Annotated in this window: 57 protein-coding genes and 1 pseudogene; 27 read left to right on the forward strand and 31 right to left on the reverse strand. The window is 61.9% G+C overall.

The window, feature by feature from the left end; genetic code table 11:
- Positions 1 to 1057: 1057 nt before the first annotated feature.
- A complete protein-coding gene (locus tag WDJ60_RS15735) occupies positions 1058 to 1246 on the forward strand; it encodes a hypothetical protein (protein WP_340101597.1) in 189 nt (62 codons plus the stop codon).
- 302 nt (positions 1247 to 1548) lie between these two features.
- Here the strand turns inward: WDJ60_RS15735 and WDJ60_RS15740 are convergent, their stop codons facing one another.
- Entirely contained in the window at positions 1549 to 2094 is a 546-nt protein-coding gene (locus WDJ60_RS15740; RefSeq protein WP_340101599.1) for a hypothetical protein, read from the reverse strand.
- Positions 2095 to 2426: 332 nt separating this feature from the next.
- Here WDJ60_RS15740 and WDJ60_RS15745 point away from each other — a divergent pair, with 332 nt between their 5' ends.
- From WDJ60_RS15745 to WDJ60_RS15755, 3 genes are all read left to right on the forward strand, one after another.
- Positions 2427 to 3866: a glycosyl hydrolase family 28-related protein gene (locus tag WDJ60_RS15745; RefSeq protein WP_340101601.1), complete on the forward strand. Its 1440-nt coding sequence runs from the start codon at positions 2427 to 2429 to the stop codon at positions 3864 to 3866.
- Positions 3867 to 4019: 153 nt separating this feature from the next.
- Entirely contained in the window at positions 4020 to 4751 is a 732-nt protein-coding gene (locus tag WDJ60_RS15750) for a GNAT family N-acetyltransferase (protein WP_340101603.1), read from the forward strand.
- A gap of 57 nt (positions 4752 to 4808) precedes the next feature.
- Positions 4809 to 5711, forward strand: a complete 903-nt coding sequence (locus tag WDJ60_RS15755) for a universal stress protein (RefSeq protein WP_340101605.1) — start codon at positions 4809 to 4811, stop codon at positions 5709 to 5711.
- A gap of 6 nt (positions 5712 to 5717) precedes the next feature.
- On the opposite strand, the gene WDJ60_RS15760 is transcribed toward WDJ60_RS15755, so the two are convergent.
- From WDJ60_RS15760 to tmcA, 3 genes are read right to left on the reverse strand one after another with little or no spacing between them, the layout of a single operon-like run.
- Positions 5718 to 5900, reverse strand: coding sequence for a DUF8014 family protein (locus WDJ60_RS15760; protein WP_340101607.1), 183 nt, complete (start codon positions 5898 to 5900; stop codon positions 5718 to 5720).
- Positions 5901 to 5946: 46 nt separating this feature from the next.
- Complete coding sequence (locus WDJ60_RS15765) at positions 5947 to 6441, reverse strand: DUF456 domain-containing protein (RefSeq protein ID WP_340101609.1); 495 nt, start codon at positions 6439 to 6441, stop codon at positions 5947 to 5949.
- Entirely contained in the window at positions 6438 to 8672 is a 2235-nt protein-coding gene (gene tmcA / locus WDJ60_RS15770; RefSeq protein ID WP_340101611.1) for a tRNA(Met) cytidine acetyltransferase TmcA, read from the reverse strand. The genes WDJ60_RS15765 and tmcA overlap by 4 nt, the downstream gene beginning before the upstream one ends.
- 264 nt (positions 8673 to 8936) lie before the next feature.
- On the opposite strand from tmcA, the gene rpl7ae reads away from it, so the two are divergent.
- The 8 genes from rpl7ae to WDJ60_RS15810 all read left to right on the forward strand — a co-directional run bounded on the left by rpl7ae (position 8937) and on the right by WDJ60_RS15810 (position 15866).
- On the forward strand, positions 8937 to 9299 hold the full coding sequence (gene rpl7ae, locus WDJ60_RS15775) for a 50S ribosomal protein L7Ae (protein ID WP_340101613.1): 363 nt from the start codon (positions 8937 to 8939) through the stop codon (positions 9297 to 9299).
- A gap of 11 nt (positions 9300 to 9310) precedes the next feature.
- A complete protein-coding gene (locus tag WDJ60_RS15780) occupies positions 9311 to 9541 on the forward strand; it encodes a 30S ribosomal protein S28e (RefSeq protein ID WP_302080656.1) in 231 nt (76 codons plus the stop codon).
- Positions 9541 to 9969, forward strand: a complete 429-nt coding sequence (locus WDJ60_RS15785) for a 50S ribosomal protein L24e (protein ID WP_340101615.1) — start codon at positions 9541 to 9543, stop codon at positions 9967 to 9969. The genes WDJ60_RS15780 and WDJ60_RS15785 overlap by 1 nt, the downstream gene beginning before the upstream one ends.
- Positions 9966 to 10433, forward strand: coding sequence for a nucleoside-diphosphate kinase (gene ndk, locus WDJ60_RS15790; RefSeq protein ID WP_340101616.1), 468 nt, complete (start codon positions 9966 to 9968; stop codon positions 10431 to 10433). Before WDJ60_RS15785 ends, ndk begins: the two co-directional genes overlap by 4 nt.
- Before the next feature lie 71 nt (positions 10434 to 10504).
- Positions 10505 to 11062 carry a nuclear transport factor 2 family protein gene (locus tag WDJ60_RS15795; protein ID WP_340101617.1) on the forward strand — a complete coding sequence of 186 codons (558 nt, stop codon included), beginning with the start codon at positions 10505 to 10507 and terminating at the stop codon, positions 11060 to 11062.
- A 66-nt stretch (positions 11063 to 11128) separates the two neighbouring features.
- Positions 11129 to 13561 carry a penicillin acylase family protein gene (locus tag WDJ60_RS15800; protein ID WP_340101618.1) on the forward strand — a complete coding sequence of 811 codons (2433 nt, stop codon included), beginning with the start codon at positions 11129 to 11131 and terminating at the stop codon, positions 13559 to 13561.
- Positions 13558 to 13932, forward strand: coding sequence for a hypothetical protein (locus WDJ60_RS15805; RefSeq protein ID WP_340101620.1), 375 nt, complete (start codon positions 13558 to 13560; stop codon positions 13930 to 13932). The genes WDJ60_RS15800 and WDJ60_RS15805 overlap by 4 nt, the downstream gene beginning before the upstream one ends.
- 68 nt (positions 13933 to 14000) lie before the next feature.
- The gene (locus WDJ60_RS15810) at positions 14001 to 15866 is read left to right on the forward strand and encodes a bacteriohemerythrin (protein ID WP_340101622.1); all 1866 of its coding nucleotides are present in this window, start codon (positions 14001 to 14003) and stop codon (positions 15864 to 15866) included.
- Here the strand turns inward: WDJ60_RS15810 and WDJ60_RS15815 are convergent, their stop codons facing one another.
- On the reverse strand, positions 15867 to 16481 hold the full coding sequence (locus WDJ60_RS15815) for a metal-dependent hydrolase (protein WP_340101624.1): 615 nt from the start codon (positions 16479 to 16481) through the stop codon (positions 15867 to 15869).
- Between the two features lie 151 nt (positions 16482 to 16632).
- Here WDJ60_RS15815 and rbcL point away from each other — a divergent pair, with 151 nt between their 5' ends.
- Both rbcL and WDJ60_RS15825 read left to right on the forward strand, forming a co-directional pair.
- Complete coding sequence (gene rbcL, locus WDJ60_RS15820; RefSeq protein ID WP_340101625.1) at positions 16633 to 17883, forward strand: type III ribulose-bisphosphate carboxylase; 1251 nt, start codon at positions 16633 to 16635, stop codon at positions 17881 to 17883.
- A gap of 54 nt (positions 17884 to 17937) precedes the next feature.
- Positions 17938 to 18954 carry a phosphotransferase family protein gene (locus WDJ60_RS15825; protein WP_340101627.1) on the forward strand — a complete coding sequence of 339 codons (1017 nt, stop codon included), beginning with the start codon at positions 17938 to 17940 and terminating at the stop codon, positions 18952 to 18954.
- Here the strand turns inward: WDJ60_RS15825 and WDJ60_RS15830 are convergent.
- Complete coding sequence (locus tag WDJ60_RS15830; RefSeq protein ID WP_340101628.1) at positions 18951 to 19814, reverse strand: ATP-dependent ribose-1-phosphate kinase; 864 nt, start codon at positions 19812 to 19814, stop codon at positions 18951 to 18953. The two genes, WDJ60_RS15825 and WDJ60_RS15830, sit on opposite strands and share 4 nt — an antisense overlap.
- Before the next feature lie 2 nt (positions 19815 to 19816).
- Complete coding sequence (locus tag WDJ60_RS15835) at positions 19817 to 20770, reverse strand: ribose 1,5-bisphosphate isomerase (RefSeq protein ID WP_340101629.1); 954 nt, start codon at positions 20768 to 20770, stop codon at positions 19817 to 19819.
- 181 nt (positions 20771 to 20951) lie between these two features.
- Here WDJ60_RS15835 and WDJ60_RS15840 point away from each other — a divergent pair, with 181 nt between their 5' ends.
- The 3 genes from WDJ60_RS15840 to WDJ60_RS15850 are packed head-to-tail and all read left to right on the forward strand — an operon-like array spanning position 20952 to position 23252.
- Positions 20952 to 21695: a beta-ketoacyl-ACP reductase gene (locus WDJ60_RS15840; protein ID WP_340101630.1), complete on the forward strand. Its 744-nt coding sequence runs from the start codon at positions 20952 to 20954 to the stop codon at positions 21693 to 21695.
- 1 nt (position 21696) lies between these two features.
- Positions 21697 to 22863, forward strand: coding sequence for a thiolase domain-containing protein (locus WDJ60_RS15845; protein WP_340101632.1), 1167 nt, complete (start codon positions 21697 to 21699; stop codon positions 22861 to 22863).
- A complete protein-coding gene (locus tag WDJ60_RS15850) occupies positions 22860 to 23252 on the forward strand; it encodes a Zn-ribbon domain-containing OB-fold protein (RefSeq protein ID WP_340101634.1) in 393 nt (130 codons plus the stop codon). The genes WDJ60_RS15845 and WDJ60_RS15850 overlap by 4 nt, the downstream gene beginning before the upstream one ends.
- Positions 23253 to 23271: 19 nt before the next feature.
- Here WDJ60_RS15850 and WDJ60_RS15855 read toward each other — a convergent pair whose 3' ends face one another.
- From WDJ60_RS15855 to WDJ60_RS15915, 13 genes are all read right to left on the reverse strand, one after another.
- On the reverse strand, positions 23272 to 24336 hold the full coding sequence (locus WDJ60_RS15855) for a methionine synthase (protein ID WP_340101635.1): 1065 nt from the start codon (positions 24334 to 24336) through the stop codon (positions 23272 to 23274).
- Complete coding sequence (locus tag WDJ60_RS15860; protein WP_340101636.1) at positions 24333 to 25328, reverse strand: 5-methyltetrahydropteroyltriglutamate--homocysteine methyltransferase; 996 nt, start codon at positions 25326 to 25328, stop codon at positions 24333 to 24335. Before WDJ60_RS15860 ends, WDJ60_RS15855 begins: the two co-directional genes overlap by 4 nt.
- Before the next feature lie 66 nt (positions 25329 to 25394).
- Complete coding sequence (locus tag WDJ60_RS15865; protein ID WP_340101637.1) at positions 25395 to 26000, reverse strand: HemK2/MTQ2 family protein methyltransferase; 606 nt, start codon at positions 25998 to 26000, stop codon at positions 25395 to 25397.
- Positions 26000 to 26857 carry a 16S ribosomal RNA methyltransferase A gene (locus tag WDJ60_RS15870; RefSeq protein WP_340101638.1) on the reverse strand — a complete coding sequence of 286 codons (858 nt, stop codon included), beginning with the start codon at positions 26855 to 26857 and terminating at the stop codon, positions 26000 to 26002. The genes WDJ60_RS15865 and WDJ60_RS15870 overlap by 1 nt, the downstream gene beginning before the upstream one ends.
- Positions 26857 to 27441 carry a DUF655 domain-containing protein gene (locus WDJ60_RS15875; protein WP_340101640.1) on the reverse strand — a complete coding sequence of 195 codons (585 nt, stop codon included), beginning with the start codon at positions 27439 to 27441 and terminating at the stop codon, positions 26857 to 26859. Before WDJ60_RS15875 ends, WDJ60_RS15870 begins: the two co-directional genes overlap by 1 nt.
- A gap of 65 nt (positions 27442 to 27506) precedes the next feature.
- Entirely contained in the window at positions 27507 to 27863 is a 357-nt protein-coding gene (locus tag WDJ60_RS15880) for an RNA polymerase Rpb4 family protein (RefSeq protein ID WP_340101642.1), read from the reverse strand.
- Entirely contained in the window at positions 27860 to 28150 is a 291-nt protein-coding gene (locus WDJ60_RS15885; protein WP_340101644.1) for a 50S ribosomal protein L21e, read from the reverse strand. Before WDJ60_RS15885 ends, WDJ60_RS15880 begins: the two co-directional genes overlap by 4 nt.
- Before the next feature lie 175 nt (positions 28151 to 28325).
- Complete coding sequence (locus tag WDJ60_RS15890) at positions 28326 to 28592, reverse strand: elongation factor 1-beta (protein WP_340101646.1); 267 nt, start codon at positions 28590 to 28592, stop codon at positions 28326 to 28328.
- A 2-nt stretch (positions 28593 to 28594) separates the two neighbouring features.
- Entirely contained in the window at positions 28595 to 28774 is a 180-nt protein-coding gene (locus WDJ60_RS15895) for an HVO_2753 family zinc finger protein (RefSeq protein ID WP_302080677.1), read from the reverse strand.
- Between the two features lie 73 nt (positions 28775 to 28847).
- Entirely contained in the window at positions 28848 to 29438 is a 591-nt protein-coding gene (locus WDJ60_RS15900) for a DUF2391 family protein (RefSeq protein WP_340101650.1), read from the reverse strand.
- Positions 29435 to 30322: a 3-hydroxyacyl-CoA dehydrogenase family protein gene (locus tag WDJ60_RS15905; protein WP_340101652.1), complete on the reverse strand. Its 888-nt coding sequence runs from the start codon at positions 30320 to 30322 to the stop codon at positions 29435 to 29437. The genes WDJ60_RS15900 and WDJ60_RS15905 overlap by 4 nt, the downstream gene beginning before the upstream one ends.
- Positions 30323 to 30366: 44 nt before the next feature.
- Entirely contained in the window at positions 30367 to 30714 is a 348-nt protein-coding gene (locus WDJ60_RS15910; protein ID WP_340101653.1) for an AzlD domain-containing protein, read from the reverse strand.
- Positions 30704 to 31402 (reverse strand): AzlC family ABC transporter permease, encoded by a 699-nt coding sequence (locus tag WDJ60_RS15915; protein ID WP_340101654.1) that lies wholly within the window; start codon positions 31400 to 31402, stop codon positions 30704 to 30706. The genes WDJ60_RS15910 and WDJ60_RS15915 overlap by 11 nt, the downstream gene beginning before the upstream one ends.
- Before the next feature lie 203 nt (positions 31403 to 31605).
- Here WDJ60_RS15915 and WDJ60_RS18855 point away from each other — a divergent pair.
- Positions 31606 to 32717, forward strand: a pseudogene (locus WDJ60_RS18855) (MFS transporter).
- A gap of 23 nt (positions 32718 to 32740) precedes the next feature.
- On the opposite strand, the gene WDJ60_RS15930 reads toward WDJ60_RS18855, so the two are convergent.
- The 3 genes from WDJ60_RS15930 to WDJ60_RS15940 form a co-directional block, all read right to left on the reverse strand.
- Positions 32741 to 33442, reverse strand: coding sequence for a bacteriorhodopsin (locus WDJ60_RS15930; protein WP_340101658.1), 702 nt, complete (start codon positions 33440 to 33442; stop codon positions 32741 to 32743).
- A 2-nt stretch (positions 33443 to 33444) separates the two neighbouring features.
- Complete coding sequence (locus tag WDJ60_RS15935; RefSeq protein ID WP_340101659.1) at positions 33445 to 35769, reverse strand: methyl-accepting chemotaxis protein; 2325 nt, start codon at positions 35767 to 35769, stop codon at positions 33445 to 33447.
- Between the two features lie 106 nt (positions 35770 to 35875).
- Positions 35876 to 36334 carry an NUDIX domain-containing protein gene (locus tag WDJ60_RS15940; protein WP_340101660.1) on the reverse strand — a complete coding sequence of 153 codons (459 nt, stop codon included), beginning with the start codon at positions 36332 to 36334 and terminating at the stop codon, positions 35876 to 35878.
- Between the two features lie 102 nt (positions 36335 to 36436).
- Between WDJ60_RS15940 and WDJ60_RS15945 the strand changes: the two genes are divergently transcribed.
- Together WDJ60_RS15945 and WDJ60_RS15950 are read left to right on the forward strand one after the other, a co-directional pair.
- Positions 36437 to 37924, forward strand: a complete 1488-nt coding sequence (locus WDJ60_RS15945; RefSeq protein ID WP_340101661.1) for a serine/threonine protein kinase — start codon at positions 36437 to 36439, stop codon at positions 37922 to 37924.
- The gene (locus tag WDJ60_RS15950; protein ID WP_340101663.1) at positions 37917 to 38639 is read left to right on the forward strand and encodes a hypothetical protein; all 723 of its coding nucleotides are present in this window, start codon (positions 37917 to 37919) and stop codon (positions 38637 to 38639) included. The genes WDJ60_RS15945 and WDJ60_RS15950 overlap by 8 nt, the downstream gene beginning before the upstream one ends.
- A gap of 13 nt (positions 38640 to 38652) precedes the next feature.
- On the opposite strand, the gene WDJ60_RS15955 is transcribed toward WDJ60_RS15950, so the two are convergent.
- Positions 38653 to 39315, reverse strand: a complete 663-nt coding sequence (locus tag WDJ60_RS15955) for a glycerophosphodiester phosphodiesterase (protein ID WP_340101664.1) — start codon at positions 39313 to 39315, stop codon at positions 38653 to 38655.
- A gap of 111 nt (positions 39316 to 39426) precedes the next feature.
- Here WDJ60_RS15955 and WDJ60_RS15960 point away from each other — a divergent pair, with 111 nt between their 5' ends.
- From WDJ60_RS15960 to WDJ60_RS15970, 3 genes are all read left to right on the forward strand, one after another.
- On the forward strand, positions 39427 to 40383 hold the full coding sequence (locus WDJ60_RS15960) for an NADPH:quinone reductase (RefSeq protein WP_340101665.1): 957 nt from the start codon (positions 39427 to 39429) through the stop codon (positions 40381 to 40383).
- 93 nt (positions 40384 to 40476) lie between these two features.
- Positions 40477 to 41220 (forward strand): GNAT family N-acetyltransferase, encoded by a 744-nt coding sequence (locus WDJ60_RS15965; protein WP_340101666.1) that lies wholly within the window; start codon positions 40477 to 40479, stop codon positions 41218 to 41220.
- Positions 41221 to 41274: 54 nt separating this feature from the next.
- Entirely contained in the window at positions 41275 to 41985 is a 711-nt protein-coding gene (locus tag WDJ60_RS15970; protein WP_340101667.1) for an SDR family oxidoreductase, read from the forward strand.
- Positions 41986 to 42066: 81 nt separating this feature from the next.
- Here the strand turns inward: WDJ60_RS15970 and WDJ60_RS15975 are convergent, their stop codons facing one another.
- Entirely contained in the window at positions 42067 to 43410 is a 1344-nt protein-coding gene (locus WDJ60_RS15975; RefSeq protein ID WP_340101668.1) for a sodium-dependent transporter, read from the reverse strand.
- A 430-nt stretch (positions 43411 to 43840) separates the two neighbouring features.
- Here WDJ60_RS15975 and WDJ60_RS15980 point away from each other — a divergent pair, with 430 nt between their 5' ends.
- Genes WDJ60_RS15980 through WDJ60_RS15990 form a run of 3 tightly spaced genes read left to right on the forward strand, consistent with a single transcriptional unit; the run spans position 43841 to position 47539 of the window.
- Entirely contained in the window at positions 43841 to 45385 is a 1545-nt protein-coding gene (locus WDJ60_RS15980; RefSeq protein ID WP_417750470.1) for an acyl-CoA carboxylase subunit beta, read from the forward strand.
- A complete protein-coding gene (locus WDJ60_RS15985) occupies positions 45366 to 45683 on the forward strand; it encodes a DUF8022 family protein (RefSeq protein WP_340101670.1) in 318 nt (105 codons plus the stop codon). Before WDJ60_RS15980 ends, WDJ60_RS15985 begins: the two co-directional genes overlap by 20 nt.
- Complete coding sequence (locus WDJ60_RS15990; RefSeq protein WP_340101672.1) at positions 45683 to 47539, forward strand: acetyl-CoA carboxylase biotin carboxylase subunit; 1857 nt, start codon at positions 45683 to 45685, stop codon at positions 47537 to 47539. The genes WDJ60_RS15985 and WDJ60_RS15990 overlap by 1 nt, the downstream gene beginning before the upstream one ends.
- A 146-nt stretch (positions 47540 to 47685) precedes the next feature.
- Here the strand turns inward: WDJ60_RS15990 and WDJ60_RS15995 are convergent, their stop codons facing one another.
- Positions 47686 to 48705 (reverse strand): DHH family phosphoesterase, encoded by a 1020-nt coding sequence (locus WDJ60_RS15995; protein ID WP_340101673.1) that lies wholly within the window; start codon positions 48703 to 48705, stop codon positions 47686 to 47688.
- 173 nt (positions 48706 to 48878) lie between these two features.
- On the opposite strand from WDJ60_RS15995, the gene WDJ60_RS16000 reads away from it, so the two are divergent.
- Positions 48879 to 49850, forward strand: coding sequence for a biotin--[acetyl-CoA-carboxylase] ligase (locus WDJ60_RS16000; RefSeq protein ID WP_340101674.1), 972 nt, complete (start codon positions 48879 to 48881; stop codon positions 49848 to 49850).
- Between the two features lie 24 nt (positions 49851 to 49874).
- On the opposite strand, the gene WDJ60_RS16005 is transcribed toward WDJ60_RS16000, so the two are convergent.
- From WDJ60_RS16005 to WDJ60_RS16025, 5 genes are all read right to left on the reverse strand, one after another.
- Positions 49875 to 50309, reverse strand: coding sequence for a universal stress protein (locus WDJ60_RS16005; RefSeq protein ID WP_340101675.1), 435 nt, complete (start codon positions 50307 to 50309; stop codon positions 49875 to 49877).
- 52 nt (positions 50310 to 50361) lie between these two features.
- Positions 50362 to 51384: an amidohydrolase family protein gene (locus tag WDJ60_RS16010; RefSeq protein ID WP_340101676.1), complete on the reverse strand. Its 1023-nt coding sequence runs from the start codon at positions 51382 to 51384 to the stop codon at positions 50362 to 50364.
- A 76-nt stretch (positions 51385 to 51460) separates the two neighbouring features.
- Positions 51461 to 51778 (reverse strand): HalOD1 output domain-containing protein, encoded by a 318-nt coding sequence (locus WDJ60_RS16015; RefSeq protein WP_340101677.1) that lies wholly within the window; start codon positions 51776 to 51778, stop codon positions 51461 to 51463.
- Positions 51779 to 51860: 82 nt separating this feature from the next.
- Positions 51861 to 53084, reverse strand: coding sequence for an HD domain-containing protein (locus tag WDJ60_RS16020; protein WP_340101678.1), 1224 nt, complete (start codon positions 53082 to 53084; stop codon positions 51861 to 51863).
- A gap of 45 nt (positions 53085 to 53129) precedes the next feature.
- On the reverse strand, positions 53130 to 53678 hold the full coding sequence (locus tag WDJ60_RS16025; protein ID WP_340101679.1) for a protein-tyrosine phosphatase family protein: 549 nt from the start codon (positions 53676 to 53678) through the stop codon (positions 53130 to 53132).
- Positions 53679 to 53798: the final 120 nt, after the last annotated feature.

Below are 53798 nucleotides of genomic sequence, written 5' to 3' on the forward strand. Positions count from 1 at the left end.
AACTGTCTCGGTAGCCGCGACATTCAAGAAGTCGTCTACCGAAGCTACGTCTTGCAGGGTTGCGCTTGTGTTGGACACACGTCGCGCACCCTGCCGCTTCGTACGTGACGCTTTCTATGACAGGCTCCAATATGAAGATGGTGGAAGGAATGAAACCAGTGTCCTCTTTGAAGCAACAATATAGACTCTGTTAGCGATTCTACTGAGTGGTTGTGATTTATTCTATGACACGCTAAGACTATGCAAAAGAACACGGATGGCTCGAGCAAGACGAAGAGTTCGATATGGAATCTGTTGTCTCCACATTACACGAGCAAGTGACTGAGCTCTGTCCAAGTGCCGATTTCCGACATAAAGTAGTAGGTCGCTATGCTCGGTCTGGTTCAATAGCCAAACAGTTGCGGAAAGTAGCACGGGAAGAAGATGCTTCGATGGTCTTCATTGGGAGTGAGAACGAAGGTCATCTCGTGACAGCAATTAGTAGTGTGGGGCAAACTGTCGCAACAGACGATTCTTATGATGTCGTCATCGTTCGAAATCGCAGTCCAGCGAAAATAGCTAAAATCAGAAACGCATCGCCTCACAATACGAAATCGGACTTTTATATTCCCGAGTGAACCCTGCCCTTCTTGATCTCAGTAGGGAATTCGGCTAAACTCGTTCAGTCTAACCACTGTCTCTACCGATTCACGGGTTGATTCTCGCGGCGTACAGCGCGGTCGGAACCTTGGAGCGGCCGTCTTGTATCAGTCCGTTCTGCTAATTGTTGGTCTGGTTGTTGCTGTGGCGCTTGCGTTTCACCTTGGATGGTGTGGGGCAGCGGGCCGGTGAGCCGCGGCAGCGATGAGGGTGGTTTGTTGCTGGATTGGTGTTCGGTTTGCTCGTTCGATCAAGCGACGTCAGTACGTGTCTCGACGGATTTCCAGTTGATGAAGACTTTAGTCACGTTGTCGGTCTAGTTGAGACCCGCGTGAACGAAAGTCGGGACAAGCACAGCTGGGCACCTGAAAAGAGTGCTGAGAGTCGCAAGTCGCAGTGAGCGGGACCCCGTGATTGTATGGAAACCCAACTACGTATGTATTTTGCAGGGGCTATCGCTGCAGTAGCTGCGTTCCTCTTCGTTTCACTGGCCTTCTCAGGACAATTCAACTTCCTGCACGCCGGAGTGTTCATCGTGTTTTTCATCGTGGTGATGGTTGTCTTCGCCAACTTCGTCGAATGGGCCGAATCGCGCGAGTCCAACTGATGGAGCTACCCGAAGAGTACGAGGTCAAACTTCTGTAGTGACCATCGACAGAGTGTTCATACAATTACTGCGATTAACTCCGGTATGGAGAGTCGATGGCTCCTCTTGGGATTTGGGCTCCTGTTCGGAATCCTGCTACTCGACAATATTCTGCAGGGGAACGTCGTATTGGCCCTCATTGCAGTCGGCTCCACGGTTTTTGCCCTCGTGGGTTTTGGTTGATTACGACGCAGGACGACCCTATCGAAACGAGGTTTTCTTGATTGCGATAGCGTGCTGTGTCTCTCACCTGTGTCGAGTGGTTAAAACCCCCACCGGAGACCAGACATCGTCACGACGATGGCGATCATAAGGACGAGTTCGATCAGGCTCAGCATGCCGTACTTTTTATTCAGAGAGGCAAGGCGCTCGTGGTTGGTCTCGTTGGCGGCGATTTCATCGAACATTCCGGCTGTGAATTTGTGGAGTGGGCCAAACCCGAGGGCGAGAAGCGCGACGGCAAGAGCAAGCGCAGCCCACAGTGACGGTGTCGGAGCTGCCCACAGCCCCATCATGTCGGCGAGCCCGATTCCGGACCCGATCGCACCGACCGAGACTGGTTCCATGAGCAGGTTCATTTTCGGGACGAATCCCTCGGCGAACTCGGCATTTGCTCCCTCGGAAAGACCGCCCATTACGGGGCCGAGTACGACCGCCCCGAGTACTGCTGTCCCGAACCAGAATGCACCGAGAAAGAGGTGGACGGTAAACATAATTCGGACGTCACTCGTAAAATAGGCTAACACGGGAAGAACCAGGGGAACCACGACGGCACCGACCGCAAACGGCCGGGTCGCGGCATCAGCCATCAAACGGTACCGCTCGCGTGTATTCGCTGGTCTTTGTGCGTCGCTCAGCGACATGTAATCACTTCCGTCATGACGAGCAATACACAGGTATCCTACAAAAAAGTAGGTAAATTAGTACAGTTATACAATGGATTCTATAGCAAGTAGTTCATTGAATACGCATATATTAATACAAATCATAGCAATCGTGACGGAATGAGGGACAGACAACTGCGGCGGCGAGATATTCTTCTTCTGGTGACTGGTAGTGCGCTCGCGTTTGCAGCGTGTCAGCAACACGAGAAAGAGTCTGGCTACGGAATTTCGTACGGACGAGCATACGGGACGTAACGATGGTCGAAGAGACACCTCGACTTGGGTTGCACACATACGGGCAAGGCGACGAGGGGTGGGACCACACTGACACTGTTGAGGCACTCGACGAACACGCCATCGTGCGGGGTCCACTCGCCGAGCGACCAAGCGAGGGACGGTACGACGACGAACTCTACCACGCGACCGACCAGGGGACGACGTGGCGGTGGGACAGTTCGAACGGTGAGTGGTCGTACTTCGGTGGCCGTGAGCCAACGTGGAACGTCGAAGCGCATGGAATCACCGGTGACGGGGAGACCGAAGTTGGGCACGCAGTCTGTGAGTTGCTAGAAACGGTTGACGAGTCCGGTGGCGGCATCGTGTTTTTCCCGCCGGGCCGGTACCTCTTCGAACGAACAGTCCTCATCGGAGACAATACTGCGCTGATGGGTACTGGTCGCTCGACGGTCTTCGACGGGCCACGCCCTACTGGCGAACACGGGGGAGCACTCCTCTCGAACAGAGGGTACGACCGACCAGACTACGATGGGGCGTCGAACTGGAGCGTGTCCAACGTCCGCATTGACGCCCCGGGCGCGAACGGTATCCTCCCCGCGCACGCGGAGAACGTCCGACTGGAGAATATCTATGGCGATGCCATCTATTATCACCATATCGACGTGGTCTCATCGAAAAATGTCGTCGTTGACGGCTATTGGGCGACCCGTGGCGGGGCGGGTGACTCTGATGCGCCGATACAGTTTGACAGTCAGAACACCGGAACGGCCGCGAATGGCGTGTGGGACGGAAGTACGTCCACACTTGTGAAGCGTGATGGAACGCCAACCCGAAATTGCACGCTGCGAGACTTCGAGATTGAACCGGCGAACAACCCGGAGTACGGCGTCCATATTCACCGTGATGGCCACGAGTCGCTCACGATCAAAGACGGCTACATCACTGGCTGCCAGTATTCGGCGATTCGAGGCGATACCGGTGCGACAATGGGGGACATCACGATTGCTGGTGTCTCCTGTATCGAAAACGCCCGCGGGATCACGTTAGGTGAGGACGAACAAGGGCGACGGGACCTGACAGTCAGTGACGTGACAATCCGGACAGAGGATGGTGAGTTGGCTGCTGGCTCGGGACTGTATGCGAGTGGCTTCGATAGTGCTTCGCTTTCGAACGTGACTGTTGACGGGGCGTTCACGAACGTGGTTCTGTTCGACGACATGGCGGATTTGAAGCTGACTAACGTGACGGCGAAAGGTGGGAGAGATCAAGGGTTCCGCTTCCGGGAGAACGTTGATGTGACGGTGACGGCTGCTCACGTCGCAGAGTGTGGCGGTGCAGGTCTCTATGTCGGCCCTGAGAGCAGCGCTGCCTACGGTGGCGTGACGTTCGATGACGTAGGGAGTACTGTCGTGGTTGATGGCGAAACGCGAGAGTGGGTCACGTCATCGACGTCGTCGTAAGTGCCCCGTCTTCGTCGTGGACACTCGTCAGCCGTTGTCCAGGCTGTTGTGTTCATACATTCAGTTCCGGAGAGAGACTCAGTTCTCTGGAAACCACGACGCCTCAAAAAGTTGTGACAAACCGTTAAGTACAGGGGGGTGGTACCAACCAGCATGGAACTGACTGACAAGCTAGAGTTCGACCACGACGACAGAGAGGACATCTACGAGTACGTGGAGTCGAACGGGGCGACGCGACCGGAGAAGATACGAAAGGCGCTCACGATGGGAGAACGAGCGTTCGGCCACCACACAGCAATACTCCGGCGAGACGGCGTGCTCGAAGAGGTAGACGGGAAGCTCCGTATCGCCTTCGACACGGGAACCGAAGAAGAGTTCCAGACCGACGACGTGGAGTTCATCATTCGACAGGCTCGCGAGGAGGATTTGACCGGGCTGGTCGGAGCGATTCGGCAGGCAATCGGTGGTGGCGAGTACGTCGATGCGGAGACTGTGGCCGATATCGTCGACAGCGAGGGCGTCTTGCTGCGACACAACGAACTCGAATCGCGTATCTTCTTCGTCGCCTGTGTCAACGACGAAGTCGTCGGCTGGGTCCACCTCAAACATCCTGAACAGGAGAAACTGAGCCACACGGCTGAGCTCACCCTGGGCGTTCTCGAGGAGTACCGGGGCAACGACATCGGGAGTCACCTGCTCGAACGCGGTCTGGAATGGGCTGCCTCGAAGGGCTTCGAGAAAATCTACAACTCGGTTCCGGCGAGCAACGAAGCGGCAATCGAGTTCCTCGACAGTCGTGGCTGGAAAGAGGAGGCTCGTCGGCGCAACCACTACAAGCTGAACGGCAAGTACGTCGACGAAGTGATGATGGCCAAACAACTGTAGCGCCAGTTTGCGATAATCCGGCGTAGGTTTTTCACTGTCTCTGGGTAACTATTCAGTATGAGCATCGATTCTATCCTCATTCCGACCGACGGTAGCGCTCCGGCCGACACAGCGACGCAACACGCACTCTCTCTGGCGTCTCAGTTCGGCGCGACAGTGCATGCACTCGCAGTTGTCGACCTCCAGCAGGCCGCAGGACCGTTCAACGCTGGCGGGCTCGATGCGACCTTCGTGGACCGACTCAAGGAGCAGGCAGACGAAGATGTGAAGCACATCGCCAACAAGTGGGCCCAGCCAGACCGGTTTCAGGGAACAGTTGAGGAGGGGATGCCGTCGGAGACGATCCTCGAATACGTACAAGACAACGATATCGACCTCGTCGCGATGGGAACGCACGGCAGAACTGGCGTTCGACGATTCGTTCTCGGAAGCGTGACAGAGCACGTTCTCCGGGAGTCCCCGGTTCCGGTGCTCGCGACGGGGGCGTCCGAAGAAGAGCCGACGCTGCCCTACCGAAACGTGCTGGTGCCGACAGACGGCAGTGACTGTGCGACCGCTGCAGTCGACCACGCGCTCGCGATTGCGAGGGTCTGTGATGCGACACTGCACGCACTCAACGTCGTCGACGAGTCAATTATCGTTGGTTCCCCCGGTGGCGTTCTTCCGGCGAACTACCTCGAGAGCCTGGAACAGATGGGCGAAGAGGCGACTGGCGCACTCGCCGAACGAGCTACTGAGCAAGGCGTCGACGTGGAGACGGTTGTCGAGAAAGGTCGACCCGCTGATGGCATCAGAGCCTACGCCGGCGACCACGATATCGACCTCGTCGTCATGGGGACACACGGCCGCTCGGGGATGGAGCGGTTCCTGCTTGGTAGTACGACCGAACAGCTCATCAGAACTGGGACTTGTCCGGTGCTGGCGGTGCCGGGCGGAGACGAAGAAACCGCCGAAGAGTAGGCCGGCTTACCCGCGATTGCTCGCGCCGTCGGGGAGTTCGTCGTCGGCGGTATCGAGCGGATCGGCCACGATACCGTCCGTTCGTGACTGGACACGTGCGTGAGCCGCACAGACGCACCTGTTTTCGTCCCACGGGATGTGGAGTTCGAAGGTCGCCTCGCTTTCGCAGTCCTCTGCCGCACACTCCATACGCACACTTTGGCTGGCGGCTATACAGTGGTTCCGGTGCAGACGGTCAAACCAGCGCAATCCAGCCCACCGTCACGAGGACGGTCAGTGCCAGAAATGCCTGCACGATGGCGGAGGCGAAAAAGCCGAGGACGTACGTTCCGGCCGCCATCGCGCCGGTACTCACGTTCCTGTGTCTGCGGTATTCGAGCGCGAAGACAACGGCAGCACTTCCGAGTATCATCCCGACCGGCCCGGTGACAAAGAGCAAGGCAAGTCCGACGCCGCCGGCGACGAGTGTCGTGACCGTCGACGCGCCGCCGACTCTCGCGGCGACGACGCCCCCGAACCAGTCGGCAGCGACGGTGAGTACGCAAAGGCCGACGAGCGTGGCGAGAACGACCGTACCGGGATCGGTAAAGCCCGACCCCCACCAGTAGAGGCCGACACCGGCGAGCGAGAGCGCTCCAGTCGGAACTCCGGGAAGAAACGCTGACGGGATCGCAGCGAGGAGAACGACGAACGCGAGGACGGTCAGTGCCGTCGTGAGCGTCCCGCTCATTCGAATCGCGCCAGTTCGTCGCGTGCAGTTTCGTCGCCGAACGCCGTCACCAGCGGCCGGACAGCGTCGGGTAGCGTGCGCTTGCAAGTCGCTACCGAGTGAAAATCGAGTTCGTCGGTAACGGTAGCCCATGGCTGGTGCTGGAGCACTCGCCGAACCAGCAACCGCTCTTGTTGTGCATCGAGTGCGTCGCGGTCAGCGGGCTCGATGAGGTGTCGGAGTGCCAGTCGGACGATTGGTCGCGGCGAGATGTCGAGAATGGTTTTTCCGGTTGCGACCCCGGCCGCTGCCCGCCACTCCCAGTCGGACAGTTCCAGCGGAACGGCACCGTCGAGAGACCCAAGCGTTGCCCGAATCACGTCAGCGTCCACGTCGGCGAGTGCATCGGACAGCATTCCGGGCAGACGTTCAACGAACCACTTGGCATGACGGTCGTGGAGCGTCCGGCCAGCGTCCGAGAGTGGGTCGAGCATGATAGCCGAGTGTTCACCGCTCCGGTCGTTGCGCGTCACCGAGAGGTGGACCGCCGAAAAGCCGTTCTCGTCCCAGAAACCGAGTAGCTCGGGTGTTGCACCGTAGCCGACCCCCAGCCAGTCTGTGCTGCTCTCGAACTCCTCGCGTATCGTTGTGAGGAGTCGCGACCCGAGTCCACGCGAGCGAACGTCGGGGTGCGTAGCGATTCGCAGGACGCGGTACCCGACCGGGACGCCCGCCGCTTCGTCACGGAGTTGACTCGTGAGCACGTCCGGAATCATGTTGCCCCGGACGCGCTCGCCCTCGTACATCCCCGCTCTGCGGTCGGCAGAGAGTGCCCCTTCGCGAGCGAGCAACGCGACGGAGACGACGTGACCGTCAGCGAGGAGGGCCCGTGGCGTGACGTTGGGGGCATCGAGCAATCGCGCGAGATCGTTCGGCTCCGTCCGGTAGTGTGCGAGGACGAGCAGGCCGAACACCTCCCGGAGCAGATTTTCGTCGTCGAGCAGGTCCGCCGAGGAGAGTCGGCGGTACTCGACTGTCTCTGGCGTCGCGTCAGCGACGAGCGGTTCGACGGCGGGGCGAGCATCGAGACAGAGTGCGCGGAATCCCCACACTTCGACGGGGTCGGCCGGCGCGTACCGGATGGGCGTTCCGAGGTGCTGGTCGTGTACTGTGTGGTGACTCTCGTCGAGGTCGTCCCGAAAGCGGACCGAGAAGCCCCGGCCTGCCCCTTCGTATCCGTGAATCGTCGTGGCGAACGCGACCGAGTCGGCACCGAGAAACGAACGGAGGCGGCGAACAGGCAGGGCAGCGGCCTCGTCGACGACCACACAGTCAGGGTCGTCCGGGAGCGCAGTTGCGTCGGCAGCGGGAACGAACCGGACACAGCCCGTTTCGGTCTCGATGCGGTGTGGTTCCCGCTCACTGTCCCGCCCGGCGAGTTCCCCAACCTCCGTCAACAGTTCCTCGGCACGGGCGAACACTTCGCCGGCAGCGCGGTATTGCGGCGCCGTCACGAGTACGTCGTTGCCCGCGAGCGCGAGACTGCCGGCTGCGAGACCGGCGGCGCTCGATTTACCTCGGCCGCGGTCTGCCTCGAGGACGAGTGCGTGGCCGGCTCTGTCGAGGCACTCGAACGCAGCGACAGCGTCGCGCTGGTCGTCGGTGCGACAGGCGGTGTACGCAGCGCTCGGAAACTCGTGGTCTGTCGGCGGATCCGGGGACGGGTCGGAGAGTCTCGGTGGGATATCGATGATACCGTCTTTGTCGACGGTTCCGCGCTCGGCGTCGACGATAGCGATACCGCGGTGCTGGCGGAGCGTCCAGACCAGACGGCGACGAAAGTAGCCGATGACCTGGTCGCGGTCGAACGGTGGGACTGCTAGCGATTCGTCGAAGTCGTCACGGCGGTCCGGCCAGTCGTCGAGCGGCGGCGTTAAGAGTACGAGAAGACCGCCGCCGTCGACGGTACCGAGCGCACACCCGAGAGCGTTCGGCTGGCAGGCGTCCTGCATGTCGAGGACTACCGCCTGTTGGGTCGTCCCGAGCAGCTTGTCGGCGTGTTTCGGGTCGATTGGGTCCCACGGTGTCGTGGCGGCCCGACCGACGTAACGAGTGTCGGAACCGGGAATATCCGTCGTATCGAGCGCCTCCACCGCCCGTGACCGGGTAGACTCGGGCGACCCCGCGAGGACGAGAACGCGTCGCTCGTTGTGCGTACGAGCGGTCGCGTGCAGGCGGGCAGCATAGTCCATAGATGCTCTCCGACGCCTGGGAAGTTGTGCGCTGTGGTCGTCGGCAGGAGACAGGTGAAACCGGATAGACCGCCGTGTGGCAGCCTGACATGGGATTGTGCCTTCGAAACTGCTTTAGGGGCAGATGGTCCAATCAGGAGTACAGCCTGCGCGAGGTTGATGACGCTCCCAGCCCCGACAGGATTTATATCCCGTCTACTGGACGGGCGCGGACCGACCGCGAGGGCGGGGGAGTGCGAGCCTGCGCGCAGGAGGTGACCAATCATGCCAGTGTACGTTGATTTCGACGTCCCTGCAGATCTCGAAGACGACGCCCTCGCGGCGCTCGAGGTCGCACGGGACACGGGAAGTGTAAAGAAAGGTACAAACGAGACAACGAAGGCCATCGAGCGCGGCAACGCCAAGCTCGTCTTCGTCGCCGAGGACGTCCAGCCCGAGGAGGTCGTGATGCACCTCCCCGAGCTGGCCGCGGAGAAGGAGATTCCGTACGTCTTCGTCGGCACGCAGGACGACATCGGCCACGCCGCAGGTCTTGAAGTCGGCAGTGCTGCCGCCGCCATCGTCGACACCGGCGACGCGGAAAACGACGTGCAGGACATCGCCGACAAGCTCGAGGAGCTTCAGTGAGGTGACGAAGGATGAGTGCTGAAGAGACTGAAGACGACGGTGGCTCCACACCTGCAGAGGTTATCGAGGTTGTGGGCCGAACCGGGATGCACGGCGAGGCCATGCAGGTCAAATGCCGCATCCGGGAGGGCGAAAACAAGGGTCGTATCATCACCCGGAACGTCCTCGGGGCAGTCCGCGAGGGTGACGTACTCCAGCTCCGCGAGACTGCACGCGAGGCAGACACTATCGGAGGACAATAATGCCACGAACACGCGACTGTGACTACTGTGGCACCGCCATCGAGCCGGGTACCGGCACGATGTTCGTCCGGAAAGACGGAACCACTATCCACTACTGCTCCGCGAAGTGCGAGAAAAACGCCGATCTCGGCCGCGAAGCGCGCGACCTGAACTGGACCGAGGCCGGCCGTCCCGAGCCGACTGCAGCCGAGCAGGAGGCAGCGGACGAAGCAGAAGCGGAAGCAGAGGAAGAGGCTGAAGCCGAAGAAGAGCCGGAACCCGAAGAACTGGAGACGGTCGACGAGGACGAAGAGGCCGTTCCCGGTCCGGAAGGCGAAGGTGAAGACGAGGCAGCAGCCGACGCAGACGCCGACTCGACTGAGGCAGTCGATGCCGACGACGAGGACAGCGAGGCTGACGAGGAAGAGGAGACGGAGGCCGAAGCATGAGCGAGGACCTCGAACGGACCTTCGTGATGGTCAAGCCGGACGGCGTCCAGCGCGGACTCGTGGGCGACATCATCTCGCGGTTCGAGGACCGCGGGCTGAAGCTCGTCGGCGCGAAGTTCATGCAGATCGATCAGAACCTCGCCGAGGACCACTACGGCGAACACGAGGACAAACCGTTCTTCGACGACCTCGTCGAGTTCATCACCGCTGGCCCGGTCATGGCGATGGTGCTCGAAGGGCAGGACGCGGTCAGTCAGGTCCGCACCATGATGGGCGAAACTGACCCAGCCGAGTCCGCGCCCGGAACAATCCGCGGCGACTTCGGACTCGACCTCGGTCGGAACGTCATCCACGGTTCGGACGACGAGGACCCCGGTGCGAACGAACGGGAAATCGACCTGTTCTTCGACGACGACGAACTCGTCGAGTGGGAACGCATCGACGAGACCTGGCTCTACGAATAGAGTCACTCTCGGTGTCTTCCTGGCAGTGCAGAATACTGGGATTTATTTTCGATACTATAGTAGGGCCGACGATGAAGCCGCTTCTGTCGCGTCTCGCCGCAACGGTCAATCTCTCCTCCCAGTTCACACCACTGCGTGTCGATACTGACGACCCACTCCACCTCGACGACCGCAAGATGGGGTGGAAAAGCGAGCAAATCGACGGTGGGGACAGTATCAGCCGCCGCGCGCTCCTGAAGTACGGTGGCGGCGTGGCTGGCGGTGCGGGATTACTGGGCGGAGGGTGGCTGTTCTACGACCGCCTCCTGCGTGAACGAACGCCCCAGGAGACTGTCAGACAGTACTATGCTGCTCTGGACAACGGCAACGAAGAAAAGGCAAATGGACTCATCCACGAAGATTCACCCGTCAGTGGCAACTCAGAAACGTTCATCTCGATAGCTGAACAGGCCGATTTAACTGTTCAAGAGGTGGAGGTTGTCGACCAGTCTGATGACCAGGCCACTGTCCGTGTGACGGTTCACATCGAGTACGATACCAGCGAAGAAGATACGCAAACGGTCACCCGTACCCTGCGGAAATCAGACGGGATGTGGAAGCTCTGGCTCGAATCTGACGGCGGGAACTAACCGACCATACGGTATCGATTTCGCCACAGGAAAACAATTATCCCGTTGGGAATTTTCTGCTGAGCTATGCCACCACGCCCCACGCGCCGGGCAGTGCTGGCGGCACTGGCTGGCGCGGGGCCAGTCGCCGCTGCCGCCTCTCCTGTCGGGCAATTTCTCGATGTCGCGGCACCGCTGAGCGGGTCGGTCTGGCAGTCGGTCGGGACCACCCCGGAGACGGTCCAGAGCCAGTACGGGGAAGCGACGATAACGTACGACGACTATCACGTCCCACACGTCGAGGCCGACAGCGAGACGGGAGCTTCCTTTGCGGTGGGGTACGCCCAGGCGGCCGACCGACTGGGTGAGATGGACCTTGTCCGGCGGCGTGCGGGTGGGACACTCGCGGCTGCCGTCGGAGAACAAGGGCTCGAAAACGACCGCTTTGCAGCGAAGATGGACTTCCGTGGAGCCGCGGAAGCGTCGGTCGACGCGATTTCGGGCACCGAGACAGAGACTGTCGTCCAGGCGTACGCCGACGGTGTCAACGCCTACATCGACAGCGGTCCGGCTGGCATGGAATTCGGCATTCTCGGGTACGAACCCGACGACTGGACGATACTCGACACCGCACTCGTCGGCGTCCAGTTGAGCTGGTTTCTCACCGGCAGTTTCGATGCCCTCCGGCGCTCCGTCAGAGAACGGGCGTTCGACGACGAGACCTTGCAGACGCTGTATCCAGACCAGTTAGACCACGGCGTCCCAGTCGTTCGGCCGGGCGAGACCGGCGGCGAACTGCGCGGGGTGTCGACAGTCTCGTTTGCCGACTCGGAGAGAGGTGCCGAGACTGCCGGCGGGTCCGACCGACCGCCGCGCGTCGACCCCGAACTCGTCGACTGGCTCGCGGACTTCGAGGAGCCACGGATTGTCGGGTCGAACTCCTGGGTCGTCTCTGGTGACGTGACCGAAAGCGGCGAGCCGATCGTCTGTAACGACCCTCATCTCGCACTGCAGGCCCCGCCAATCTGGTATCAACAACACGTTTCGACGGGCGAGCAGACGGTCCGCGGTGGGGCGCTCGTCGGAACACCATTCGTCGTCATCGGTGAGAACGACCACGGTGCGTGGGGGCTGACCAACGTCGGCGCGGATGTCATCGACTTCTACGACTACGAAACTCGGGAATCGCCCAGCAGCGATGGTCAGCAGTACCGCTACCGCGGCGAGTGGCGCGACTTCGAGCGAGAGGTGCGGCCCATCCAGGTGGCTGGCGGTGACGACGAAGAAGTCACAGTCAGAAAGACCGTCCACGGCGTGTATCTCGACCGGGAGGTGAACGGCGAGTCCCGAGCTATCGGTGTGGCCTGGACCGGAATGAGCGGGACGCGTGAAATCGAGGCGATTCACGAGTGGGGCAAATCGACCGGGATGGAAGCGTTCCGTGAAGCGACCGAGAAGATGGACGTGCCGACGCAGAATCTCGTCTACGCCGACCGAGACGGCAACACGCTCTACCAGATGAGCGGCAAGATTCCGATTCGCCGCGTCGACGGTGAAGTGGTCCGAGGCGGACACGTCTTCGACGGCTCCGCTGGTGAAGCCGAGTGGGACGGGTTCACACCGTTCGGCGAATCGTCGTGGGACGGCTTCATCTCGTACGACGAGAAGCCGGCCGTTATCAACCCGGACTACATCGCTACGGCCAACCAGCGCACCGCCGACAACCCAACCTATCCAATCGGACAGCGCTACGATTCGGGCTTTCGGGGAACCCGCATCTACGAGCGTCTGGACGCGGCCGCAAACGAGGGTGATATTACCCGCGAACTTGCCCGCTCGCTTCAGACTGACGTACTCTCGGTCCGCGCGCGAACGCTCGTCCCGGCGATCCTGGATGCACGCGAACAAATGCCTTCGAAGGTAGAAGAGAGGCTGGACGAACTGGCCGAGTGGGACTACCGGATGGAGCGCGACTCGGCGGCGGCGCTCGTGTTCAAACACTTCTACGACGCGTTCGAGCGGTTGACGTGGGCAGACGACTTCGAGGAGGCCGGTCTCAGCGATGCGTTCTGGCCTCAGGAATGGGTGTTGGTGACGCTTCCATCTGACAGTGAGTTTTTCGACGGTGACCGCGCGGCGGTGCTGGCCGAAGCGATGAGCGAGGCTGTCGACACCATCGAGTCGGCGGGCTGGGAAACGTACGGTGACTACAACGTCACCGCAATCGACCATCCGTTTGGCGAGCAGGTGCCGGGATTGAATTACGCTCGCATGCCAACTAACGGTACCCCGGAGACGGTGTGGGCATTCTCGACGGAGGGTGGATACGGCGCGAGCTACCGCCTGTTGGCCGACTTCGGTGGCGAGTCACTGGACGTGATTCCCGGCGGAAACGACGGCTCCGTATTCTCTCCGAACTACGAAGACCAACTCGACCTGTGGGCGCGCGGCGAGTACCGCAGACTGGACGACCCGCCGGCGGCGTCTCCCGACGTAACCGTCAAGGGGGATGACGGATGACCGACGAGAGCGGCGAGTCCGAGACGGGAACTCGATCTGGAATCGACGACCGATTGGCCGGGATACGGACAGACACCAGACAGCGTCGGCTAGCGCTTGGCGCTGCTATCGTCCTCGGACTGGGTGCTGTGGCACTCCACTGGGTGGGGCTGTTCGCCGCTGGCGCACTCGTTGGGCTGACACGCCGGAGTCTTCCGCGCGCGCTGGCTGCAGGTCTGGCGTTTGGCATGCTGGTGTTGGCCGTGTTTTTCGTCGCCACGCCGGTCATCTCACCGGGGAACGTACTGGTGCTGGCACCGCTGTCGTACGTGACCGTCGGCATCGCGCTCGTCGGGCCGGTCTGGGGTGCGCTGGTTCGGGGTGTCGTCTGACCGGCCAGATTTTCAGTCATCGGGAATCCGCGGTCTCTTTTAGCTAAAATAAGGGGCAAGTAGCTGGTATGGAACTCAGTCCCGAGTCGAAACTCATCGAGTGGGATGACGAGCGCTACAGCACGGACATCGACCGGTTCGACGACCAACATCAGTATCTCTTCGGGCTGTTGAACGAACTCTACGTTGCGATGGACGAGGAGCGCTCGGACGAGGAAGTCGGCGAAATTCTGCGGGAACTCGAACGGTACACGGAGTATCATTTCGGAGACGAAGAGGAGTTTATGCAGGACTGTGGCTACTCGATGGAGTGTGCGGACTGTTTCTACAACCACCGGGAGAAACACGACGAGTTCGAGGAGAAAGTCCGTGATCTCCGCCAGCGCCACGAGAACGACGAACACATCGAACTCGAAGTGTTGACGTTCGTCTCCGACTGGCTCGACTCACACATCGCCGGCGTCAATCAGGACCAGAACTACAGCGACTACTACGAGGAGAATCTCGGTGACGAGTACGAGTACACGCCGGGGAAGCTGAACAAGAACCGAGAGGTAGAAGCGGCTCACCCAGAAGCCCTCCGGGAGGAGACGACCGTCGCGGACCTCGACGTTTCTCTGGGGAGCAAAATCCGGGCCGGCGAGACGCTGTCGATTCCCGACGGCCCCTTCGCGGCGTGGTTCGAACGAGTGTGCGAGCGCCACGCCGACCGCACGGCTGTGCGCCTCCCCGACCGACCGGACCGCGACGACCTGACGTTCTCTGACCTGCGCCAGCAGGCGAACGAGGTGGCTGCTGGCCTTCTCGATTTGGGGCTCGAACCCGGTGACAGAGTCGGTATTTACGCCGACCCCACCTACGAGTGGAGTGTCGTCGATATCGCCTGTCACCTCGCGGGACTTGTCTCCGTCCCCGTCTCGAATCTCTACAGCGACGACCGAGCACGCCATATCGTCGACGATGCCGGTATCGACACCCTCGTCGCCGAACGGCTGTTGCCGGTCAGCGTCGAGCAGACTGTCGAAACGGTCGTATACATTGACGACCTCCCGAGGGGGGCGGCGACTGACCTGCCTGGCCTCGACCGGGACGGCGATGAGGTCGCGACCATCGTCTACAAACTCGGGACGAACAAACACCCGCGGGGCTGTGCGCTGACCGATGAGAATCTGCGGGCCGGAACGCAGATGCTCACCGATCAGCTCTCAATCGAGACGGGGAGCACCGGAACCTGCTTTCTCCCGCTGGCTCACATATATCAGCGACTCGCTGGCTACTCCCTCTGGCAGACGGGGTGCGCCCTCGCGTACATGGACACCGACGAGTTCGAAGCGGGTCTCAAGACGGTCGAACCGGACGTCCTCGTCGGGGTTCCACAGGCCTACGAGCGCCTCCGTGGCACGATAGAAGACCGGATGCACGACATGAGTGGCGCGCGAAAGTTTATCGCCGGTAACGTCGCTGAAAAGTACGGCGCGACGATGTGCGAGAGTGAGAGTCCGTCCAGACGCCTCTCGGTGAAACACTCGATGGCAGAGAAGACGGTGTTCGGACGACTCCGCGAAGAGTTCGGCCTCTCGAACGTCAGCCACGCCTTGACCGGGACCGAGAGCATCGACGACGAGACGATGCAGTTCTTCTGGGGCTTTGGCATTCCGGTCCGGGAGATATACGAATCGACCGAGTTGACCGGGGTGGCGACAATAACGGCCGCCGACGACTACCGGTCCGATATCGTCGGGAAACCGTTCCCCGGCACCGAAGTCGCACTGGCTGCCGACGACGAAGTCGTTGTCCGCGGTCCCGGTGTCATGGACGGCTACTGGGACGACGAAGAGGCGACGGCCTACGCTATCAGAGAGGGGTGGTATCACACCGGCGATATCGGCACATTCGACGACGACGGCTCGCTCACAATCGTCGGGTCGAAGTGACTATCGCTCGACGAGGTGGTCGAATCGTCTGGGGACGAAGACGTGAAGCGACTGAGGAGTGTACCGGACCGCGACGCTGATAATTTCGACCAGATGCTTTCTGACGAGGACGTATCCCGTCGAGACCAGCAGGGTACCAGCGACCAGTGTTCTGATCGGATCGGTCGCGACTGCGAGCAATGGTATTCCGGCACCGAGAGCGAGCACCAGGTCCGAGGGAGCGCCGTCGTACGCGACGAGACGCCGCGGTGCGACCCACCGGCCGTGGAAGTGTGAGTAGACCGCTCGGTCCGGCTGGTCTTCCCAGGGACGCAGCGAGAGGCCACCACCAGCGGCGTCCATCACGGTGTGGAGTGCCACTGCCACGACTGCAGTCGCGAGCAGGACCGTCGGGAGTGAGGGAACAAGCACCGCGAACGCGACGGCGGGTATCGCGGCGAAACTGGCGTAGACCGGGAAATGGAGGGTCCGACGGTGGTCGGCATACACATCGAGGTCTGGCAGGAACCCGGCGACGAAGCCGACGACCATCGCGGCGGGCGCGTATTCGGGTGCTATCGGTACCAACAACGCTCCGACAGCCATCCCGTACAGTGCGTGAGTCGTCGCCATCATGGTATGCAGTGAAGGGCCTGTATAGTGATGTATGTGACGCCGCATATCTCTCCATAGTTCGCGTGCCGTCCCACCATTTCGAGCGACAAACCAATAGATGCGAGCCGATAGCTGCGGCCGGATTTATACACGTCCACGACAATTGGTAGCTATGAACATTTCTTACGAGGACTTCATCGACCTGTCCTACGAGCCAGCCGACACGGACCTCGTCTGTTCGTTCTACGTCGAGCCAGCGAGCGACATGAGCTGGGAGGCGGCAGCCAGCCGCGTCGCCTCGGAGAGTTCCAACGGAACGTGGGCCGAACTGCAGGTCGAGGGGTCGGTCAGAGACCTCTCGGCGACTGCCTGTGGCATCGACGAGGATGCCGGCCTCGTGACCGTCGCCTACCCCGACCCCCTCTTTGAGGACGGTAGCATGCCCCAGATTCTCTCCTGTATCGCCGGGAACATCCTCGGGATGAAAGCCGTCGACCAGATTCGACTGCTTGACTGTGCGTGGCCCGAGAAACTGACACGGACGTTTCCGGGACCGCAGTTCGGGACCAGCGTGAAGAGCGAAATCCTCGACGCGCCCGACCGCCCCATCACCGCGACGGTACCGAAACCGAAGGTCGGGCTCTCGACCGACCAACACGCCCAGATAGGCTACGAAGCGTGGACCGGCGGTCTCGACCTGTTAAAGGATGACGAAAATCTCACTGACCAGGAATTCAACCCGTTCGAGGACCGCCTGACCGAATCGCTCGCACAGCGGGACCGCGCCGAGGACGAGACCGGCGACCCGAAAAGTTACTTGCTGAACGTCACCGCGCCGGGCGAGGAGATGCTCGAACGGGTCGATATGGCGGCTGAGCACGGCTGTGAGTTCGTCATGGTCGATGTCGTGACTGCGGGGTGGGCGTCAGTGCAGCAGGTCCGCGAACGCTGTGCGAAACACGGGCTTGCGATTCACGCCCACCGCGCGATGCACGCCGCCTTCGACCGCGTGCCGACCCACGGCGTCTCCATGCGCGTTCTCGCACAGGTAGCCCGACTCTGTGGCGTCGACCACATCCACACCGGGACCGCGGGCCTGGGAAAACTGGAAAACGAGGATACGCCTGGCATCAACGAGTGGCTCCACGCCGATCTCTACGGGCTCAACGACGTGTTACCGATGGCTTCCGGCGGACTCCATCCCGGTTTGATACCGACGCTGGTCGAGACGCTCGGGACGAACATCGGAGTACAGGCCGGCGGCGGCGTCCACGGCCATCCGGACGGAACGCGAGCCGGCGCAACTGCGCTCCGGCGAGCAGTCGAGGCGGCAGCGAGCGGGGAGTCCATCGACGACGCCGCGGCCGACTGTCCGGAACTGGCGACGGCAATCGAGCAGTGGGGGACCGAGACACCGCGATAACAGCGGTTTTCCGCGACGGGTAGTTTTTTCAACACTGGTGTGAACTGCGTTACTGTGTCGAGTCCAGCAGGCGACATCGAGGCGGTTCTGGACGAGTCCGGCCCTGATTACGACGAGTTCTCCTTCGAGCGACCGACGGCCGGCCACCAGGGAGAGGTGTTTCTCGTCACGCTCGGCTATCGAGGCGAAGAGTACGAAGTCGTCGTGAAGTTCCAGCCCGCCGGCGACGAGTCGTTCGCGCTCGAACCCACACTCCACGACTACGTCGCCGACCGCCTCGACATCCCAGTCCCGCGTATTCTCGTCTTCCAGGACGACCCCGAACTCGATGTCGCCCCTTACTTCGTGACAGAGCGCGTCGAGGGGGACAACCTCGCCGAGTCGCTCGCCCAACTCGACGATGGCCTTCGGTGCCGCGTCATCGAGCAGGCCGGTCGGATTCTGGGTCGCACGCACGCCGAGATCGGGTTCGAGGGATTCGGTCGTCTCGGGCTGGACGACGGCCGCCTCGTCGTCGAGGAGTTCTCCTGGGACTGGCAGCAGTTTTTCGGCGACATGGTCGACGGGTACATCGACCGGCTCGCCGAGACGCCGTTTGCAGACCTGCAGGCAGACGCCCGCGAACACGTCGACGGCGCAATCGGTGTCATCGAAAGTGACGGCGTTCCGCGGCTGGTCCACGACGATTTCCGACCGGCGAACATGCTGTTCGACCCCGCTGCCGAGGAGCCGATTACTGCCGTACTGGACTGGCAGTTCGCGCTTGCGGCCCATCCGGAGTATCACCTCGCGCGGACGGACTTTCTCTTTATCGACCCCGCTTTCGAGGACGCCGAAACCCGGGAACGGCTCCGAGAGAGGCTCTATGCCGGCTACCGCAAATACCGCGAGTTCGAGCCAGACGAAGGGTACGAGCGGCGGCGCGCAGTCTATCACTTCGCGACGCTGCTGTGGCGTATGGGCGGCTTCGGGGCCGCATTTGCGGAGTTTTCCGATCTGGCGAAGGCCCGCGCTGAGGCACGCTTTCGCCAGCAGTTCGAGCAGTTGGCCAGCGTCCTCCCCGGCCCCTAGTGGTCCTGCTGGAACTGTTCGATCGCTCCCCACGAGAGGTCCGTCCTCGCCCCGATATCGCGCGACGCGAGCGCGCCACAGGCGTTTCCGACTGCGAGCGCCGCTGCGGAGTCGCGACCATCGAAAACAGCCGCGAGAAAACCGGCGGCAAAGGCGTCACCGGCACCGGCCGTATCGACCGGCTCGATGTCGTAACCCGGATGTGAACCGGTCTCCCCGCCGCGCAGTTCTGCGCCGTCGTTGCCACGCTTACAGACTGTCACTCTGGCGCGGTCAGTGAGACTGTCGACCGTCGCGCAGTTGAGTTCTCGGTCGTTCACGAACAGATAGTCTGCACGGGCAGCCGCAGCGCTGTAGTCGCGGTCACAGATTCTGCGACCGGGGTCGACACTAACAGACAGCCCGGCCGCTATCCCTCGGTCGGCCAGCGTCGCTGCTGTCTCCGGGTCCTGTCCGGTCAGGTGGAGGTGGTCTGCCGACTGCAAGTGGTCGTCGTCGACGGCCTCGGCGGTGAACGCCTCGTTGACGCCGTCGTTTGCCAGTATCATCACCTGTCCGTCCTCGTCGACAACGAGATACTTCACCGTCGTCTCTCCGCCGTCGACGGTCAGAATAGGGTCGCAGTTGACACCGAGTCTCGAAAGTTCGTGGAGAGCGAGCAGGCCGCTCTCGTCGTCGCCGACGCTGCCCACGAGGGTCGTATCGACCCCCAGGCCGACCAGCCCGGCAGCGGTGTTCGAGGCGCTCCCGCCGCCGGCCTGGGACTGGTCAGTTATCGACGTCTCGCCGTCGGGGTCCGGGAGCGAACTGACGCGGAGGGTCACGTCCCAGTTGACGTGTCCGACACAGAGAACCCGCATCGTCACTCCTCCCAGGGCCGACCGGTTTCCGGTCCGTAGAGCTCCCGCATCAGCGTCACGATACTCTCCGGTGGGAACTGCCCGCGTTCGGTGACGACGGCGTCGACGTGGCGCGCTGGTGTCCGGTCGAAAGTCGGATTGGCAATTTCGATGGTGTCGAATCCGAGACGTTGCTCGTCGGAGAGCACTTCGCTGGGCGCGCGGTGTTCGATGTCGACGCGCCCGCCAGAGAGCGTCTCCGGGTCGAATTTGAGCGTCTGGGCAGCGACGACGAAGTTTACGTTCCTGTTGCGCGCACTCGCTGCCAGCCCGGCCGTCCCGATTTTGTTGACAACGGTCCCGTCGGCAGTGATGGTGTCGGCCCCGACGAAGACGTGATCGACTTCGTTCAGGTAGCTGTACGCGGCGCTATCGACGACGAAGGTCACTGGAACGTCCAGTTCGTCGAGTCGACGCGCGCTCAGATGTCCCTGTTTTCGCGGTCGCGTCTCCTTGACGATAGCCGAGAGTTCCTTTCCCTGGTCGAGCGCGGTCTCAAGACAGGCGAGAACGTCCGTCGAGTGACAGTGGGCCATCACGGTGTCACCCGTCGTGAGTCGGTTGGCCCCAACAGTACCGAGGTCGGACTGTGCGTGGTCGAGACGGTCACAGAACTCCTCGACCGCTGTGACGACCGAGTCCCTGACGGCCTCGACGTCGTCGCCGTTCATCCTGTTCAAGACGTACCGGAGTGTGTTGGGAAGACTCACCGCAGTTGGTCGGGTGGCGTGGAGTCTCCGGGCGGCCGCTCGAAGGTCAGATCGGAGCGCCGCGGCGTCCCCGGCGTCGCTCGCCGTGGCCTGTTCGCGCAGGGCTGTCGCTGTCGCCTCGGCAATTGCGGCTGCACCACGTATCTCCATACGTGCTATCGCCTTTGCCGTGTCGGTAACCGAATCGCAAACCTCGCCGTCGCCCATGCATTGTGGTATGATGCCATGGAACAAAAGGCTCGCGCCAGCCAGCTGTCACTAGCCACCTAGGGGAAATCTACAAGACATGACTGTGTGTAGAGTCGATTGTACAATGAAGCAATATAGTTACCCAGCCGATACAAATTTTAGTCATGGTATCGTACCTCACGGAGGAGAGTGATATTTAATGTCAATGGACGGTCGAACGTGCCTGGTTACTGGCTCGTCGAAAGGTATTGGACGTGGAATTGCAGAGGACCTGGGGAGTCGCGGTGCGAACGTTGTCGTGAACTACCGCTCGTCTGAAGCTGCGGCCCACGAGGTGAAAGACACGATCGAAGACTCCGGTGGCAACGCCATCACAGTCCAGGCCGACGTGGCGAACATGGGCGAGGTCCAGTCGATGTACGAGACGGTCACCGACACTTACGGCAACATCGACGTGCTTGTCAACAACGCGGGTATTACGGTCGACAAGAAATTCGAGAACATGACCCGCGAGGACTGGGACCGCGTGATGGAGGTCAACCTCGGGGGCGTGTTCAACTGCACGAAAACCTGCTTCGAGGACATCCGAGAAGCCCACGAAGGTCGCCTCATCAATATCTCCAGTGTCGTCGGTCAACAAGGAAACTACGGGCAGGCAAATTACGCCACAACGAAATCTGGTCTGTTCGGATTTACCCGCACGATTGCGCTCGAACTCGCACGTGATGGCTCGACAGCCAACTGTGTCGCCCCCGGCTTCGTCAAGACGGATATGCTCGCGGACGTCCCCGACCGCGTCAAAGAGGGGATTCTCGAGCGGATTCCGCTCGACCGCTTCGCCGAAGTCGAAGATATCGTTAGTATGGTAACGTTCGTCGCCCAGGAACAATCTAGCTACATGACCGGACAAGTACTCGGTATCAACGGAGGGATGGAGTGGTAAGATGAGTCGGGTTCCAATTGCGGGCGTCGGAATGACAAAATTCGGCAAAAACGGCGAGCGGACCTCTCGCGAGATGTTCGCCGAAGCCGCCGGGAAAGCCTTCGAAGACGCCGGGCTCGCGCCCGACGATGTCGACGAAGTATTCTATGGCAACTTCATGGGCGAGATTGCAGAACAACAGGGCCACTCTGGCCCACTGGCGGCTGACTCCGCGGGCGTAACCGCGCCATCGACGCGTATCGAGAGCGCGTGTGCGTCGAGTGGTGCTGCCGTCCGCCACGGTGTCAACCGCATCCGCAACGGTGACGTCGACGTGATTCTCGTCGGCGGTGCCGAACGGATGACCAACATCTCGACGGCAGAGGGGACCGCTGGTCTTGCGGCTGCTGCAGACGCTCTCTGGGAAATCAAATCCGGGGTTACGTTCCCGGGCGCGTACTCGCTGATGGCGAATCGCTACTTCCACGAACACGGTGGTTCGCGTGAAGACCTGGCGGAAATCGCGGTGAAAAACCACGACAACGCCGTCGAGAACGAGCTCGCGCAGTTCCAGATGGAAATCGATGTCGACGACGTACTGGGCGCGCCGACGGTCTGCTCGCCCTTCGGGCTGTACGACTGTTCGCCGATGAGCGACGGCGGGAGTGCTGCGCTGCTGGTCAGTGAGGACTTCGCCGACGACCACGGTCTCGGTCCGGATGTCGCGATTGTTGGCACAGGTCAGGACGGCGACCGCCTGGCGCTGCACGACCGCGTCTCGATGACGCGAACACCTGCTGCAGAACGAGCGGCTCAGATGGCTTACGACGACGCGGGAATCGGACCCGACGATGTGGACGTTGCAGAGGTTCACGATTGCTTCACCATCGCGGAAGTACTCGCCATCGAGGCGCTGGGCTTCTACGAACCGGGTGAAGGCATCAAAGCAGCGACGAACGGGGAGACGGCCATCGACGGCGATCTCCCGATCAACCTTTCGGGTGGATTGAAAGCCAAAGGCCACCCGGTCGGTGCGACCGGTGGCGCGCAGATCTCGGAACTGACGAAACTCCTGCGCGGTGACCACGTCAACAGTGAGGCGGTCTCTGACGCCGACATCGGCCTCACCCACAACGCGGGTGGAACCGTTGCAAGTTGTGTTGTCAATGTTTTGGAGGTGATGTCATGAGCGACGACGAGCGCGTGCGTGACGCGGGGTACGACGACTGGCTCGATTCGGCCGAAGAAGGCGAGCCGTACTATCTGGAGAGTCCGAGCGGGAACGGATGGCTCCCACCGCGGGAAGTCGACCCCGAGACCGGCGAGCGCGGACTCGAAGAGAAGCCACTGCCTGATACGGGCGAGATCCTCACGATGACGACGACGAACGTCGCCGGTCCGTCGTTCGCTGATGACGCGCCCTTCGTCGTCGCCGTCGCACAGTTCGGTCCCGTCCGAGTCACCGGTCAGGTCCACGGCATCGACCATGACGAGGTCGAAATCGGACAGGAAGTCGAACTCAGTGTCGGCGAAAACGAGACCGAAGGCGAGCGTCTCATCGTCTTCGAACCGGCATAAACCGGCTCAAGTCGCTTTTTTAGTCGTCGGCGCTTGCGACTGCAGCAACATCGAGTTCGCCAGCGTCGAGTTCCGCCTCGATTTCGCGGGCGGCCTGGACCATGTTCTCCATCTTGCCGTAGGCCACGTCACGCGGCAGAAGCTTCAGTCCGCAGTCGGGGCTGACAGTCAGCCGCTCGGGCGGAACGACTTCCAGTCCCTTCTTGATGTTGTCCTTGATCTCCTCGACGGATTCGACTTCGGCGTCGTGGACGTCGATGACGCCCATCGCGAAGTCCTTGGTGAACTCGTCGTCTTTGAACACGTCGAGTTGCTCGAAGTCTCCGTTGACGAGTTCGAGGTCGTACTCGTGGACGGGGTAGTCGAGAATCTCGGGGTAGATGCGGGAGTAGTCGCCGTAACAGACGTGCAGACCGAGGCGCACGTCGTCTGGTACGTTGTCGGCAATGCGTTCGAGACACTCGCCGACGATCGCGTGGTCGTCCGGCGTTGTCGCGAGGGCCGGTTCGTCTATCTGGATATATCGGGCACCCGCCTCGACGAGACCTTCTATTTCCTCGTTGACGAGGTCAGCGAGTTCGTAGGCGAGTTCTGCCTCGTCGTCGTAGACTTCGTTGAACGACCAGGAAGCGAGCGTGTACGGGCCCGTAATCGGCACCTTGACCGGGCTGTCGGCCACGTCCGAGGTAAACTCGTACTCGGAGATGAGCCACTCCTGGTCGTACTCGACTTCGTCGACGACGCTGGGTTTGTCGAAGTAGTTGTGACCCCAGACTTTCACGCGGCCGTTGAACTCGTAGCCGTCGATACGGTGGGCGAAGTATTCGACCATCTCGTTACGGCGCATCTCGCCGTCGCAGACCACGTCGATGCCACACCGCTCGTGCTCTTTGGTGATGAGTCTCGAAGCGTCGTCTTTGGCCTCTTCGAAGTTCTCCTCGTCGAAGTTCCGGTCTTCCTCCTCGTAGAGGTCACGAGCGCGGTGGAGCCACTTGGGCTTGGGGTACGACCCCACGACGGTCGTCATGAGGAAGTGGTCGTTCGGATGGTCCGCCGGCTTGAACTGTTCGCGTGGTCCTGTCATTGTGGTACCTCCTCGAGTTCCGCGGCGTTCGCAAGCGCGTCCAGTTTCGCCTCGGCCTTGTTCACCGGCAGATAGAACAGTTCGGTGTTCGAGGTGGCGTAGACGGTGTCGTAGTCGCCGTTGGTCTGGTCGTCGAACCAGTCGATACGCTCTCGGATGGTTTCGGGCGATTCGACGAGCGTGTTCTGGCCGTCGACGAGACCGAGTGCGACGTCGTCTTTCGTGCCGTACTCCTGCACGTTGTAGACGTTCTCGTCGTGGTTGCTCACGAGGTCGAACCCAATCGCATCCACGTCAGCGTCCATCAGGTGGGCGTACACCTTCTCCTCTAGTGCACCCCAGTAGGTGTGGGCGACGACGTCAGCGTCGACAGCGCTGGCGACCGTGTCGATGGCCTCGCTTGCGCGCTCGTCCTCGCCGTCTTCCGGCGCGTTCTCGACGAGCGACGGTTCGAGCAAGAACAGCGTCTCCACGTCGGGGAACTGGTCGGCTTCGTCTGCCAGGAACTCCGCGATTCCGTCCAGGAACGCCGCCTCGTCGCCGTAGTGGTCGTCGGTGGCGAGGTCCGCGAGCGAGTACGGGCCGGGCAGCACCGCCTGCAGTCCCGCGTCGACCTGCTCGGAGGCCGAGTCGAGTTCGGCAGCGATGTCACCGGTTGTCGAGAGCTCGTCGGTCACCACTGGCTCTCGATAGAAGTTGTTGTTGTCGTAGTACCGCACGATGCCGCGCATCTCGACTTCGTCGGCGACGGCAAGCGGGTGGGCGAGCATATCGTCCCACCGAAGTTGGCCCTCGACAATCCTGTCGAGACCAGCCTCTTGTTGGCGGTCGATAACTTCCGACCGCGCTCGATTGTACGCCGCAATTATTTCGTCGCTCTCGTCCCCACTGATGAGGTCGTCTTTCTGGTGGCCCTTCAGATCCGATAGATCCTCTTTTGCCCAGTCGGGCAACGGAAACAGGCCGGGTGTCGTCGCTACTACCCGTGTCATTACCCCGACGTAGGAAATGACGGCCTTTAATATTTCCTGTTTGGTTTAATGTCTGCGAGTTATTTATTAGGTCGCGGGTGCGCCAGTCGGGCGCAGGTGAAGGACGACCAACTTCTCGTAGGGATGGGACTCGGTAGCCGCTTCCATCGTCGTCAGCCCGTTCGTACGGGCGTAATTGCGTACCGCTTCGATGCCAGTCAGCGACGATACGAGCAGAAATGCGTCGCCGTCGGGCGCGAGCACGCGGCGGAGGTCGTCCAGAAACGGCTCGATGACCTCCCGTCCGCTTTCGCCGCCCGAGAGCGCTGTCTCCATCCAGTCGTCCCACTCTCTGTCCGGTTCGGTCGGCAAATAGGGTGGATTGAAGACGACCACGTCGAACGCGTCGTCGCGAAACGGCGTCAACTGGTCCGCACGCACCACCGGGACGCCGGCGTCGCGCGCCTGCCGGCAGGCGTTTGGGTTGAGATCAGACCCGACGACGTGCGCACTCGTCACCTCACCGAACCGATGGGCGATATACCCCGACCCAGTCCCCACGTCCAGCACCCAGTCCCCCTCCTCAGCGTACGCGACGGCGGTGTCGGCGAGCAGTTTCGAGTCCTCCGCTGGCTGGTAGACCGTCTCAGTGTCGCGCTGGTCGGCCAGCGATGGGCGTGTTCCGTCGCTCATCAGTAGCCACCGGGGTCACCCACCTCGTGGGCGAACGTCGCGAGTTGTGCGAACTCTGCGGGCGTAACGGTTCCCGCGCGACGACTCATCAGGTCCTCCCCGGCGGCCTCGACGACCGCATCGGGGTCGCCCAGTCCCGAGATGTGGGCCGTGTTCCGGACGGCGTTTCGCATCGTCTTCCGCCGCTGCGTGAACACCGCTTTCAAAAAGGCCATGAAGAAGTCCACGTCGGGAACGGTATATGCCGGCTCGCGTGGCGTCGTCCGAACCACGGCGCTCTCGACGCGTGGCTGTGGGTCGAATGCCTCCCTCGGTACTGTCTCCACGATATCGATGTCGGCGTAGTGGCCCGCAGTCACCGAGAGCCGGCCGTACTCGTCGTCGCTGGCATCGGCGGCCATCCGCTCGGCGAACTCCTGCTGGAACATCAGCACGAGCGGGCGGCCGCGGGGAAGCAGTCGGAAAGAAATCTCGCTGGAAATGCTGTAGGGTAGATTCGAGACGGAGGCTGTAAACTCCGGAATGTCGACGTCGAGTGCATCACCCTCGACGATGGTGAGCCGGTCGTCGTCGATGGCTTCGGCGAACTCCTCGCGGAGAAAGGCGGCCAGTTCGAGGTCTCGTTCAATGGCCGTCACGCGGTCGGCGACGCCGAGTAGTCGGTCTGTCAGCGCCCCCGTGCCGGCTCCGACTTCGAGGACGTGACTGGTGTCGGCATCCTCAGGGAGGTAGCCCGGCACCCTGTCGAGGACGCGGTCGTCGACCAGGAAGTGCTGGTCGAAGTCGGGGTTGCCGCGGACTCCAGCCCGTCGAATAAGCGCGTCGGGATCACGCGCGTCTGTCTCTGTCCCTGCCATCACTCCTCGTCGTCGTGCCGGACGAACGTCCTGTATTTCAGGTCCTCCTCCTGCAGTTCTTCGAGGATGCGTTCGACGAGCGTCTCCTTCGGATTGTGGAGGCCGCTGACGCGAGACTGGAGGTCCTCGAAGCTCTGGAAGGGCTGGCGTTTGCGTTCGTCCAGGATGGTGTTTCGCAGTTTCTTGCCGATACCGGGAAGCAGATTCAGCTGGTGGAGACGGAGCGTGATGGGTTGGGCGTCGTTGTAGAAGTCGACGAAGCGTTGCTCCTGTTCGTCGACGAGGTCCTCGACGGCGTACTCCAGTTCCGACTGGGCACCACCTGGGAGGTCGTCGTACTCTATCTCGTTGACGCGTTCTGCCAGGGCCGAATCGTACACGTCGACGCGGTCTCCGATAGAGACGTCCGACTCATCTCCGACGATGAGTTCGTAGAGCTGGAAATCCTCGACACCAAAGGCGTAGGCGAGCGGCTGTTTCTGGTACTGGGGCCGGTCGTCTTCGGTACGGCCGTGAGGGAGAAAATCGAGTACGATAGCCTGTCCGCGCTGGCCCGGCGAGTCGTCGCGCTCGTCGTCACTCATACTGATGTGGTAAGGGGACCGCTCACTTAAACCTGAGCGGGATACGAGGCTGCCAAGTCGAGAGTTCAGGCGTACTGCTTGACGACGTTGAGGATGTCGTCGAGTTCGTCGCCGGACAGGGAGAACCGCTCCTGGGCGTAGATGGCACGGAGTTCGTCTCTGTCGAGTGGTTTGGTGTCGACGATTTTGTACGCGGTCGGCTCGTCGACCTTGTCAAGTTCCAGCAGGTCCGCGACGAACTCGCGGGACTCTTCGGGGTCGAGCACGGCAAAGCGGTTGACGTGCTCGATGGCGCGCGCGAGTTCGTAGCGCATCTCGCGGTCCTCGTCGGCGGCGCGCTCGACCTCGATGTCTTCGAGTATCTCTTTGGCCTCCGCGACGGTGAGATACTCCTCGTCGACTTTCTCTTTGAATATCGTCATTCCTGCCGGGTCAGGTGAGCGGGCTTGACGATGATGGTCTTGTCCTTGCCGCCGTCGTTGATCTGCACCTTGTACGCCGTTCCCTGTTTACCGACGACGACACCGGTGTGGCCGTCGAAGCGCGGGTTGTACCGACCGTCGGAGACGCTCGGGTCGATTTTCAGGTGGACCGAGTCGCCGTCCTCGAAGTCCTGAACGGCTCTCTGTGGCGGCGATGTGCCGCTCTCTCGTGGTTCGTTCTTGAGCTTGTTCCGCGTTCCCTGGAGTGGTCCGTTGGAGTTAGGCATTCGTGCGGTTCCGTTATCCGGTCGGCCATATAAAACGTGCGTTCCACGTGCGGGCCGCTATAGTAGCCACTGAAAGCCATTGCACACACGACCGCACGATGGCCGTGCGGTCGATGTGTAACGGTTTCAGTTGTTACTATAGTCGGGAGTGTGACAGCGAAAAAAGCGGAGCGCCTTAGAGGCGGCCGACGTTCTCGACGGAGACGGACTCGACGCCCTCGACGTCGACGAACGCTTCCTCGACGGCTTCGGTGCCGCCGGTGTCGTCGGGGACGACGACAGTCGGGATGAGCGCGACCAGACCGAACGCGACTTCGTCACGCTCGAAGCCGTTGATTTTCGCTCCTTCGGGAAGTGCGGCCTCCAGACGCTCCTGGAGTGCGTCGAGGTCGACTTCCGGACTCTGCGGCATGACTTTGATTACGGCTGCTACTTTTCCCATGTTTACGGACCCATGAACCCACAGTCGGGGCACTCGTAGAGGTTGCTCTGCTTGCGACACTTGGCACAGCGGTAAATCTGGTGTCCGCAGTCGGGACACTTGAACGCGGCCGCACTCGTGCCGGCGATGTTGATGCCACACGAGATGCACTTCTGCGTTCGCTTCTGCTCGCTCTCGCTCATACCCCCTCCTATCGCACGCCCGCTTTTAACCGTTGTCAAATGTGGCGGGCCAGCACGAATCCACCGCTCGCCGTCAGGACCCCGGCAGGATATCCCCGAGCGCCGCACCGATTGCCATCGGAACGAACGCAACGCTGACGGTACAGACTGCTACCCAGGGATCGGTCCAGGATACCCGGCCCCAGCCGGTCATCATCACGACGGCGATCAGAAACGAGACAGTCATGACGCCGACCAGCCGACGGGGAACGAGGCCGAAAATCGGGCGGTGTACGCGCACGTCCTGGATATCCGCGACGTAAATGATACTGATGACGACACCGAGTGCGAGCACGTGGGTCCCGACGAAGTAGAGGGGGTTCGTCGCCACGAACTCCCCAACTTCGTTCGTGCCGCCCTCGACGAACATCGGAATGCCGAAGAGAAGCGCCCCGAGGACCGACTCCGCGATGTCCGCGCGGTCGTACCCGCGAATTATCTGTCCGAACACGCCCGGTGTTCCCACGCCGACCGCCATCCGCATCGTCTCGCGGACGTGCTCGCGGGCCGCCTGCGAGTCGACCATCTTCTCCAGGTCTTCTAACTGTGCGTAGAGGTCCGCCATCTCCGGCTGGTCGTTCTCAGAAGGCGACTCGTCGGGACGGTCGGGCCGGTCAGTGCTCATTCTTCAGCCGGGTCGTCCGGCACGCTCTCCCGACGCGGAATATCGGGGCTCGGCAGTGCAGGCTCCGTCGGTTCGCCGTTCTCCCAGACGTAAAACCCTTCGCCGCTCGGTCCGCCTGTCTTGCCCGCAGCCACGAGATCGCGGAGTATCTCCGGCGGCGCGAACCGGTCGCCCAGTTCCGCGTGCAGTGTCTCCAGCGTTGCCAGGCGGTTCCCGAGACCGGCGCGGTCGGCCTGGACCAGCGGCCCGCAGGCGTGATCGAAGCCGAGTTCCAGTACGTCGTCGACGGCCTCAACGCCCGCGACTCCGTCGTCGACGAGGCGCATCGCTTCGGCTTCCAGTGCGAGCGTCGTGCGTGTCGAGACGACCCCCGGTGCATCGCGGACGACAACAGGCGAGCGGTCCAGTCCCTCGACGAACGAGCGTGCGCGGTCACAGGTTCCCTGACCGGTCTGGTCTGCGACGACCACTTCGACGAGCGGTGTGTCCAGCGGGTCACAGAACTGGAGTCCGATAGCGCGGTCGGGGTGCCGGAGACCGGCCGCCGCGGCGGTGACCGAGACGCCGACAGCACCCGGGACAATCAGCGCCTCGCGGTCGACGTTGGTCTCGATGTCGGCGAAGTCGGCCTGAAGTGTCGTCGCGTCGGTGGTCGTCGTCTCGACGACGACGTTGGCGTCGCCGACAGCGGCTTCCAGTCCGGTCGTCCCGGAGAGTCGGTCCACTGCCGCTGTCTCCGCAGGGAGCCGACGCTCGATTACGTCGATGCCGTCCATCACGTCGTTCGCGTCGTCGTCGTAGAAGTGCACGTCGTGGCCGGCGACCGCACAGACCTGCGCGACGGCCCGGCCTAACCGGCCCGCTCCGAGCACAGCAACATCCATGCGAAAGTGAGTGTCGCCCGGGCGGTTAAGCGTTTGCTGTGCTCTCAAACGAGCGGAAGGACGACGAACCGGACGAGCCACAGTCCGCCCATCCCTGCCGCCATCGTCGCGAAGACGTTCTCTGTCCGCCACGCAACGCCGGCAGCGAGGATACCGCCGGTGAGTCTATCGAGTGCGATTCCCCCTGATCCCGGCTCGAGCGTGATAAACGACGGGAGGACGAGCGCCGCCAGGACCGCAGCGGGGACGTACCGCAGCGCCCGTTCCAGTCGCGGCGGGATGTCGTCGAGATAGCCGAACAACCCGATGAAGGATACTCGAATCAGGTACGTACAGATGCCAATGACAACGATGACGGCCCACAGCTCCGGGTCGGTGTGGCTAGTGACCATCTGCCTGTTGCACCTCCATTCTCGACTCGGCGAGCACTCCAGCAGTGATGCCGACGGTCGCACCGACGAGGAGGCCGAGATTCAGCGGGAGCACTGATGCGGCGACCGCAACACCGCCACCGACGAGGCCGGCGACCGTCGTCGGTCCGTCGTGCATCGCCGGAATCAGCAGTGCCAGAAAGACGAGCGGAACTGCAAATTCGAGCCCGAGCGCCTCGGGAATGCCGGCCTGTGCGATGGCCCCGGCGACCGTGGTAACCTGCCAGACAGCCCAGAGCGTAAACGCAGCGCCGAGATAGTACCCGACCTTGTCGAGTGCCTCGTCGGACCGATACTGTGAAATCGAGAGCGCGTACGCCTGATCGGTCAGCAGGTAGGCGAGGCTGGTCTTGACGCTGGTCGCGAGCGACTGGAAATACGGTGCAATCGACGCCGAGTACATCAGCATCCGGAGGTTGATGACCACCGCAGTCACGACGATGACCGTGAGCGGAGCGCTCTGGTTGATGAGTTCGAGCGCTGCCAGTTGTGACGCGCCAGCGAAGACGATGACCGACATACCGACCGTCTGTGGAAGCGAGAGCCCGGCCTCGACGGCCGCGATACCGGCGACGAGCCCGAACGGAACGATACCCAGCAACAGCGGAGACACGTCACGAACGCCACGACGAAACGCAGCAGGGTCCATATTTCGGGTTTGATGACCCCGTACTATACGCGTATTCATTCGGCGAGGGGGTGAGTTATCGCCTGTCCCACCCGTCCGCGCGTCGACCGCAGAGCAGAACCCTTTCGACCGCTCATCGCCGAGCACACGTCGTGCAGACCGACCGTGCAGACCGTCCCGACAGTCGCCACAGCTGGGTAGTCGCGGGTATCGGCGCTGTGGCGATGATTTTCACGTTCGGCACCGCGCTCTCGTACGGCATCTTTCGTGACCCGTTCAGCGAGACCTTCGGTCTCCCGCCAGTCGCGCTCTCCGGCGTGTTCGCCGTGATGCTGTTTACGCTGTTCATCGGGTCCGGACTCATCGGCGTGTTCGGCGCGCGCTTCAGTGCGCGGCGGATGCTGTTCGCCTGCGCGTTCGCGACTGGAGCGCTCGCTCCCTCGCTGTACGTTCTTGACTCGATTGTCGGGCTGGCAATCGTGTTCGCCGTCCTCGGACTCACGATCGGAACGGCATACGTCGTCGTCGCATCAGTCGTGCCCCGCTGGTTCGAATCCCGCCGCGGTGCCGCAACTGGGGTCATCTTCGTCGGGAACGGTCTCGGCCTGTTCGTGCTGCCGCCACTCTGGCAGTTCGTCTTCGCTGAGATGGGTGTCCGGCGCGGATTCCTGCTCGTCGTCGGGACGACTGCAGTCACGTTTTTCCTCGCGAGCATCGTCTGTCGGCGACCGAGCTGGGCCGAGCAATCGTCCGCGACCGCAGACGAGGCACTCGAGTGCTCACCCGACTCGGCGGGACGCGACAGTTTCAGTTGCTGTTCGTCGGGGTCGCGCTCGCCTTTGCGTGGTACAATCTGCTCGCCGCGTATGCCGTCGACCTGTTCGTCTCACGCGGGTTGACGGCGTCTGCCGCCTCCCTCGCGTTCGGGTTGATCGGTGGCGTCAGCATTCTCTCACGGATCGGCGGCGGCTATCTCGCCGACACGATGGGCTCTCGACGGGCGTTTCTCGCATCGCTCATCTGTGCGGCTATCGGCACCGCTGTGCTGGTCGTTCCGTCCATCCAGGCACTGGCAGTGGCAATCATTCTGATTGGACTCGGACTCGGTGGAACCGCGACGCTGTACATTCCGATGTTGATGAACATCTACTCGCCCGAGAACGACACCGCCATCGTCGGCGTATTTAACATCGGCGTCGGCTTCGCGGTGCTGGCGATGCCACCGCTCGGGACAGCGAGTGTGACTTACACCGCCGGATTTACAGTCGCGATTTTGCTGACGGTAGCCGCGACTGTCGTCGGCATCTGGGCAGTCGCTGCCGGAACGGTCAGGTGAAAAACGGCACGTGCTCGTTCAGTTCAGTCGTCGGCGGGCACGCCGCCCGGCGTCTCAGCGTCCGTGAAGGCGAGATGACCGTTGAGCGCGATGAGACCGAGCCCGACCTTCGAGACGATGTCGATGTAGGCGACGACGAGTGCCGTCGTCTCCACGTCCATCAGGCCGACGGCGTTCGGTCCGGCTATCCAGATGAGGGGATAGACCAGCCACAGCACCACCAGAAACGCCCGGAGTTTGCTGTAGAGGGCAGCCGTGTTCCCGCCCTGTGTCGTTGCGGCCTCGTCGTAGTCGACGTAGGCGTAGTAGACGACGCCGGCGAAGGCGAACAGACCAGCGACGTACAGTAGCCACTTCAGCGGCGACGCGACGAGCGCACCGACCAGTCCGAAGACGATGGTCGCGGCCTGGAGGACGGTCGCGCGAGCGATGATGCTCCGGGCGGCACCGGCGAACAGGCCGAGATAAATGATATGCAATGGCGTGGTCAACAGCCAGTCGACGTATCGCGGTATGAAGGCTATCTCGCCGGTCGACGACTCGACACCGCCGATACCGAGTGCCATCAGGGCGTACGCGACCACCGCGATAGCCGGCACTGCGATCAGGATGGCGTAGCGACGCCAGTCCGTCCGGGGGACATACCGGAGTCCCGCGACCAGCAGCAGCGTTCCCAGAGTCATCCCGCCCGTTCCGAGTGTGAACCAGAGTGTAATCGAATCCATGGTTAGTCATCCACGCTCGCTTGTGAAACCGCGTTACTCGCTGCGGCCGAGTCGCCGTCGACGGTGAACCGCGCCAGCAGCGTCTCCAGTTCCTCGGCGCGAGCGCGCAGGTCCTGCGCGGAGGCGGAGACTTCCGAGATGGAGTCGGTCTGTGCTTCCGCGGCGTCGGCAACGGTGTCCGCTTCCTGTGCAGTCTGTTCGCTGATGTCGGTCAGGTCGTCTATCATGCCCATCAATTGCTGTGTCGTCTGGGCCTGTTCCTCGGTCGCATCGTCGATCTCCTGGATCCCGACGTCGACTTCTTCGGTGTACTCGACGATGGTCTCGAGCGCCTCGATAGCGTCTTCGACGGTCTCGGCACCGGTCGTGATGCGCTCGCTCGTCGATTCCATCGTCGCCACGGTTTCGCCGGCCTGGTTCTGAATGTGGCCGATGCGGTCCTCGATGTCGTCGGCGGCGTCTTTGGTGTCTTCGGCGAGGGACTTGACCTCGTCTGCGACGACCGCGAAGCCGTCGCCAGCGCCGTCACCGCCCCCACCGCCCGCTCTTGCGGCCTCGATAGAGGCGTTCAACGCCAGCATGTTCGTCTGCTCTGCGATGTCGCTGATGAGATCGACGATGTCACCGATCTCTTCGAGGTCCGCCGCCAGCGCGCTGATCTCTTCGACCGTCTCGTCGGTCTCGGCATCGATAGCGTTCATCTCCTCGATCGCTTCCTGTGCGGCCTCACGACCCTCTTCACCGACTTCCGCGGCGGCCTGTGAGGTGTCCGCGACTTCCTGTGCGGAAGCGGCAACCTCCTCGGCGGTCGCCGAGAGGCCTTCCATCTCGGAGGCGGCATCCTGGAGACGCTCGCTCTGCTCAGTCGTCCCCTCGAAAATCTCGCCGATAGAGCGACGCACCTGCTGGCTGGCTTCGTCGACGCGCTCGGCGTTATCATCGACGCGACCCGTTCCGTCGAGGACGTTGCGTGCGAACGACTGCATGTTCCCTATCGTCTCCTCCAGCGCGGCCAGTGTGTCGTTTATTTCCTCGCCGACCGACTCCATGGAGTCGTTCTTGCTCTCGGGGTCGACGCGGGCAGTCAGGTCACCGTCGGCGGCGTCACCGAGCACGCGTCGGTACTCCGTGGCTTTTGCTTCGAGGTGCTCGTTTATCTCTTGCATCACCTCGCTCTCCTCGATTGCCTCCTCGCGAGCCTGTTCAGCCTCGCGTCGCGCCTGTTCGGCCTCCTCGCGGGCGTTCTCAGTCTCGGATATTTTCTCGCGTATCGAGGAGCGCATCCGGTCGAACGACGCGTAGAGCGTGCCGAACTCGTCCTCACGAGTGGTCGAGAGGTCTGCGTCGAGATTGCCGTCGCCCATCGCTTGCGCTTTCGAGGAGAGTGAGCGCAACGAGACGACGGTACTCGTTCCGATTGTCACCCCGACGAGACCGAGGTTGATTATCGCAAACAGCAGGAGTCCGATGAGGTCAGAGTTTATCTGGTTGCTCAGCGCGTACGCCTGCGTCTTGTCGGCGTGGACCATCACGGTCCAGTCAGTCGAGCGCAACTGGGTGCTCGCCATCAGCATCTCGTCCATCTCCGTGAAATCGCTCTCCCCACCGGCGAGTTGACTCGACGCACCGCCATCGTGCTCGGAGAGAATCCGACTCGAGTTCGGGTGCGAGACGTACTGGCCGTCGCTGTTTACGACAACAGTAAAGGAGTCGTTGCGGCGGTCAGAGATGCTCTGGGACTGTGCCTGGAGGTCCGTCATGTAGACGAGTGCGTGGTCCGGGTTGTTTTCCACGGGTGAGATGACGGCGATAATCGGGTGGTCGACCAGCGGCACCGAGAACGGCTCCGAAACGTAGGTGTCGGTCGGCCCGTCGAACTCGGGGGGATTCTCGGCGAAGGCCGCCCCCTGTTCGCGTGGGTTCACACCAACGAAGTCCTCGTTCGAACTCGCCTCGAACGTCATGGAGGTGGTGTTCAGATAGTGCACGGCAGCAACGTTCTCTGGGACTTCCTCCCGCTCGACGAGTTTCTGAAGGTACTCATCGGCCTGGGCTGTACTTCCGCTCTGGAGCGCCGGGTTCGCAGATGTGCTTCGGACGCTCCGCTGTGTGTTGTTGAGCCACGAATCCAGTTGTGCGGACTGGGACTGCGAGAGTGCAGTCAGGTCGCTCTCGACATCGTCGTTGAGTGTCGCAGACGCCTGTGAACTGACGACGAGGCCGAAGCCGACCATCAACACGATTGCGAGCGCCAGCGCGACGCCCAACTGCGTCGCGTAACTCTTCCGCAGAGAATCTGGTAAAAGTGAACCACTGTTCGGTGCCATCGCTTCTGATGACGGCCTAAATTCGCTTAAAAGACACCCCCCATATTTTACTACTGATAATGACAGCACCGCAACTGTGGTTCCGCCTTCTGCTCGCGATGGCGATTCAAAGGAGGTTATAGGTCGTAATATACTCGCTGACGTAGTCGTGCAACGACGGATCGGGCGACCGCACGACCCGCCACTCGTCGTGCTGGCTATCGAGTGTGATATTCAGGTCGCCGGCCGGCGTGACGAGAAAGACGACGTTGACGGTGTGGCGGGAGTCAGCACCTGCGACCGATGCAGTATCCCAGAAGTGGGCGTGAACACCGAGGCGACGTTCGACAGAGACGGAGATGTCCAGTTCTTCGCGGGCGATGCGTTCGGCGGCTGCCGTCAGTTGCTCGCCCTTGTAGAGCCGGCCACCGGGCCAGAACCACTCGCCTGCAGCGGGTTCGTTGGTTCGTCGTGCGAGGACGACACCGTCGTCGTGCGAAACGACGACTTCGACACAGACCTGCGGGAGATGTGCGAGACAGTCACCGAACGTCTCCTCCGGAATGAATTCGTCGTGAACGTCCATGTTATCTGCCAATCGTGTCTTCGCCAAGAGTGTCCCGGACGCGACCCGGATGGCCGAAACAATAAATAGAGATTGTCGTTATAATTAGATGAACCGGCTCACATGTCCTCGTCGGATCCTGACGAACTGGCAGAGTCGCTCTCCGTACTCGTGTCAGTTCTCGACGACCCGGAGCAGGGGAAGAAGCGACTGCCACGCATCGTCAGTCTCTTTGAATCCGACCACCGCCGGGTCCGACTCTCTGCGGCGTGGGCCTGTTTGGCTGTCGCCAACGAACTCGAAGACGAGGACACCATCGAGTATCTCGTGCGACGGTTGAGTGACCGCCTCGACGAGGAACACGTCTCGCTGGAACTGACGACGACGCTCGATTACATCTCGACGCGTTATTCCGGGCAGGTCGAGCGCATCCTCGAACAGATGGACCACGAGGAGCGTGAACAAGGCTCGGTCCCCCTCCCGCGCGTCGGGAACTTCACCCGGAGCAACTACTACAGTAGCGACCACTCCCGGGACGGCGTGGGGCGTATGCAGGTCGCCGGGGCCGAGAGTGAGACGGGCCCACGCCACGCGTACGCCGCCTCACAGCGCGACGAGCGCGACCAGGCGGAACGTGAACGCGACCGGGGCGAGAGCGACGGCAACGAGGAGGCAGACGATGCAGATGGAAACGGTGGCCCATCGGCCGGTGACGAACGGGAGAACGCCTTCGGGGCGATGGGACAGGAGCGGACAGAAGTCGCTTCCATCGCGACGGGGAGTCGCTTCGATAAACTGCACATCCTCGCGGCCCGCCAGCGCGGTCGGTACGCGGACATCTACGACGCACTCGTCGGGAACGGTAGCGAGGAAGAGGCTGTCGCCCTCCGGCTGTTCCACGACCCAGCGGACACCAGCGACCAGTTCGACTATGTCGCCCGGATGGAAACCCAGCTCTCGCGCTGGGAGGCCGTTTCGGGACACGACCACATCGTCACCGCACTCGACTGGAGTGTCGACCCGAAGCCGTGGCTGGCGACGCTCTTTGCGGGAGAGTCCCTCGCGGAGTTCGGCCACGTCCCGCCCGAGCGCGTGCTCGACGACGCTATCAACCTCGCGGACGCCGTCTCACATCTCCACGGTAACGGCGTCGTCCACGCGGGTATCGACCCCGGAAATGTCGCCTATCCGGGCGCTCTCGTCGAAGGCGAGGGTCAACGACCACCACTGCTTGACAACGTCGGACTGATGCGCGTCTTCCGCCTGCACTTCGACCCGGCGCTCCATCTCGACCCCCGGTACGCCGCTCCGGAGTACTTCGACAGCCAGTACGGCGGCATCGACCACTCGACGGACATCTACCAACTTGGTGCGGTGCTCTATCATCTATGTACCGGAAAACCGCCGTACACTGGACAGTTCGACCAGGTCAGGGAGAGCGTCCTGAACGAGCGTCCAGCACCCCCGAGTACCGTTGCGGAGGGCGTCCCGCCGGCAGTCGACGACGTCATCACGAAAGCGATGGCCCAGCAGAAACTCACGCGCTACGAGACCGTCGAACACCTCCAGCAGGAACTCGTGGGTATCAGGAGGCGGGACGAGGATGGTTGAGTTTGGCCTCTACAACGTCGCCGGAAATCCGAACCTGACGTTCATTTTCTTCGTCGGGCTGACGATACTCATGGTGCTGGGATTTCGGTTCGCCTACTACGCCTACCGGAACCGGGCGTCGACCGAACTCGCGTCGCAGGTCCCCATCTGGAGTCACCTGCTGTACATCGGCGTGTTGACGACAGTGTTTGGCGCGGCGGGCATTCTCGAGATCGTCACCTCCTGGCAACTGCCGTACAAGAGCGCTGCGATGCTGGGTGCGACGTTGCTGCTCGCCTTTGCTATCAGGCAGATTCACTACACGGCAACGAGCGCGGACAGCGGTTCGCGCACGCATCCGTTCGAGCGACTGGCGAGGGCTGTGTTCGTTGCCGCCGTCATTCTACAGGCCGTTCTCCTCGTCCAGTTCGGCGAGTCGGACCTCACGGCGACTCTCGGGAGTCTGAGCGCGCTCGCCTTCCTCGCCTACGGCCTCGCGTTCTACCACGACCAGATATCCACGTCACGACTGCAGGGGACGATGCTCGACTCACTGTTGCGGCACTTGCTTCCGATACTCTCGTTTGCCGCGCTGACCGGTATCGTCAACCTCGCCATTCCCTTCGGGCTGGACCGTATCGTCGTCCTCCACGTCCAAGTGGTTTTCATCATCATGACGGCGACGGCGTTGATGACCGGCACGATCAAACTCCGACAGAACCTCGCCAGTCTCTGACCCCCACCTTCGCTCAACGGCGACAGAACCGGGGTGCGTCCGCGATGAGACCGTCGACACCGAGTGCAGCCAGTCGGTCGGCCTGCTTGTCGGACTGTATCGTCCACGTGTTGATTTCGAAGCCAGCGCCGTGTGCCGTGTCCACGAACCCGGCGTCACAGCACCGCCGATAGGGGTGCAGGGATTCACAGTCGAGGCGTCGGGCAACATCGATTGCGGTGTCGGTATCACTGCCAAAGAGGAGCGCGAGCGGAACGTCGCTCCGCTCGCCAACGTTCCGAAGCGCTCTGGTGTCGAACGACGAGACGAGCACGTCGTTTGCAAAGCGGTCGACGACGGTCAGACAGTCCGCAGCGAGGCCGCGCTCTTTGAGTTCGACGTTGAGCGCGACGTGGTCTGGAGTCGCCTCGAACATCTCGGCGAGGGTCGGAATCGTGGCGTCGCTTTCGAGCACAGAAAGTGTCTGCAACGTCGAGAGGGAGGCCTCCCCGACGATTCCTGTTGCATCGGTGAGTCGGCCGAGTTCGTCGTCGTGAAAGACAACTAGTTCGCCGGTCCCGCACCGTCGCACATCGACCTCGACACCGTCAGCACCTGCTTCGACAGCAGCGCGGACAGCTTGAACGGTGTTCTCGGGGTTGACACCGGCGAAACCGCGGTGGGCGAAGCAGCGCACACCGAACCGTTCGGCTGCAACGCTCCAAGTCGTTACGGTGTCCGTTCGGCGATCGGTCGAGGGCACCGCTGACGAGACAGAACTATTGGGGACGCAACCGCAGAACGGAACATGCAGGCAGTCCGCTACCACGAACACGGCGGTACCGACGTGTTGCAGGTCGACGATGTCGACCGACCAGAAGCGACCGACGACAGCGTTCTCGTCGAGGTAGACGCGGCGGGCGTCAATCCCGTCGACACCTACTTCCGTGAAGGGTCGTACGAACCCGCCAGTCTCCCCTGGATTCCCGGCTCGGACGTGGCGGGGACCGTCGCCGAAGTCGGCGACGAGGTGACCGACTTTGCCGTCGGTGACCGCGTCTTCGGGACTGGACTCGGAAACACGGTTCCGGGAACCTGTGCCGAGTACGTCGCCGCACCGACGGACTTGATTGCACACCTCCCGGAGGGTGTCGATTTCGAGACGGGTGCAGCGACGGCGCTTGTCGGCGTCACTGCGTGGCAGACGCTCGTCGAGGCGTGCTCGCTCCGACCGGCCGACACCTGTCTGATCCACGGCGGCAGCGGCGGCGTCGGTCACGTCGCCGTCCAGTTGGCCGCGGCGTCGGGCGCGACGGTGACGACGACCGCTTCGACGGGATATCACGACCGCCTGCGTGAACTCGGGGCAGACACTGTCCTCGATTACCGCCGCGACGACCTGGCAGAAGCAGTCGTTGATGCCGGCCAACCGGACGTAATCCTGGACCACCGTCTCGACGAGTACCTCCCGTTCGACACCGATGTCGCCGCCGACGACGGGGACATCGGTGCTATCGGGAACGAATCGCTCTCGGCGACGTTCGAGAACGTCCCGCAGTGTCGGGGAAAGGCGCTCTCGGTCCACCACGTCAGTATGTTCAACACGCCCGACATCGGCGCTGTCCTCTCGAATCTCGCGACGCTGCTGGGCAACGGTGATCTTTCGGGTATCGTCGCCCGTCGGTATGCACTCGACGACGTCGGTGAAGCCCACCGCGCCGTTCTCGAAGATAGTTATCTCGGCAAACTCGTCGTCACGCCCTGACCAGAGTGCGTGCCGTTTGCAGACTGTTTCTGTGCTCATTGACAACAAATGACAAGGGACTAAGACGCTGGGGCGTCAAATACGAAGTTAGTCATGAAAGCGACAGAGAGGCCCACCTTCGACACATCCGACAGACGACGGATTTACGAGTACATCGAACGGAACGGGGCAGTTCGGCCGGAGGCGCTGTACGACGACCGAATCGTTCGCGTCGAACCCGAGCGGTTCCGACAGCTGGTCGCCATCATGAAACGTGACGGGGTGATAGAGGAGCGAAACGGAACGCTCAGGGTCGCACTGGAGGGTGGTGCCAGAGAGGAGTACCGGACGGCGAACTTCGACTTCGAGATTCGACCGGCGAGACAGGAGGACTTCTCTGGTATCCTGGGCGTCATCGAGCAGGTTGCCAGCCAGCGAACCTACATCGAAGCCGAAACGGTCGCCGAGCAGTTGAACCACGAGGACGCGCTCATCAGACACAACGACCTCGACACGCGGATGTTCTTCGTCGCGACGGTGAGCGAGGAAGTCGTCGGCTGGTGTCACGTCGAGTCGCCGGAACTTGAGAAACTGCGACACACGGCCAAGTTGACAATCGGCATTCTCGAGGAATATCAGGGAGAAGGGCTGGGGAGTCACCTCCTCCAGCGGGGGCTCTCGTGGGCCAGGTCGAACGGTTACGAGAAGGTCTACCAGTCGGTGCCGGCGACGAACGAGCGAGCAATCGGATTCCTTCGAGACCACGGCTGGGAAGAAGAAGCCCGTCGCACGGACCACTACAAACTCGATGACGAGTACGTCGACGAGGTAATGCTGGCCCATCACCTCGACGAGTGAGTCAGTGGAATTCGCGGCCAACGTTTTATCTGCTCTCCGGATGACATGGTACGTATGACTGTCTCCTTCGACTTCACCGACGACGTGGTACTCGTGACGGGCGTCGGCGGCGCACTCGGGAGCGCCGTCGCGGAGGCGTTTCTCGACAGCGGCGCAACCGTCTGTGGCGCAGACCTCGTCGACAGCGAGAGCGAAGACTTCCTCCTCGACAACCCCGATCGCATCGATTTTTACCAGGGGGATTTCACCGATGAAGCGCAGGTCGCGGCGGCCATCGAGGACATCGTCGACGGCCACGGCGGCCTGGATTACCTCATCAACATCGCCGGAACGTGGCGCGGCGGCACGCCCGTCGACGAGACCGATGTCGAGACGTTCGACTTCCTCTTCGACGTGAATCTCAAGACGATGTTCCTGGCGACGAAACACGCCCTACCCCATCTTCGGGAGCGGGACGGTGCGGTGGTCAGCGTCTCAGCACGCTCCTCACTGGAGGGGGGAGAAGGCGACGCCATCTACCGCGCGACCAAAGCCGGCGTGCGCATCCTGACCGATTCCGTCGCCGAGGAGAATCTCGGAACTGTCCGCGCAAACGCTGTGATGCCGAGCGTCATCGACACGCCGATGAACCGCGAGATGATGCCTGACTCCGACTTCGACATGTGGGTCGACCCTGGCGACATTGCCGATGTGATGCAGTTCCTCTGCAGTGACGCCGCGAGCGTCACCAGCGGTGCGGCGGTGCCGGTCTACGGCGAGGCCTGATACTGTCGGACGTAAGCCTTTCAAGAATATCGCCACCCTGGGTGGCGAATAGCTTTCCGAAGTTACGTCCAACAGTATGAGTCAGCCGAGGAGTATCGCGGCGTCGATAATGCCCGCTTTGAGGAGCAACGACTGGATGCCGAGCACGAGTGTGAATCCGACGGCGAGGGGGATGACGAGTCGAACCCACCAGAGCCACGTGATGGTGAACGAGTCGCCAAGCGAGGTGCCGAGACTGATCTCTTCCGTGAACTGGTCTGCGGCGACCCAGCCGACGAACAGGACGAACAGGAGGACGGCGACCGGAATGAGGAGGTTGAACACGACGTCGTTGTACCAGCCGAACGTCGCCAAGCCGGTGGTCGCCGGGAGTCCGAACAGGAAGATGGCCGTCCCGAGTCCCAGCGCGACCCGCGTGCGACCGTAGTCGTAGGTTTCGGAGACGTACGATACCGGCACTTCCAGCAGACTAATCGAACTGGAGAGCCCGGCAAAGAGCAGAATACTGAAGAAGACGAACCCGAGAATCGCGCCACCAGTGAGCTGTCCGAACGCGCCCGCGAGCGAGGTGAACGCCGTGCCCGCTCCGCCACTTTCAGGGCTGACACCGATCGTCGAGAGGATTGGAAAGACGACGAACCCGGCCAGCAGCGCAATCAGTGTGTTGACGCCCACGATAGCACCACTGTCTGCGGGGAGACTATCGTCCCGGTCCAGATACGAAGAGTAGGCTATCATCACGCTGAACCCGAGCGAGAGAGTGAAAAACGCTTGCCCGACTGCGTAGGGGATGATGCTATCGAGGTTCGAAAAGAGGACGGCGAAGTCCGGCGTGAGATAGTAGTCGTAGCCGGCCGCCGCACCGGAGAGCGTGGCTGCCCAGACGCCGAGCCCGACGAGCAAGATGAGGATGCCAGGGACCATCACCTTCGTCGCGCGCTCGATGCCGTCGGTGACGCCGAAGGCGACGATGCCGACGGTCAGCCCCATAAAGATGGCATGGCCGATTATGGCTGGAGTCCCCGAAGCGATTGACCCGAAATAACCCGCGGCGTCGCCGAAGTAACTCCCGGTCACGCTCCCGAGAATGTAGCTTAGCACCCAGCCACCCACGATGCTGTAAAACGAGAGTGTGACGAACGAGACGACCACGCCGAACGCGCCTGCGAACGACCAGTTTCCAAAGCCCAGTTTCTCGAACGCGTCGACGGGATTACTCTCACTCCGTCGGCCGATGACGAACTCGACCAGCATCGTCGGGAACCCGATGAGGACGACGGCGACGAGGTAGACGAGGACGAACGCCGCCCCGCCGTTCGACGCCGTCTGAAACGGAAACGACCAGATGTTCCCCAGACCGACCGCGCTCCCGACCGCAGCCAGGATGAAACCAATTCTGCTCGTCCAGTGTTCTCGCTCTGGCATACTGCTTCACAGGTTCACAACACAGACAAATAAGAATCAGGAATATAGTTCGAAATAGACAACATAGCGTCAAATTTTACTTGCCATTTCCCACATATGTGTGCGACCAAAGGGCAGTGGTATGACCCCCCTCCTCTCGTTGTGAATTGTCTTCCATGACATTCGCTCATTGTCGTAGTAGCCTCTTTCTGCCACCTGATCTCTACCAACTGCAGCGTGCTGTAACTCACCCTCCAGCCATATTTCGACAGCTCAGAAGCCCTGCCTGGCATCGAGGGTAGCCGACGAGTAGATTCGCATGCCACAACACACCGCAGCAGTCGTTCGGTTTTCGACAAATGACGATTGCCGATGTTCCGATTACAGAATCCTTTTTACGTCGGTACTGTTTGCAACGGGCAATGAGCGTTGGGAGGAAGCCACAATGACGATGGACGAACGTATCGAGGAGTTGCGCGAAATGCGCCGGGAAGCAGAGCTCGGCGGCGGCCAGGACCGCATCGACTCCCAGCACGAGAAGGGAAAGATGACCGCCCGCGAGCGCATCGACTACTTCCTCGACGATGGGACCTTCACGGAGTTCGATCAGTTCCGAACGCACCGTTGCCACAACTTCGACATGGAGGAACAGGAATTCAAGGGCGACGGTGTGGTCACCGGCTACGGTGACGTCAACGGTCGCACCGTCTTCGTGTTCGCCCACGATTTCACCGTTTTCGGCGGCTCGCTCGGCGAAGTTTTCGCCGAGAAAGTCACGAAAGTGATGGATAAGGCCATGGAGACCGGTGCGCCCGTCATCGGTCTCAACGACTCGGCTGGCGCACGCATCCAGGAAGGTATCGACTCGCTTGCCGGCTACGCCGAGATTTTCCACCGCAACCAGCAGGCCAGCGGTGTTATCCCCCAGATCTCTGCTATCATGGGGCCGTGCGCTGGCGGTGCGGTCTACTCCCCCGCCATTACGGACTTCATCATGATGGTCCAGGACACCAGCCACATGTTCATCACCGGGCCGGACGTCATCGAAACCGTCACCGGCGAACAGGTCGGCTTCGACGAACTCGGCGGGGCGAGTACACACGCCTCCGAATCGGGTGTCTCACACTTCACTGCCGCCGACGAAGAGGAGGCGCTCGACGATATCCGGCACCTCCTCTCGTATCTTCCGCAGAACAACGTCGAGGACCCGCCGCGGGTCGACCCCTGGGACGACCCGGACCGCGAGTCGGACAAGTGTGCCGACATCGTCCCCGACCAGCCACAGAAGCCCTACGACATGACCAACGTTATCGACGACGTGGTCGACGAGGGTTCCTTCTTCGAGGTGGCCGAAGCCTTCGCGCGCAACCTGGCTATCGGCTTTGCGCGACTGGACGGCCACGCTATCGGCGTCGTCGCCAACCAACCACGGGTCAACGCCGGCACGCTAAACATCGACGCGTCAGTGAAGGGTGCACGCTTCGTCCGCTTCTGTGACGCGTTCAATATCCCCATCCTGACGTTCGTGGACGTGCCCGGCTTCATGCCCGGCACCGACCAGGAACACAACGGCATCATCAACCACGGCGCGAAACTGCTCTACGCGTTCTCGGAAGCCACCGTCCCGCTGATGACGGTCATCACGCGAAAAGCCTACGGTGGCGCCTACGACGTGATGTCCTCGAAACACATCGGCGCAGACGTAAACTATGCCTGGCCGACAGCCGAAATCGCAGTTATGGGCCCCCAGGGTGCGGTCAACGTCCTCTTCAGCGACGAACTCGAGGAAGCCGACGACGCCGACGAACGCCGCCAGGAACTCATCGACGAGTACCGCGAAGAGTTCGCCAACCCCTACTCGGCCGCAGACCGCGGGTTCGTCGACGACGTCCTGGAACCCAAGGAGACGCGCTCGCAGTTGATTCAGGACCTGGAGATGCTTCGCTCGAAACGTAAATCACAGCCCGACAAGAAACATGGCAACATCCCACTCTGAGATGGCCGACAATTCGACACGCTCGCTGCCGACCGAGGATGGAACGCTCTCGATTCCGCCGACAGCGACGCCGGCCGAAGCCGCTGCGATTGCTGCGGCAGTCGGGGCACACATGCGAGACCAGCAGATGGCTGCGCTGGCAGCAGCCGCTGCCGCGGCCGACGAGGCGGTTACCTGGGACGGCAGACGCTGGGAGTTTGCCGGACGCATCGAAGGGCTGTCTGGCATCTCCCGACGCGTTCCGCGAGAGGCACCGACCGACGAATGGACTGCAGCAGGACGAATGGAGGGACTCTAATGACAGGATTCGACAAAGTGCTCGTCGCAAACCGCGGCGAGATTGCGGTGCGCGTGATGCGCGCCTGTGAGGAACTGGGTATCGATACCGTCGCTGTTTACAGCGAGGCGGACAAACACAGCGGCCACGTCCGCTACGCCGACGAAGCCTACAACGTCGGCCCGGCGCGTGCCGCCGACTCGTATCTCGACCACGATGCGATCATCGACGCGGCACAGCGGGCTGACGCCGATGCAATCCACCCCGGTTACGGCTTCCTCGCGGAGAACGCCGAGTTCGCCGGCAAAGTTCAGGATGCCGACGGCGTCCAGTGGATCGGCCCGTCCAGCGGTGCGATGGAGCGTCTCGGCGAGAAGACGAAAGCTCGCCAGATTATGGACGGGGCTGACGTGCCAATCGTTCCCGGCACGACCGACCCCGTCGAGGAGACCGACGAAGTCGTCGAGTTCGGCGAAGAATACGGCTTCCCCGTCGCTATCAAGGCCGAAGGTGGCGGTGGCGGCCGCGGGATGAAAGTCGTCAACTCGGCCGACGAGGCCGAAGATCAACTCGAAAGCGCCAAACGCGAAGGCGAGGCGTACTTCGACAACGATTCCGTCTATCTGGAGCGGTATCTGGAGAATCCCCGTCACATCGAGGTCCAGATTGTCGCCGACGAACACGGCAACGTCCGACATCTGGGCGAGCGTGACTGCTCGCTCCAGCGCCGCCATCAGAAAGTCATCGAGGAAGGCCCCAGTCCCGCGCTGTCGGACGAACTCCGCGAGAAGATTGGTGAAGCTGCACGCCGCGGCGTCGACGAGGCCAACTACACGAACGCCGGCACCGTCGAGTTCCTCGTCGAAGAGGACATGGACCGCGAGGACGGCGAGGTGCTCGGCCCGGACGCGAACTTCTACTTCCTGGAGGTTAACACACGCATTCAGGTCGAACACTGCGTGACCGAGGAGATCACCGGTATCGACATCGTGAAGTGGCAGATTCGCGTCGCCCAGGGCGACGAAATCACGTTCGACCAGGACGACGTGGACATCGACGGCCACGCGATGGAGTTCCGCATCAACGCCGAGAACGCCGCCGACGACTTCGCGCCCTCGACCGGTGGCACGCTGGAAACCTACGATCCGCCAGGCGGGGTCGGCGTCCGGATGGACGACGCCCTCCGGCAGGGTGACGACCTGGTGACCGACTACGACTCGATGATCGCCAAACTCATCGTCAGTGGCGAAACCCGCGAGGAGGTCATCGACCGTGGCAAGCGCGCCCTCGGCGAGTTCGACATCGAAGGTATCGTGACGGTCATTCCGTTCCACCGACTGATGCTCGACGACGAGGAGTTCGTCGGCGGGACGCACACCACGAAGTATCTCGACAACGAACTCGACCCCGAACGCATCGACGAGGCCCAGGAGAAGTGGGGTACCGAACAGGCCGCACCGAGCGACGACGAGGAGGAAGTCACCGAACGGGAGTTCACCGTCGAGGTCAACGGCAAGCGCTTCGAAGTGGAACTCGAAGAGCGCGGCGCGCCGGCTATCGATGTCGAGGCCGCCGCGGGCAGCAGCGGGGGCGGCAGCCAGCCCCGACCCGACCAGGCAGGCCCGAGCAACGACGACGGCGGCAGCGCCGAAGTCAGCGCCGAGGGAACCACCGTCACCGCCGAGATGCAGGGCACCATTCTTGACGTGAACGTCGAAGAGGGCGACGAGGTCGACGCCGGCGACGTGTTGCTGGTGCTCGAAGCGATGAAGATGGAGAACGACGTTGTCGCCGAGGCTGGCGGTACAGTCACCGAAATCGCCATCGGTGAGGGCGACAGCGTCGATATGGGCGACCTGCTGGTCGTCATCGAGTAAGCCAACTGTCTCCGGTATTGGTGGCCTCGTCGAGTCTCTCTTCCACTGATGAGAATGACGCGCTGGACACAGAGGGTAGATACAGCGGAATATTCTCGGGTATAAGTACGTCCGCGGCGCGTCGATTAGCCGTTCGTCCCCAGAGATTACTCCTCTGTCTCTTCAGACAGATTGAGCTCCGCGACGAGGCGTGCGGTGATGATCTGTTCGAGCATGTCGAGCAACTGTTCGTCGTCGGACGTGTAGTCCGCAACGATGCCGAGCGGGATTTCACCGCCAGCGACGTCGTGGTGACCACCGCCGCTCCCGACGTCTTCGAACGCCTCATTTAGGATGTCACCGACGTGCACCCGTGGATCCGGCGACCGGGCACTGATGTGAATAGCGTCGTTGACAATTCCAAACACGATTGCGGTTTGAACGCCCTCGAGTCTCACAAGATAGTCGACGGCCTGGGGGAGCGCATCCCGTTCGCCCGTGCGGCCGACATGAGAGATGAGTACCGCTTCGGTTGTCCTTCGATTGTCGATAGCCGACGAGATTGCGTCGAGGGTTCCCCCGGTAATTGACGGCGTCGATAACTGCCGGAGTATCTCCTGGTCCGCGTACTCGTGGAGATGCCCTGCCGCATCATAGTCCTCGCTAGTCGCTCCGCGGAGAAAGTCGAGAGTATCTGAACGGATGGCGAACAGGAGTGCCGTCGCAAGATCCGTATCGAGTTCGATATCGAGAGCCCGCACGTACTCCGTCAGAATCGTCGCAGCTGCTCCCACCTCTTCACGATGATCGACGAACCGAGCGTCGATATCCTCGGCAGGGTGGTGGTCGATCACGATATCTACGTTCGTGTCCGGGGGAACCCGGTTGTTCTCGCCAGGGATCGAGTGATCGACGAATGCGAGTAGCGAGTCCGGTTGCCGGTTCTGAACCGTCGCGGGGTCGAACGACTGGAGGTCGATATCGAGCAGATTGACGAACGCCCGGTTCTGTTGGTGGGAAATATCGCCGCTGTAGAGGATATGTCGGTCGTCGATACCAGCCGCGGCCGCAATCCGGCCTAGTGCGAGTGCGCTGGCGAGACAATCCGGATCGGGATTATTGTGGCAAACGATATTGATTTCGCTACCCTCACCGAGAAGTTCGTCGAGTTGTTGCGGCGAGCTCATTCCTTGAACCGTATGACCTCTATACAGTTAGGAGTACAGGACCATTCTGAAACAAGTGGGTCGTATATAGGGAATGCGACGAACCGGACCGGAGTCGAGAGGACGAACTGATCTCGTTTCGAGACAGCCTTCGACCGGTACTGTTAGGGAAGCCGCTGCCCCGACATTGCAGTATGCAACAGACGCGCTGTGCCGTCCTCGATGCGATTGCCGACGGACCGGTCGCGGGACCCGCTCTGGCCGAGCAACTCGACGTGTCTCGCGCCGCGATCTGGAAACACATCGAGGCGCTTCGCGACGACGGCTTCGAGATAGCCAGCGACGACGACGGCTACGAACTCGTCTCTGTCCCCGAGTTCGGCGGCACGGCGATCGAATTCGGACTGGACGCCCCGTTCGAAGTGGAGTATCACGACGCCATCCCCAGCACGAACGAACGCGCACGGGAGTTGGGTGCCAAAGGCAAATCGGACGTGGTCGTCGTCGCCGACGAGCAGACCGGTGGGAAGGGTCGTCTGGACCGCGCGTGGTCGTCGCCGAGTGGCGGCATCTGGCTCTCGATTCTGTTGCGCCCTGACGTACCGCCCGCGCAGGCCCCCGCGTTCACGCTCGCCGCGGCTGTCGCGACGACGCGTGCCGCTCGTGAAGCCGGCGTCGAAGCGGAAATCAAGTGGCCCAACGACGTTCTCGTGAGTGACACCAACGAGAACTCGTCAGAGCGCAACTCTGAGGGCCCTGCCAAACTCGTCGGTATCCTCACCGAGATGGAGGGGGAAGCCGACCGCATCTCGTGGCTGGTCGTCGGCATCGGTATCAACGCTAACGTCGACCCGGACGATCTGCCCGCGGATACCCCGGCGACGAGCATCCGCGCCGAAGTCGGTGACGTGGAACGGCGAGTGTTCACGCAGCGACTGTTAGAGGAGTTCGACGACCTGCGGAAAGACCTCGACAGCGTTGTCCCGGCGTGGCGCGAGTACGCCTCGACACTCGGCCGGCGCGTTCGCGTCGACACGCCGGGCGGCGAGGTAATCGGTGAGGCCGTCGATGTCGCGTTCCCGGGAACTCTCGTCGTCGACACCGACGACGGCCGCGTCGAAGTCACTGCTGGGGACTGTGAGCACTTGCGTCCAGCCGACGAGTAACTGTCCAGCTATCGGCCGACCGCTTCACTCAGCATTATCGACGTTGACTGTCAGGACCGGCACCGGTGCAGAGCGGACGACGCGCTCGGCGACGCTGCCGAGCAGGAGCCGGTTCATGCCGGATCGCCCGTGAGTTCCCATCACCACGATGTCACACGGATTCTCGGCAGCGTAGGCGGTGATTTCGCTGGCCGGTGAACCCTCGATGAGGTCCGTCTCGACGGAGGCCTCATCCGCCCGGTGCTGGACCTGTTCGAGTGCTGACTCCCCCTCCCGTTCGAGCGCCTGGCTGACTCCGTCCATCGACGCTTCCATTGGGATATCCGTCAGCGAAGCAGTGTCGACCACGTAGAGCGCGCGCAGTGTCGCGTCGTGTGCGGCAGCGAGTCCGGCGGCGTGATCGATGACCTTCTCCATCCCGTGAGAGCCGTCAGTCGGCAAGAGGATATCATCGTACATGTGAGGGAGTACCACGCCGGCGTACTTAGTATTCAGGCACCAGCAGTGTTGGTTAGTTGCCGGGAGAAACTACGTCGGTCACGTCGCTGACGCCCGCTCGTCGAACGACTGCCCGGACGATATCCTCGGCACCGGAGAGGTTGTCCGAATCACCGTCGAGGACAAGGAGACGGGCGTCGCGTCCCTCAGAGATCAACCCGCAATTCAACCCGACAATCTCTGCACCGTTGACCGTCGCCATCTGCAGTACTTCGAGCGCGCTCACGTCGAAGAGTTTCGCTGTGAACTCCATCTCCCGGAACATCGAAGGGCTGTTTGTCATCACGTTGTCCGTCCCGAGTGCGACGGTCGTCCGGTTGAGCAGGTCCCGAATCGGTGGGTGGCCGACGTCGGTGACGATGTTCGACCGCGGGCAGACCACGACCGGCGTCTCGTTGTCGGCCAACCGCTGCAGGTGGAGTTTCTCCGCGTGGACCATGTGGACCAGAAAGTCCGGGTCGAGGTCCATCGCGGGATTGATGTCGCCGCTGTCGACTTCGCCGGCGTGGATGCCGAACAGTTTGTCTGCGCGTGCCGTCGCGTTCCGTTCCATCGAAAAATCGCCGTCTTTGGCACCGCTGGCACCGAAACCGTCGCTTCGCTCCATCGCGTCGACGGATTCGCGCCCGAGAACGACCGGTTCGATGTCGACCCCCTCGATGGCAGCCTCGAACATCTCGAGGCCGTCGACCCCTCCTTCTCGAAACTCGATGCATGCTCCGGTTCCAGTGTTCCGCATGAATTGTAGCGAGCGGGCCATTCCGTCGACCAGTTCGTCGCGGCTGGCAGCATCGAGCAGTCGATGCTTGAGGCCGTCGGGTGGCGCGACGAGTTCTTCGAGCGACAGGTCGCCACCGGCCTCTTTCGCGATTGAATCTCCGAGATGCGTGTGAGCGTTGACGAACGCAGGGAGGATGATACTGTCACCGCGAACGTCGGCTTCTTCGATGGCTGCGATTTTGCCGTCCTCGACGACGACACGACCCTGTATTGGGTCGAACTCGCGGCCCCGGAGGACGGTCCCTTCGATAATCATATCTCGATGAAGTTGCCCGAATTAGTTGAAATCTCCGCTCCAGCGCTGGGGACAGTGGATAGTTTGCCGACATGTCTCAGTTATCGTGCGGTGCCAGAACGACCGAGCCGTCGCTGTGTACGGTCGCGCTGTGCCCCTCTATTCGGAACGTGATGTATCCCGGGCCACGTCTCTTTCCACTCTCCGTTGCCCTGAACACGTTGTTGAGTGCGTCGGCGTTGACGATGTCGTTGAGGGGCCCGTACGAACGGGTGTCTTTTCCGGTACTCGTTTCGAGCGCTTCGAGAACAGCAACCGAGACGGGTCGAGAGTCGTGCCACGAGGACTCGACTGTTCCGTCTGCGTTGATGACCACGTCTGCGCCGTCATCTTCATCTGGGGTCCCGTCAGTCATTGTAATTGGACAACGAAACCATGATAATTGACCTTTTCCTTCACTAAGGGTATTCTGAAAACTATAGCATTTGTCAGTAGAATCAGTCGAAATCGTCCAGTGTCGCGTTGATGCCTGGACGGACGTCTCGCACGAGCGCCCCGTCGAGGTCGAGACCGAGCGTTCGGATAGTCTGGTTGCCGACGCGTTCGCTGTAGTCGACGGGCGCGTACACGCCGAGTCGCCACTGGTCGCGCTGGGCAGCACGGAGTGCACCAACCAGTGTCGACTGCTGGCCGAGTTCGCGAATCTCACCGTTGACCAGGACACGTGAGGAGGATTCGGTCATCTCCGGCCGACTCGGGACGTCGAGGATGACTTCGTCCGGGTCGAGGTCAACGCTGTCGGCGATATCCCGCTCAAAGTCCCGGACGGTTTCGTGGTCGGTGATGAGAATGTCTTCTGGGACGGCATCCATCTCGGCCCAGACCGCTCGCTTGTAGAGGTTCCGTTGTTCGAGACGGCGAGCGTATTCCACGGTGCCCTCGCACTCGCGCATCGCGACGTGGAGCGCGTGGTCGTCCATTCGCCGCAACTCCTCGGCCGTCGTCGCACCGGCGGCGAGCAACCGCTCTGCAGCGCGCTGGAGCATCGACTTCGCGATTCGGGCGACGTGGTGGGAGTAGACGGTCGGATTCATCAGCGCGCGAGCCAGCAAGAGACTCTCCGCAGACTGGACGTTCCCCTCGTCGAGGACGAGTTCGCCGTCGACGAATCGGAGTTCGCGAACGAGACGACCGTGATCGATTGTGCCGTAGGGGACGCCGGTATGGTGGGCGTCCCGGACGAGGTAGTCCATCCGGTCGACGTCGAGTTCGCCGGAGACGAGCTGGCCGAGTTGTCCCTCGCCGGCGACGAGCCCGGCGATTCGGTCCGGGTTGAGACCGTGCTCGGTGAGGATGCGAGCGACGGCTCCGGATTCGACGAGGTCGCCGATGTCGTCGTGGTACTTCCCCGTCTGTCTGTAGATGAGTCCCTCGATGTTGTGGCTGTAGGGACCGTGACCGATGTCGTGTAAGAGGGCTGCCGCACGGACGCGCTCGGCTTGCTGGCCCTCGATGCCGAGGTGTGAGAGCGCGCGGTTCGCGAGGTGGTAGACGCCGAGGCTGTGTTCGAAGCGGGTGTGGTTGGCGGAGGGATAGACGAGGTCGACCGTGCCGAGCTGACGGATGCGGCGGAGCCGCTGGACCGGCGGCGTATCGAGCAGGTCGCTCGCCACACCGGTCACCTCGATGTGGTCGTGGACGCTGTCCTTGACGGTAGGCATTATCGTGTGCTTGGTCGGCTCCCGATAAAAGAGTCCGTACCCGTCTCAGGCGAACTGTCCGAGCAGGTCCAGTACGTCCTGACGGGTCGCGTTACCGTGGTCGACGGGTTCGAGCGGGTCTCTGCCCATCTCGCGGACTGTCTCGATGGCCGCGTGAGGGGCGTAGTCGCGGGCGTAAACCAGCCACGCAGCCAGGACGTGTCCAGTCCGACCGATACCGGCCAGGCAGTGGACGACGACGGGTTCGCCGGCCGCAGCAGCATCGTCGAGGAAGGGCAATACGTCTTCTCGGAGGGTGTCGGTGGGTGCCAGGTGGTGGTCGAGGACCGGAGCGTGCTGTACGTGTCCAGGACCGAAGGCGTCCACGTATCGACCGATGTTCGCGTCGTGGGCGTCTAGCTGGCGGCCAGTCAGGAGACAGCAGACTCGTTCGATACCCGCGTCGTCCATGAACCCTATCCACTGGCCGATGGCCTGTTCGTGGGTGCCAGCGCTGTGCCAGCCCGGACAGCAGGCGCCGTAGACGACGCCCTCGTTCGGTGCGGCGGGTGCGAACCGGTGGGCGTCCGCCATCATTGGACCGGAAGTGCTCATCGAATGGGCAGTCACTACCGATGTACTTGAGTCTACAGGCGCGGTTCTCACATCTGAAAGTGACCAGTGTAGCGGCGAGCGCTCGTCGGGGTCCGAGACGATGATTTATCACGTCCGGTC

The organism is Salinibaculum salinum (genome assembly GCF_037645885.1).
Classification (GTDB): Archaea; Halobacteriota; Halobacteria; order Halobacteriales; family Haloarculaceae; genus Salinibaculum; species Salinibaculum salinum.

What these genes read in the sequence shown, in the direction of transcription:
- WDJ60_RS15735 (WP_340101597.1), top strand. Translation starts at nt 1,058, where the DNA reads ATGGAAACCCAACTACGTATGTATTTTGCAGGGGCTATCGCTGCAGTA.
- WDJ60_RS15740 (WP_340101599.1), bottom strand. Translation starts at nt 2,094, where the DNA reads ATGGCTGATGCCGCGACCCGGCCGTTTGCGGTCGGTGCCGTCGTGGTT.
- WDJ60_RS15745 (WP_340101601.1), top strand. Translation starts at nt 2,427, where the DNA reads ATGGTCGAAGAGACACCTCGACTTGGGTTGCACACATACGGGCAAGGC.
- WDJ60_RS15750 (WP_340101603.1), top strand. Translation starts at nt 4,020, where the DNA reads ATGGAACTGACTGACAAGCTAGAGTTCGACCACGACGACAGAGAGGAC.
- WDJ60_RS15755 (WP_340101605.1), top strand. Translation starts at nt 4,809, where the DNA reads ATGAGCATCGATTCTATCCTCATTCCGACCGACGGTAGCGCTCCGGCC.
- WDJ60_RS15760 (WP_340101607.1), bottom strand. Translation starts at nt 5,900, where the DNA reads ATGGAGTGTGCGGCAGAGGACTGCGAAAGCGAGGCGACCTTCGAACTC.
- WDJ60_RS15765 (WP_340101609.1), bottom strand. Translation starts at nt 6,441, where the DNA reads ATGAGCGGGACGCTCACGACGGCACTGACCGTCCTCGCGTTCGTCGTT.
- tmcA (WP_340101611.1), bottom strand. Translation starts at nt 8,672, where the DNA reads ATGGACTATGCTGCCCGCCTGCACGCGACCGCTCGTACGCACAACGAG.
- rpl7ae (WP_340101613.1), top strand. Translation starts at nt 8,937, where the DNA reads ATGCCAGTGTACGTTGATTTCGACGTCCCTGCAGATCTCGAAGACGAC.
- WDJ60_RS15780 (WP_302080656.1), top strand. Translation starts at nt 9,311, where the DNA reads ATGAGTGCTGAAGAGACTGAAGACGACGGTGGCTCCACACCTGCAGAG.
- WDJ60_RS15785 (WP_340101615.1), top strand. Translation starts at nt 9,541, where the DNA reads ATGCCACGAACACGCGACTGTGACTACTGTGGCACCGCCATCGAGCCG.
- ndk (WP_340101616.1), top strand. Translation starts at nt 9,966, where the DNA reads ATGAGCGAGGACCTCGAACGGACCTTCGTGATGGTCAAGCCGGACGGC.
- WDJ60_RS15795 (WP_340101617.1), top strand. Translation starts at nt 10,505, where the DNA reads ATGAAGCCGCTTCTGTCGCGTCTCGCCGCAACGGTCAATCTCTCCTCC.
- WDJ60_RS15800 (WP_340101618.1), top strand. Translation starts at nt 11,129, where the DNA reads ATGCCACCACGCCCCACGCGCCGGGCAGTGCTGGCGGCACTGGCTGGC.
- WDJ60_RS15805 (WP_340101620.1), top strand. Translation starts at nt 13,558, where the DNA reads ATGACCGACGAGAGCGGCGAGTCCGAGACGGGAACTCGATCTGGAATC.
- WDJ60_RS15810 (WP_340101622.1), top strand. Translation starts at nt 14,001, where the DNA reads ATGGAACTCAGTCCCGAGTCGAAACTCATCGAGTGGGATGACGAGCGC.
- WDJ60_RS15815 (WP_340101624.1), bottom strand. Translation starts at nt 16,481, where the DNA reads ATGATGGCGACGACTCACGCACTGTACGGGATGGCTGTCGGAGCGTTG.
- rbcL (WP_340101625.1), top strand. Translation starts at nt 16,633, where the DNA reads ATGAACATTTCTTACGAGGACTTCATCGACCTGTCCTACGAGCCAGCC.
- WDJ60_RS15830 (WP_340101628.1), bottom strand. Translation starts at nt 19,814, where the DNA reads ATGCGGGTTCTCTGTGTCGGACACGTCAACTGGGACGTGACCCTCCGC.
- WDJ60_RS15835 (WP_340101629.1), bottom strand. Translation starts at nt 20,770, where the DNA reads ATGGGCGACGGCGAGGTTTGCGATTCGGTTACCGACACGGCAAAGGCG.
- WDJ60_RS15840 (WP_340101630.1), top strand. Translation starts at nt 20,952, where the DNA reads ATGTCAATGGACGGTCGAACGTGCCTGGTTACTGGCTCGTCGAAAGGT.
- WDJ60_RS15845 (WP_340101632.1), top strand. Translation starts at nt 21,697, where the DNA reads ATGAGTCGGGTTCCAATTGCGGGCGTCGGAATGACAAAATTCGGCAAA.
- WDJ60_RS15850 (WP_340101634.1), top strand. Translation starts at nt 22,860, where the DNA reads ATGAGCGACGACGAGCGCGTGCGTGACGCGGGGTACGACGACTGGCTC.
- WDJ60_RS15855 (WP_340101635.1), bottom strand. Translation starts at nt 24,336, where the DNA reads ATGACAGGACCACGCGAACAGTTCAAGCCGGCGGACCATCCGAACGAC.
- WDJ60_RS15860 (WP_340101636.1), bottom strand. Translation starts at nt 25,328, where the DNA reads ATGACACGGGTAGTAGCGACGACACCCGGCCTGTTTCCGTTGCCCGAC.
- WDJ60_RS15865 (WP_340101637.1), bottom strand. Translation starts at nt 26,000, where the DNA reads ATGAGCGACGGAACACGCCCATCGCTGGCCGACCAGCGCGACACTGAG.
- WDJ60_RS15870 (WP_340101638.1), bottom strand. Translation starts at nt 26,857, where the DNA reads ATGGCAGGGACAGAGACAGACGCGCGTGATCCCGACGCGCTTATTCGA.
- WDJ60_RS15875 (WP_340101640.1), bottom strand. Translation starts at nt 27,441, where the DNA reads ATGAGTGACGACGAGCGCGACGACTCGCCGGGCCAGCGCGGACAGGCT.
- WDJ60_RS15880 (WP_340101642.1), bottom strand. Translation starts at nt 27,863, where the DNA reads ATGACGATATTCAAAGAGAAAGTCGACGAGGAGTATCTCACCGTCGCG.
- WDJ60_RS15885 (WP_340101644.1), bottom strand. Translation starts at nt 28,150, where the DNA reads ATGCCTAACTCCAACGGACCACTCCAGGGAACGCGGAACAAGCTCAAG.
- WDJ60_RS15890 (WP_340101646.1), bottom strand. Translation starts at nt 28,592, where the DNA reads ATGGGAAAAGTAGCAGCCGTAATCAAAGTCATGCCGCAGAGTCCGGAA.
- WDJ60_RS15895 (WP_302080677.1), bottom strand. Translation starts at nt 28,774, where the DNA reads ATGAGCGAGAGCGAGCAGAAGCGAACGCAGAAGTGCATCTCGTGTGGC.
- WDJ60_RS15900 (WP_340101650.1), bottom strand. Translation starts at nt 29,438, where the DNA reads ATGAGCACTGACCGGCCCGACCGTCCCGACGAGTCGCCTTCTGAGAAC.
- WDJ60_RS15905 (WP_340101652.1), bottom strand. Translation starts at nt 30,322, where the DNA reads ATGGATGTTGCTGTGCTCGGAGCGGGCCGGTTAGGCCGGGCCGTCGCG.
- WDJ60_RS15910 (WP_340101653.1), bottom strand. Translation starts at nt 30,714, where the DNA reads ATGGTCACTAGCCACACCGACCCGGAGCTGTGGGCCGTCATCGTTGTC.
- WDJ60_RS15915 (WP_340101654.1), bottom strand. Translation starts at nt 31,402, where the DNA reads ATGGACCCTGCTGCGTTTCGTCGTGGCGTTCGTGACGTGTCTCCGCTG.
- WDJ60_RS15930 (WP_340101658.1), bottom strand. Translation starts at nt 33,442, where the DNA reads ATGGATTCGATTACACTCTGGTTCACACTCGGAACGGGCGGGATGACT.
- WDJ60_RS15935 (WP_340101659.1), bottom strand. Translation starts at nt 35,769, where the DNA reads ATGGCACCGAACAGTGGTTCACTTTTACCAGATTCTCTGCGGAAGAGT.
- WDJ60_RS15940 (WP_340101660.1), bottom strand. Translation starts at nt 36,334, where the DNA reads ATGGACGTTCACGACGAATTCATTCCGGAGGAGACGTTCGGTGACTGT.
- WDJ60_RS15945 (WP_340101661.1), top strand. Translation starts at nt 36,437, where the DNA reads ATGTCCTCGTCGGATCCTGACGAACTGGCAGAGTCGCTCTCCGTACTC.
- WDJ60_RS15950 (WP_340101663.1), top strand. Translation starts at nt 37,917, where the DNA reads ATGGTTGAGTTTGGCCTCTACAACGTCGCCGGAAATCCGAACCTGACG.
- WDJ60_RS15960 (WP_340101665.1), top strand. Translation starts at nt 39,427, where the DNA reads ATGCAGGCAGTCCGCTACCACGAACACGGCGGTACCGACGTGTTGCAG.
- WDJ60_RS15965 (WP_340101666.1), top strand. Translation starts at nt 40,477, where the DNA reads ATGAAAGCGACAGAGAGGCCCACCTTCGACACATCCGACAGACGACGG.
- WDJ60_RS15970 (WP_340101667.1), top strand. Translation starts at nt 41,275, where the DNA reads ATGACTGTCTCCTTCGACTTCACCGACGACGTGGTACTCGTGACGGGC.
- WDJ60_RS15975 (WP_340101668.1), bottom strand. Translation starts at nt 43,410, where the DNA reads ATGCCAGAGCGAGAACACTGGACGAGCAGAATTGGTTTCATCCTGGCT.
- WDJ60_RS15980 (WP_417750470.1), top strand. Translation starts at nt 43,841, where the DNA reads ATGGACGAACGTATCGAGGAGTTGCGCGAAATGCGCCGGGAAGCAGAG.
- WDJ60_RS15985 (WP_340101670.1), top strand. Translation starts at nt 45,366, where the DNA reads ATGGCAACATCCCACTCTGAGATGGCCGACAATTCGACACGCTCGCTG.
- WDJ60_RS15990 (WP_340101672.1), top strand. Translation starts at nt 45,683, where the DNA reads ATGACAGGATTCGACAAAGTGCTCGTCGCAAACCGCGGCGAGATTGCG.
- WDJ60_RS15995 (WP_340101673.1), bottom strand. Translation starts at nt 48,705, where the DNA reads ATGAGCTCGCCGCAACAACTCGACGAACTTCTCGGTGAGGGTAGCGAA.
- WDJ60_RS16000 (WP_340101674.1), top strand. Translation starts at nt 48,879, where the DNA reads ATGCAACAGACGCGCTGTGCCGTCCTCGATGCGATTGCCGACGGACCG.
- WDJ60_RS16005 (WP_340101675.1), bottom strand. Translation starts at nt 50,309, where the DNA reads ATGTACGATGATATCCTCTTGCCGACTGACGGCTCTCACGGGATGGAG.
- WDJ60_RS16010 (WP_340101676.1), bottom strand. Translation starts at nt 51,384, where the DNA reads ATGATTATCGAAGGGACCGTCCTCCGGGGCCGCGAGTTCGACCCAATA.
- WDJ60_RS16015 (WP_340101677.1), bottom strand. Translation starts at nt 51,778, where the DNA reads ATGACTGACGGGACCCCAGATGAAGATGACGGCGCAGACGTGGTCATC.
- WDJ60_RS16020 (WP_340101678.1), bottom strand. Translation starts at nt 53,084, where the DNA reads ATGCCTACCGTCAAGGACAGCGTCCACGACCACATCGAGGTGACCGGT.
- WDJ60_RS16025 (WP_340101679.1), bottom strand. Translation starts at nt 53,678, where the DNA reads ATGAGCACTTCCGGTCCAATGATGGCGGACGCCCACCGGTTCGCACCC.